The 55928-nt window shown below is 62.7% G+C and carries 58 protein-coding genes, 1 other RNA gene and 1 CRISPR repeat array (1 of these 60 running past the window's edge); of the genes, 40 read left to right on the top strand and 19 right to left on the bottom strand.

Going from position 1 to position 55928, the window contains the following annotated elements:
• Positions 1–891: a CRISPR direct-repeat array (repeat unit 37 nt; unit sequence GCTTCAATGGGGCCGCCGACGATCTCGGCGGATCAAG); it reaches 466 nt to the left of the window's first position.
• Between the two features lie 638 nt (positions 892–1529).
• The 3 genes from cas4 to cas2 are packed head-to-tail and all read left to right on the top strand — an operon-like array spanning position 1530 to position 3493.
• Positions 1530–2165 (top strand): CRISPR-associated protein Cas4, encoded by a 636-nt coding sequence (gene cas4 / locus AMA01_RS01630; protein ID WP_067846327.1) that lies wholly within the window; start codon positions 1530–1532, stop codon positions 2163–2165.
• Positions 2153–3193, top strand: a complete 1041-nt coding sequence (cas1c, locus tag AMA01_RS01625) for a type I-C CRISPR-associated endonuclease Cas1c (RefSeq protein ID WP_067846323.1) — start codon at positions 2153–2155, stop codon at positions 3191–3193. Before cas4 ends, cas1c begins: the two co-directional genes overlap by 13 nt.
• Positions 3194–3202: 9 nt before the next feature.
• Positions 3203–3493 (top strand): CRISPR-associated endonuclease Cas2, encoded by a 291-nt coding sequence (gene cas2 / locus AMA01_RS01620; RefSeq protein ID WP_067846870.1) that lies wholly within the window; start codon positions 3203–3205, stop codon positions 3491–3493.
• Positions 3494–3586: 93 nt separating this feature from the next.
• Here cas2 and AMA01_RS01615 read toward each other — a convergent pair whose 3' ends face one another.
• Entirely contained in the window at positions 3587–4372 is a 786-nt protein-coding gene (locus AMA01_RS01615; protein ID WP_082743860.1) for a sulfite exporter TauE/SafE family protein, read from the bottom strand.
• A gap of 184 nt (positions 4373–4556) precedes the next feature.
• On the opposite strand from AMA01_RS01615, the gene AMA01_RS01610 reads away from it, so the two are divergent.
• The 6 genes from AMA01_RS01610 (at position 4557) to AMA01_RS01585 (ending at position 8466) form a co-directional block, all read left to right on the top strand.
• Positions 4557–4865, top strand: a complete 309-nt coding sequence (locus tag AMA01_RS01610; RefSeq protein WP_067846320.1) for a rhodanese-like domain-containing protein — start codon at positions 4557–4559, stop codon at positions 4863–4865.
• Between the two features lie 78 nt (positions 4866–4943).
• A complete protein-coding gene (locus AMA01_RS01605) occupies positions 4944–5339 on the top strand; it encodes a DsrE/DsrF/DrsH-like family protein (RefSeq protein WP_067846318.1) in 396 nt (131 codons plus the stop codon).
• A 167-nt stretch (positions 5340–5506) separates the two neighbouring features.
• A complete protein-coding gene (locus tag AMA01_RS01600; protein ID WP_067846315.1) occupies positions 5507–6112 on the top strand; it encodes a sulfurtransferase TusA family protein in 606 nt (201 codons plus the stop codon).
• 5 nt (positions 6113–6117) lie between these two features.
• A complete protein-coding gene (locus AMA01_RS01595; protein WP_376738328.1) occupies positions 6118–7248 on the top strand; it encodes an MBL fold metallo-hydrolase in 1131 nt (376 codons plus the stop codon).
• Between the two features lie 100 nt (positions 7249–7348).
• Entirely contained in the window at positions 7349–8149 is an 801-nt protein-coding gene (locus AMA01_RS01590; protein WP_067846312.1) for a sulfite exporter TauE/SafE family protein, read from the top strand.
• Between the two features lie 56 nt (positions 8150–8205).
• Positions 8206–8466, top strand: coding sequence for a metal-sensitive transcriptional regulator (locus AMA01_RS01585; RefSeq protein WP_008339346.1), 261 nt, complete (start codon positions 8206–8208; stop codon positions 8464–8466).
• Here the strand turns inward: AMA01_RS01585 and AMA01_RS01580 are convergent.
• Complete coding sequence (locus AMA01_RS01580) at positions 8450–9268, bottom strand: acyl-CoA thioesterase (RefSeq protein WP_067846309.1); 819 nt, start codon at positions 9266–9268, stop codon at positions 8450–8452. The genes AMA01_RS01585 and AMA01_RS01580 overlap by 17 nt on opposite strands.
• A 393-nt stretch (positions 9269–9661) precedes the next feature.
• Here AMA01_RS01580 and csb2 point away from each other — a divergent pair, with 393 nt between their 5' ends.
• The 6 genes from csb2 to AMA01_RS01550 all read left to right on the top strand — a co-directional run bounded on the left by csb2 (position 9662) and on the right by AMA01_RS01550 (position 15189).
• The gene (gene csb2, locus AMA01_RS01575; protein ID WP_067846306.1) at positions 9662–11191 is read left to right on the top strand and encodes a type I-G CRISPR-associated protein Csb2; all 1530 of its coding nucleotides are present in this window, start codon (positions 9662–9664) and stop codon (positions 11189–11191) included.
• A gap of 110 nt (positions 11192–11301) precedes the next feature.
• Positions 11302–12693: a hypothetical protein gene (locus AMA01_RS01570; protein WP_067846304.1), complete on the top strand. Its 1392-nt coding sequence runs from the start codon at positions 11302–11304 to the stop codon at positions 12691–12693.
• A 126-nt stretch (positions 12694–12819) separates the two neighbouring features.
• Positions 12820–13017 (top strand): hypothetical protein, encoded by a 198-nt coding sequence (locus AMA01_RS01565; RefSeq protein WP_008339338.1) that lies wholly within the window; start codon positions 12820–12822, stop codon positions 13015–13017.
• 278 nt (positions 13018–13295) lie between these two features.
• The gene (locus AMA01_RS01560; protein ID WP_067846301.1) at positions 13296–13829 is read left to right on the top strand and encodes an RNA polymerase sigma factor; all 534 of its coding nucleotides are present in this window, start codon (positions 13296–13298) and stop codon (positions 13827–13829) included.
• A complete protein-coding gene (locus tag AMA01_RS01555; protein ID WP_067846297.1) occupies positions 13829–14338 on the top strand; it encodes an anti-sigma factor family protein in 510 nt (169 codons plus the stop codon). Before AMA01_RS01560 ends, AMA01_RS01555 begins: the two co-directional genes overlap by 1 nt.
• On the top strand, positions 14335–15189 hold the full coding sequence (locus AMA01_RS01550) for a hypothetical protein (RefSeq protein WP_067846294.1): 855 nt from the start codon (positions 14335–14337) through the stop codon (positions 15187–15189). Before AMA01_RS01555 ends, AMA01_RS01550 begins: the two co-directional genes overlap by 4 nt.
• A gap of 110 nt (positions 15190–15299) precedes the next feature.
• Here the strand turns inward: AMA01_RS01550 and AMA01_RS01545 are convergent, their stop codons facing one another.
• Positions 15300–15944, bottom strand: coding sequence for a phosphatase PAP2 family protein (locus tag AMA01_RS01545; protein WP_067846291.1), 645 nt, complete (start codon positions 15942–15944; stop codon positions 15300–15302).
• Positions 15945–16197: 253 nt separating this feature from the next.
• Here AMA01_RS01545 and AMA01_RS01540 point away from each other — a divergent pair, with 253 nt between their 5' ends.
• The 6 genes from AMA01_RS01540 to AMA01_RS01515 all read left to right on the top strand — a co-directional run bounded on the left by AMA01_RS01540 (position 16198) and on the right by AMA01_RS01515 (position 24351).
• On the top strand, positions 16198–17217 hold the full coding sequence (locus AMA01_RS01540; RefSeq protein ID WP_067846288.1) for a LacI family DNA-binding transcriptional regulator: 1020 nt from the start codon (positions 16198–16200) through the stop codon (positions 17215–17217).
• 291 nt (positions 17218–17508) lie between these two features.
• Entirely contained in the window at positions 17509–18849 is a 1341-nt protein-coding gene (locus tag AMA01_RS01535; protein WP_067846285.1) for an ABC transporter substrate-binding protein, read from the top strand.
• Positions 18850–18877: 28 nt separating this feature from the next.
• Positions 18878–19825 carry a carbohydrate ABC transporter permease gene (locus tag AMA01_RS01530; RefSeq protein ID WP_231862774.1) on the top strand — a complete coding sequence of 316 codons (948 nt, stop codon included), beginning with the start codon at positions 18878–18880 and terminating at the stop codon, positions 19823–19825.
• A gap of 3 nt (positions 19826–19828) precedes the next feature.
• The gene (locus AMA01_RS01525; RefSeq protein ID WP_067846282.1) at positions 19829–20662 is read left to right on the top strand and encodes a carbohydrate ABC transporter permease; all 834 of its coding nucleotides are present in this window, start codon (positions 19829–19831) and stop codon (positions 20660–20662) included.
• A 14-nt stretch (positions 20663–20676) separates the two neighbouring features.
• On the top strand, positions 20677–23025 hold the full coding sequence (locus tag AMA01_RS01520; protein WP_067846279.1) for a glycoside hydrolase family 3 N-terminal domain-containing protein: 2349 nt from the start codon (positions 20677–20679) through the stop codon (positions 23023–23025).
• A gap of 129 nt (positions 23026–23154) precedes the next feature.
• Entirely contained in the window at positions 23155–24351 is a 1197-nt protein-coding gene (locus tag AMA01_RS01515) for an ROK family transcriptional regulator (RefSeq protein ID WP_231862773.1), read from the top strand.
• A 31-nt stretch (positions 24352–24382) separates the two neighbouring features.
• Here AMA01_RS01515 and AMA01_RS01510 read toward each other — a convergent pair whose 3' ends face one another.
• On the bottom strand, positions 24383–24604 hold the full coding sequence (locus tag AMA01_RS01510; protein ID WP_067846273.1) for a hypothetical protein: 222 nt from the start codon (positions 24602–24604) through the stop codon (positions 24383–24385).
• 277 nt (positions 24605–24881) lie between these two features.
• On the opposite strand from AMA01_RS01510, the gene AMA01_RS01505 reads away from it, so the two are divergent.
• The 4 genes from AMA01_RS01505 to AMA01_RS01490 all read left to right on the top strand — a co-directional run bounded on the left by AMA01_RS01505 (position 24882) and on the right by AMA01_RS01490 (position 28467).
• A complete protein-coding gene (locus tag AMA01_RS01505; protein WP_067846270.1) occupies positions 24882–25493 on the top strand; it encodes a DUF47 domain-containing protein in 612 nt (203 codons plus the stop codon).
• Positions 25494–25504: 11 nt separating this feature from the next.
• The gene (locus AMA01_RS01500; RefSeq protein ID WP_067846267.1) at positions 25505–26488 is read left to right on the top strand and encodes an inorganic phosphate transporter; all 984 of its coding nucleotides are present in this window, start codon (positions 25505–25507) and stop codon (positions 26486–26488) included.
• 132 nt (positions 26489–26620) lie between these two features.
• On the top strand, positions 26621–26866 hold the full coding sequence (locus AMA01_RS01495) for a hypothetical protein (protein ID WP_067846264.1): 246 nt from the start codon (positions 26621–26623) through the stop codon (positions 26864–26866).
• A gap of 335 nt (positions 26867–27201) precedes the next feature.
• A complete protein-coding gene (locus AMA01_RS01490) occupies positions 27202–28467 on the top strand; it encodes an MFS transporter (protein WP_067846261.1) in 1266 nt (421 codons plus the stop codon).
• A 250-nt stretch (positions 28468–28717) separates the two neighbouring features.
• Here AMA01_RS01490 and AMA01_RS01485 read toward each other — a convergent pair whose 3' ends face one another.
• Together AMA01_RS01485 and AMA01_RS01480 are read right to left on the bottom strand one after the other, a co-directional pair.
• The gene (locus tag AMA01_RS01485; protein WP_067846258.1) at positions 28718–31117 is read right to left on the bottom strand and encodes a bifunctional diguanylate cyclase/phosphodiesterase; all 2400 of its coding nucleotides are present in this window, start codon (positions 31115–31117) and stop codon (positions 28718–28720) included.
• Between the two features lie 75 nt (positions 31118–31192).
• Positions 31193–32425 (bottom strand): WD40 repeat domain-containing protein, encoded by a 1233-nt coding sequence (locus tag AMA01_RS01480; RefSeq protein WP_231862772.1) that lies wholly within the window; start codon positions 32423–32425, stop codon positions 31193–31195.
• Between the two features lie 243 nt (positions 32426–32668).
• On the opposite strand from AMA01_RS01480, the gene AMA01_RS01475 reads away from it, so the two are divergent.
• Positions 32669–33661: a Gfo/Idh/MocA family protein gene (locus AMA01_RS01475; RefSeq protein ID WP_067846252.1), complete on the top strand. Its 993-nt coding sequence runs from the start codon at positions 32669–32671 to the stop codon at positions 33659–33661.
• 59 nt (positions 33662–33720) lie between these two features.
• Here the strand turns inward: AMA01_RS01475 and AMA01_RS01470 are convergent, their stop codons facing one another.
• The 5 genes from AMA01_RS01470 to AMA01_RS01450 all read right to left on the bottom strand — a co-directional run bounded on the left by AMA01_RS01470 (position 33721) and on the right by AMA01_RS01450 (position 37843).
• The gene (locus AMA01_RS01470) at positions 33721–34257 is read right to left on the bottom strand and encodes an acyl-CoA thioesterase (protein WP_067846249.1); all 537 of its coding nucleotides are present in this window, start codon (positions 34255–34257) and stop codon (positions 33721–33723) included.
• Between the two features lie 133 nt (positions 34258–34390).
• A complete protein-coding gene (locus tag AMA01_RS01465; protein WP_067846246.1) occupies positions 34391–35218 on the bottom strand; it encodes a metal ABC transporter permease in 828 nt (275 codons plus the stop codon).
• Complete coding sequence (locus AMA01_RS01460; RefSeq protein WP_067846243.1) at positions 35215–36090, bottom strand: metal ABC transporter permease; 876 nt, start codon at positions 36088–36090, stop codon at positions 35215–35217. The genes AMA01_RS01465 and AMA01_RS01460 overlap by 4 nt, the downstream gene beginning before the upstream one ends.
• Positions 36087–36908 carry a metal ABC transporter ATP-binding protein gene (locus tag AMA01_RS01455; protein WP_067846240.1) on the bottom strand — a complete coding sequence of 274 codons (822 nt, stop codon included), beginning with the start codon at positions 36906–36908 and terminating at the stop codon, positions 36087–36089. The genes AMA01_RS01460 and AMA01_RS01455 overlap by 4 nt, the downstream gene beginning before the upstream one ends.
• Positions 36905–37843: a metal ABC transporter solute-binding protein, Zn/Mn family gene (locus AMA01_RS01450; RefSeq protein WP_067846237.1), complete on the bottom strand. Its 939-nt coding sequence runs from the start codon at positions 37841–37843 to the stop codon at positions 36905–36907. The genes AMA01_RS01455 and AMA01_RS01450 overlap by 4 nt, the downstream gene beginning before the upstream one ends.
• 133 nt (positions 37844–37976) lie before the next feature.
• On the opposite strand from AMA01_RS01450, the gene AMA01_RS01445 reads away from it, so the two are divergent.
• Positions 37977–38411: a Fur family transcriptional regulator gene (locus AMA01_RS01445; protein ID WP_067846234.1), complete on the top strand. Its 435-nt coding sequence runs from the start codon at positions 37977–37979 to the stop codon at positions 38409–38411.
• Between the two features lie 66 nt (positions 38412–38477).
• On the opposite strand, the gene ssrS is transcribed toward AMA01_RS01445, so the two are convergent.
• The 4 genes from ssrS to AMA01_RS01425 form a co-directional block, all read right to left on the bottom strand.
• A non-coding RNA gene (gene ssrS / locus AMA01_RS01440) (6S RNA) lies at positions 38478–38655 on the bottom strand.
• 65 nt (positions 38656–38720) lie between these two features.
• Complete coding sequence (locus tag AMA01_RS01435) at positions 38721–40034, bottom strand: glycosyltransferase family 39 protein (RefSeq protein WP_067846231.1); 1314 nt, start codon at positions 40032–40034, stop codon at positions 38721–38723.
• Positions 40035–40182: 148 nt separating this feature from the next.
• Positions 40183–41403, bottom strand: coding sequence for an MFS transporter (locus AMA01_RS01430; protein WP_067846228.1), 1221 nt, complete (start codon positions 41401–41403; stop codon positions 40183–40185).
• Positions 41404–41416: 13 nt separating this feature from the next.
• Positions 41417–41833 (bottom strand): hypothetical protein, encoded by a 417-nt coding sequence (locus tag AMA01_RS01425; protein WP_067846225.1) that lies wholly within the window; start codon positions 41831–41833, stop codon positions 41417–41419.
• A 124-nt stretch (positions 41834–41957) separates the two neighbouring features.
• On the opposite strand from AMA01_RS01425, the gene AMA01_RS01420 reads away from it, so the two are divergent.
• From AMA01_RS01420 to AMA01_RS01375, 10 genes are all read left to right on the top strand, one after another.
• Positions 41958–42857: a Rossmann-like and DUF2520 domain-containing protein gene (locus AMA01_RS01420; RefSeq protein ID WP_067846222.1), complete on the top strand. Its 900-nt coding sequence runs from the start codon at positions 41958–41960 to the stop codon at positions 42855–42857.
• A complete protein-coding gene (panB, locus tag AMA01_RS01415) occupies positions 42858–43727 on the top strand; it encodes a 3-methyl-2-oxobutanoate hydroxymethyltransferase (RefSeq protein WP_067846219.1) in 870 nt (289 codons plus the stop codon).
• Positions 43720–44586 (top strand): pantoate--beta-alanine ligase, encoded by an 867-nt coding sequence (gene panC / locus AMA01_RS01410; RefSeq protein WP_067846216.1) that lies wholly within the window; start codon positions 43720–43722, stop codon positions 44584–44586. Before panB ends, panC begins: the two co-directional genes overlap by 8 nt.
• Before the next feature lie 95 nt (positions 44587–44681).
• The gene (locus AMA01_RS01405; protein ID WP_067846213.1) at positions 44682–46202 is read left to right on the top strand and encodes an MDR family MFS transporter; all 1521 of its coding nucleotides are present in this window, start codon (positions 44682–44684) and stop codon (positions 46200–46202) included.
• Between the two features lie 57 nt (positions 46203–46259).
• Positions 46260–46454, top strand: coding sequence for a hypothetical protein (locus AMA01_RS01400; RefSeq protein ID WP_067846211.1), 195 nt, complete (start codon positions 46260–46262; stop codon positions 46452–46454).
• Positions 46455–46649: 195 nt separating this feature from the next.
• Positions 46650–46862 carry a hypothetical protein gene (locus tag AMA01_RS01395; protein WP_067846208.1) on the top strand — a complete coding sequence of 71 codons (213 nt, stop codon included), beginning with the start codon at positions 46650–46652 and terminating at the stop codon, positions 46860–46862.
• Between the two features lie 94 nt (positions 46863–46956).
• Positions 46957–47427: an FMN-binding protein gene (locus AMA01_RS01390; RefSeq protein ID WP_231862771.1), complete on the top strand. Its 471-nt coding sequence runs from the start codon at positions 46957–46959 to the stop codon at positions 47425–47427.
• Positions 47424–48329, top strand: a complete 906-nt coding sequence (locus AMA01_RS01385; protein WP_067846202.1) for an FAD:protein FMN transferase — start codon at positions 47424–47426, stop codon at positions 48327–48329. The genes AMA01_RS01390 and AMA01_RS01385 overlap by 4 nt, the downstream gene beginning before the upstream one ends.
• Entirely contained in the window at positions 48316–49158 is an 843-nt protein-coding gene (locus tag AMA01_RS01380; RefSeq protein WP_067846199.1) for an RnfABCDGE type electron transport complex subunit D, read from the top strand. Before AMA01_RS01385 ends, AMA01_RS01380 begins: the two co-directional genes overlap by 14 nt.
• Positions 49155–49796, top strand: a complete 642-nt coding sequence (locus AMA01_RS01375) for an SGNH/GDSL hydrolase family protein (protein WP_231862770.1) — start codon at positions 49155–49157, stop codon at positions 49794–49796. The genes AMA01_RS01380 and AMA01_RS01375 overlap by 4 nt, the downstream gene beginning before the upstream one ends.
• A 28-nt stretch (positions 49797–49824) precedes the next feature.
• Here the strand turns inward: AMA01_RS01375 and AMA01_RS01370 are convergent, their stop codons facing one another.
• On the bottom strand, positions 49825–50325 hold the full coding sequence (locus tag AMA01_RS01370) for a hypothetical protein (protein ID WP_067846854.1): 501 nt from the start codon (positions 50323–50325) through the stop codon (positions 49825–49827).
• Between the two features lie 183 nt (positions 50326–50508).
• On the opposite strand from AMA01_RS01370, the gene AMA01_RS01365 reads away from it, so the two are divergent.
• Together AMA01_RS01365 and AMA01_RS01360 are read left to right on the top strand one after the other, a co-directional pair.
• Positions 50509–51135 carry a TlpA family protein disulfide reductase gene (locus AMA01_RS01365; protein ID WP_231862769.1) on the top strand — a complete coding sequence of 209 codons (627 nt, stop codon included), beginning with the start codon at positions 50509–50511 and terminating at the stop codon, positions 51133–51135.
• 36 nt (positions 51136–51171) lie between these two features.
• Entirely contained in the window at positions 51172–51882 is a 711-nt protein-coding gene (locus AMA01_RS01360; protein WP_067846196.1) for a cytochrome c biogenesis CcdA family protein, read from the top strand.
• 52 nt (positions 51883–51934) lie between these two features.
• Here the strand turns inward: AMA01_RS01360 and AMA01_RS01355 are convergent, their stop codons facing one another.
• A complete protein-coding gene (locus tag AMA01_RS01355; protein WP_067846193.1) occupies positions 51935–52912 on the bottom strand; it encodes an aldo/keto reductase in 978 nt (325 codons plus the stop codon).
• A 338-nt stretch (positions 52913–53250) separates the two neighbouring features.
• Between AMA01_RS01355 and AMA01_RS01350 the strand changes: the two genes are divergently transcribed.
• Positions 53251–54270 (top strand): LacI family DNA-binding transcriptional regulator, encoded by a 1020-nt coding sequence (locus AMA01_RS01350; RefSeq protein ID WP_067846190.1) that lies wholly within the window; start codon positions 53251–53253, stop codon positions 54268–54270.
• A gap of 4 nt (positions 54271–54274) precedes the next feature.
• Here AMA01_RS01350 and AMA01_RS01345 read toward each other — a convergent pair whose 3' ends face one another.
• A complete protein-coding gene (locus AMA01_RS01345; RefSeq protein WP_067846187.1) occupies positions 54275–54943 on the bottom strand; it encodes a ferric reductase-like transmembrane domain-containing protein in 669 nt (222 codons plus the stop codon).
• The gene (locus AMA01_RS01340; RefSeq protein WP_067846184.1) at positions 54934–55842 is read right to left on the bottom strand and encodes an FAD:protein FMN transferase; all 909 of its coding nucleotides are present in this window, start codon (positions 55840–55842) and stop codon (positions 54934–54936) included. Before AMA01_RS01340 ends, AMA01_RS01345 begins: the two co-directional genes overlap by 10 nt.
• Positions 55843–55928 lie beyond the last annotated feature (86 nt).

Here is a 55928-nt window from a genome sequence, read left to right as displayed (position 1 = left end):
CGGATCAAGGGGGTCTTTTCTTTCCGTCTTTCGCGACATTGTTCGAGCTTCAATGGGGCCGCCGACGATCTCGGCGGATCAAGTTGAATAGAATTGATCACAGTTTCGTATACAATTCCGCTTCAATGGGGCCGCCGACGATCTCGGCGGATCAAGTATGAGGATCGTCTATGTGACTATATTGGTAATAACGCTTCAATGGGGCCGCCGACGATCTCGGCGGATCAAGGCCCACTCTAAACCCATTCGTATCTTAGATCCCATATAAGCTTCAATGGGGCCGCCGACGATCTCGGCGGATCAAGAACAGCGTACAGTGAGCATAGACCGAGGATACATAGTATGCTTCAATGGGGCCGCCGACGATCTCGGCGGATCAAGGTCATTCACGAGGAGGAGCGTCGGGATGGCGGATAGGCTTCAATGGGGCCGCCGACGATCTCGGCGGATCAAGTTGGCCACCCACTGTCCTTTTTGTCCGTCCCATATCGAGCTTCAATGGGGCCGCCGACGATCTCGGCGGATCAAGAGGCCTGCCTTCGATCTGTGTCTCTTCCGATCTATATAGCTTCAATGGGGCCGCCGACGATCTCGGCGGATCAAGGCCGCTGCAAAAGAAAGTGGCAAGTGTATTCTTGGCTTCAATGGGGCCGCCGACGATCTCGGCGGATCAAGGCCACGGGGCCGTCTGGCGACTTGCTCATGGTTGGGCTTCAATGGGGCCGCCGACGATCTCGGCGGATCAAGCTTGCCGGAGCGCCCATCCCACATACGTGGAGCAGCTTCAATGGGGCCGCCGACGATCTCGGCGGATCAAGCAACCTGGCGCAGCGTGACGGGCGCTGTGGCAGGCAGCTTCAATGGGGCCGCCGACGATCTCGGCGGATCAAGGGCACTCCTTTGAGCCCGGTCCTGACGCGGGCTCCCGGGTCAAAAACGCGAACCTCCACACGAGGTCGCCCTTGAACCACAATCCTGTGCACCTATCATACCTCCTCACATCGAAAAAGTCCAGATTTGGCGCGCTTTTCGAGTAAAACGCGAAACCCCGGGCTTTTTGCCACCGATTCAGGTTCGCGAATTTGCTCCGTGAAGATAGGCTGCCCGCGTTCTCTGTGCAGCATGCGGCGACGCGAGACGACGGGTGGTTCTACTAGATGGGGCAGGATTCGCACCCTGCTCCCCGATGCCATATGGCGAGCCATATAGCATCTGCTTAAGTCGCGTGACGCTTACCAGTCAGTCCATCGCGACAGTTCTCAGTTCTCAGCCTTCACGACATTCTGGGTAACAGCCGAGGAATGCGCGCTAGGTTGATGCTGCCGACACGAACGCATTCCACCTGGCTTACCATGAGCGAGTTGGTCAATGGATGTAGTTACCAACATGAGCCTTCGGCCATCCGACCGTGTCCGATCCCGCTTGCCCCCGTATAGACCTTCTCTTCTCGGTCCATTCTGAAACTATCATTTCCACCCGTAACGCAGGAAGCTATCACGTCATCCCCGGCGCCAAAGGAGGTATGCGACATGGACGGCGAGTGGCTCATTCCTATCTCTTCTATTGAGCACTACGCTTACTGTCCGAGGCAGTGCGCGCTCATTTACGTTGAGCAGACTTTTTTGCACAACGACCTGACCGTCAATGGCCGTTTGCTCCACCAGCGCGTCGATGAGGATCATGTATTCTCCGCTCGCGGTCGTAAGGTCATCACGGGTATGCGTGTATGGTCGGAGCACTTGGGGCTCGTGGGCCGCTGTGATGCCGTGGAGTTCGATGGCGAAATCCCGCGGCCCATTGAGTTCAAGCGCGGCAAGACGCGGCGAAGCCGCGCCCATGAAATTCAGCTTTGTGCACAAGCCCTATGCCTCGAGGAGATGTTCGAAGTCCGCATTGAAGAAGCTTCCATCTTCCACATTCACAGCCACCGGCGATCGCGCGTAATCCTCGATGACGCGCTTCGAAGCACCACATTGGACGTGATCGCGCGGATTCGCGAGATGGTCGACAGTCATGAACTCCCACCTCCCGTCGCGGATCGCCGCTGTGAGCGCTGTTCACTTGAACCGGCCTGTCTACCACGTTGGTCGATGCGGCGCTCCGATCGGTCGTTCTGGAAAATGATTGATCAAGATCTCGGGGGTGAGGCATCATGCCGCCTGTGATGCTGAAGACACTCTTCGTGCAACGAGACGGGGCTGTGGTGCGCATTCAACAGGATACGGTGCTCGTGACGGTTGAGGGCGAGAAGGTGTTGCGTGTTCCCTTTCACATGATTGAGTCGATTGTCGGGATTGGCCGCGTGTCGTTCACAAGTCCGCTGCTCGAGCGCTGCGCCGCCGAGGGTCGATCCGTCGTCCGCATGACACGCGGCGGACGTTTCCTGTATCGCATCGAAGGCCGTCTTTCCGGCAACGTCCTTCTTCGCGCCGCCCAGCACGAGGCCAGTCGATCGCCGGACAAATCGCTGGCCATCATGCGCGCCATCGTCGCGGCCAAGGTTCACAATCAGCGCCAACTTCTCCTCAAAGCGTCGCGCGATGTCGCGGAACCGGCGGATCGCGACGCCGTCCGTTCCGCCGTCGACGATCTCGCCCGTGAACTGCGGAAGCTTCGATCGGCAACAGATCCGGACGAGGTGCGCGGGATTGAGGGAGTCAGCGCACGTCGTTATTTCGCCGCACTTCGCCATCTGCTCGCGCCCAGTGTGCGCCAGGATCTCGCGTTCGATGGACGCAATCGCCGTCCTCCGCGCGATCCGGTCAACGCCGTCCTCTCCTTCCTCTACGCCATGTTGATGCGCGACGCGGAGAGCGCCCTGCTCGGCGTGGGACTCGATCCGCAGGTCGGGTTCCTTCACACTCTCCGGCCGGGCCGTCCCTCGCTAGCGCTCGACCTCATGGAGGAAATGCGCCCGGTACTCGCCGATCGCGTCATGCTTTCAATGTTCAACCGCCGACAGCTTCAGCAGGCGGACTTCGAGACGCTGCCTGGGGGAGCTATCGAGCTTGGCGAAGCGGGGCGAAAGACCGTATTCGCGGAGTGGGATCGAAGAAGAGAGAGGGAAATCGAGCACCCTCTGTTGCGCCAACCCGTCCCGTACGGTCGCCTCTTGGACATCCAGGCCAGGATGCTCGCGCGGGCCATCCGCTCCCAGGATCTTGGCTATACACCCTTTCTCTACAGAGGGTAGGTGATCGCCTTGTATTACGTCGTGACGTACGATGTCGCCACCGATACCCGCGAAGGACAAAGGCGTCTCCGCCGTGTGGCCCAAGCGTGCGAAGGCTATGGCCAGCGCGTGCAGAAGTCCGTCTTTGAATGCGTGTTGGACGAGGTGCGATACGTGGAACTCGTGCATCGGCTGGGCGATCTCATCCGTCGTGACGAGGACAGCGTGCGCATCTACCGGACGCAGGACTTTACGAAAAACAGTCTGATTGTGCTGGGAAAGAACCTTGGTCTGGAGCTCGGCGGCACGTGGGTGGTGTGAGATAATCGTCGGGGTGCGAGAAGGGGCGCATGCGCGGTCCACGCATGGCCATATTGATTTGACCGGCTCTATCACCCACCTGCGCGTGCTCCTTCACCACCCTAACACCGTCATCCAAATTCGCACACACGTCGCCGCGATGAGCGCTGCAAGCAGCCAGCGCAACCAGCGCGCGTCCATGTGCCTGCTCAACTTTGCCCCGAGTGGCGCCCCCACGGCGCTCGCCCAAGCCAGCACGAGTGCCGGCCCCCACATCACCTCGTGCGCCGCCCACTTGCCCACAAACCCACCGAGCGATGCGACAAACGTGATGGCAATGGACGACGCAATGGCCACGCGCGTCGGGATTCGCAGGATGCCGAGCAGGATGGGCATCAGCAGAAAGGCGCCCGCGGAGCCCACCACGCCGGAGAACAGGCCCACCAGTGCTCCGAGCCCCACCGCCAGTGGCCGAGGATATGCGATCTCGTCGACCTCGCCGCGCAGTTCGTCGGAGGCGGACGGGCGCAGCATGATGAGCGTCGCCGCGGTGGCGAGCAGGGCGTAGACAAGATTCACGACGCTCTCCGAATAAAAGTGCGCCATGTAAGCCCCCACGAAACTTCCGGCGAGCATGGCGAGTCCCATGTCGCCAATCAGGCGGCGGTGCAGATAGCCCGACTTCCGGTACGCCCAAGCTGCGGCGAGCGATGCGCACATCACCTGGACCGAGCTGATCCCGGCCACCTGATGTGCGCTGAATGCGCCCACGCCGAGCAGCGGGGGCAGATACAAAAGCAGCGGATACTTGACGATGGCGCCTCCGACGCCCACCATCCCGGCCAACACCGAACCCGCGAAGCCAATCGCGAGAAGCGTGGCGAACATCTCCCAACTCACGCGCGTCACCTCATCTCGTCCGTCGGATGATACAAGCTATGCGCGCGATCGTTGAAATATACCTAACGGGGTATGTTGACGCGAGCGTCGGCGTCGTATATACTATACCCCGTACCGTACATTTGGAGACGCCGCTGGATGCGGCGGTAAAGGAAGCGTACGATAGGACAAGGGGGTGATGAGCATGAGCCAAGTGCGCGGCATGCTTTCTCAAGATCTGGAGGAGCGATTGAAGCGCGGAGAAAAGCTGCAGATTATCGATGTGCGCGAGCCCGCCGAAGTGGCTTCGGGGATGATCCCGGGCGCGAAGAACATCCCGCTCAGCCAGCTCCAGGAGCGGTTTCGGGAAATCGACCCACACCAAGAGACCGTCATGGTCTGTCGGAGTGGGGCGCGCAGCGAACGCGCATGCCAGTTTTTGATGGCCCAAGGTTACTCGAATCTCTGGAACCTGATGGGCGGTATGCTCGGCTGGCATGGATCGGTGCAATGAGGACCATCCCGCACCTGCCATGAGCTGGGTGCGTGACTCGGATAAGTGAAGCTCAGAGACACTGTGGGGAGGAACATCATGTCCAAGAAAGTCGCCATCATCGCCTCAAACGGGGGACTCGAAACGGCCTACAAAGTGCTGAACATCGCCATGGCGGGTGTCGCCACGGACGCCGAGGTCTCCATCTTCTTCACCTTCGAAGGTCTGAACATTATCCACAAACATTCGGCGCAAATACTGAAATTCAAGCCGGAAAACGAGCCGTTTGCGGAGAACTTCAAGAAGCACAACGTGCCGTCCATCCAGGAGATGCTTCAGATGGCGAAAGAGAGCGGCGTCCGGCTCATCGCTTGCCAGATGACCGTCGACGTGATGGAACTCAAGCCCGAGGATTTCATCGACGGCGTCGAATTTGCAGGAGCCGTGAACTTCCTTGATTTCGCGTACGACGCAGACGTGACCGTCACCTTTTAATACGTGTCTTGGAGCAGTGCACCGCCGCAGCCCGCGCCGTGTGCGCGGGCGGTCGCGCGGCTTTCGACTCACCGCTCCCTCTCGAGGTCCGCACACGACGCCGCGCCACCTCAGGCGGCGATGTCATAGAGACTCTACACAAACACTGCTAGGAGGATGAACAACGCATGAGTTCTACAGGGCAGACGCAGGCATATACCGTCGACAAGCTCATCGATTGCAAAGGTCTCTCGTGCCCCATGCCGATGGTGCGCACCAAGAAGGCCATCGACGAGATGGAGGCCGGTCAGGTGCTTGAGGTGCTGGCCACCGATCCCGGCTCGGTCGCGGACATCCGCAGCTGGGCGACACGAACGGGCCACCAGTACCTCGGCACGGTGGAGAAGGATGGCGTGTATCGCCACTACATCCGCAAGGCCGCGCCGGAAGAGGCGAAACCGGAGAAGAAATATCCGCACGTGGCGTCCAATGAGGAACTCGCCGAGCGCGTGTCGAAGGGGGACGCCGTCGTGATCGACGTGCGCGAGCCGATGGAGTATGCCTTCGGACACATCCCCGGGGCTGTGCTTGCGCCACTCGGATCGCTCGAAGCCCGAATCGACGAACTGAAGGCGCACGAGGGCAAGGACATCTACGTGGTGTGCCGCACAGGCAATCGCAGCGACCTGGCCTGCCAGATTCTCGCCGATCACGGCTTCACACGCGTAAAAAACGTCGTGCCTGGCATGTCGGCGTGGAACGGGCCTGTGGAGCAGTCGGAGGTGGAAGAATAATGGAACTGACGTTGACGGCCTGGACGCCGTCCGAGGTTTATCAGCGCATCCTTCGCCGCGAGCCGTTCTTCTTGCTCGATGTGCGGAACGAGGATGCATTTGCGGACTGGCGCATCGAAGGGGAAGTCATTGAATCGCTGAACGTGCCATACTTCGATCTGTTGGATGGCGTCGATGCGCTGTTGCCCAAACTTCCGCGAGACAAGGACATCCTCGTCGTGTGCGCGAAGGAGGGATCGTCCAAGTTTGTCGCGGAGGAGCTCGTGAAGGCGGGGCTTCAGCGCGTCGCCTATCTCCAGGGCGGTATGCGGGCCTGGAGCGAGTACCTGCATCCGGTAAAGGTGGGGGACGTGGCAGGAGGCGCGCTGTATCAGTTCCTGCGCGTCGGCAAGGGGTGTTTGTCGTACGCCGTCGTTTCAAACGGCGAGATGGCCGTGGTCGATCCGGCGCGGTTCGTCGACGTATACCTGCAGTTTGCGAAGGAGCAGGGCGCGAAACTTGTCGCCGCGATCGACACGCATTTGCACGCGGACCACATCTCGGGTGGGCGCGCGCTGGCGGAGGCAGCTTCGGCCGCGTATTATCTGCCGCCGGGCGATGCCAGCGAGGTGACGTACGCGTACCGACCGCTGAACGACGGCGATGAAATTCGCATTGGCGACAGCCGCATCGCCATCCGGGCACTTCACTCGCCGGGTCACACGCCGGGCAGCACGTCGCTTGTGGTGGATGGCCAGTACCTGCTCTCCGGCGACATCCTGTTTGTGGGCTCCATCGGTCGGCCGGATCTCGCAGGGCGCGCGAAGGAGTTCGCGCCGGATTTGCGGCGGACGCTGTACGAGACCTATCGCGAGCTTCCGGGCCATCTCGTGGTGCTCCCGGCGCACTACGCGTGGGCGTCCGAGGTGAACGATCACGGCTGCGTGTGCGCCACTCTGTCGGAGCTCTACGAGAAGAATCCGGGTCTTCAGATTCAGGACGAAGGTAAATTCGTCTCGACCGTGACAGAGAACCTGCCGCCGCAACCGAACGCCTATCAGCAGATTCGGATGACGAATATGGGCAAGCTGACGCCGAACACAGACGAGGCGAGCGAGATGGAGATTGGCCCGAATCGGTGCGCGGTGCACGGCTGAAGATGGCGTTCGATTTGCGGATTTTTCGCGCCCGGATCGATACCTGAACATGTACAGGTATTGATCCGGGTGGAGAACTTTGATTTGAGGGGGAAGCTCGATGGTCGCGCTGAGTGGCCTACAGATTGTGCTTGCCATCGCATGTGGCGGGGTCGTCGGGTTTACGCTGGGCCTCATCGGCGGCGGCGGTTCCATTCTCGCAGTGCCTTTGCTCCTGTACGTGGTGGGGATACACAACGCCCACATCGTCATCGGGACGACCGCGCTCGCGGTGGCGGTCAACGCGTGGATCAACCTGATTCCGCACTGGCGGCACGGCCATGTGCGATGGAAGCCCGCCATTCTCTTTGCCATCCCAGGCGCCATCGGGGCGGTGGTGGGTTCCATCTTCGGCAAGATGCTCGACGGGAAGGCGCTTCTCTTCTTGTTCGCGCTGCTCATTCTCGTCATCGCGGTTCGCACGCTGATTCAGGCGAGGCGCGGGAATGGGAAGCCTGCGGCATCGGATGCCGCGACAGCCTTCCGGTGGGGGAGAGTGCTCGCCACAGGCGGCGGTACAGGGCTCTTGTCCGGCTTCTTTGGCATCGGCGGCGGATTTTTGATTGTGCCAGGCCTCATGTTTGCCGCCGGGATGGAGATGATCGACGCCATCGGGAGTTCCCTTGTGTCGGTGGGGCTTTTCGGCGTCACCACCGCCGCATCGTACGCGGCGTCGGGACTCGTGGCGTGGAACGTGTTCCTGCTGTACGTGCTCGGCGGGATCGCCGGCGGGTTTTTTGGCACTTTGGTTTCGTCGAAGTTGGGCGGCCGCAAATCGCTGCTGCAGACTATCTTCGGCTCAATCCTTGTGCTTGTTGCACTTTACATGTTGTACGATAACATCAGTATCTTGATCCACTGAGGGCGGCTTACGCGAGGCCGCCCATCCGACATTCCGGCGACAAAGGTGGGATTCCTGTGGAATACAACGATCAGATGAAAAATCGCCTGAAGCGCATCGAAGGCCAGGTGCGCGGCGTCATCGGCATGATGGAACAGGGCAAGAGTTGCAAAGAGGTTGTCAATCAGCTCACGGCCATCCGCACGGCGGTCGATCGCGTCATCATGTACGTCGTTGGCGAAAACATGGAACAGTGCATCCGCGAAGAGCTGGCTGGCAAAGGCTCCGCGGAGCACGTCATTCAGGAGGCCATCGAGCTGCTCATGAAGAGCCGCTGACGGGTGCCTTCATGTACACGAGCTGCGTGGTGGTCGCCAGGAGATGACCGTCCTGCGACCACACTTCGCCGATTTGGTCGAAGTAGCCGTGGGAAAAGCTGGTGGCGCGGGCGACGCCGAGCAGCTCGTTGGTGCCTTGGCGGGAAATGGTCTCCGGATCGGCGAGAAAGTACACGGTGAATGTCACGGTGCCGATGGGGACAGGCCGCTTCAGCTTCACGTACACACGCGGCACGAACGTGTCGCATAGCGCGGCGAGCGCGGCGTGATCGAGCGGGCGCGGCGGATCGTCGCGCATCCACTGGTAGGTGGTGGCTTCCTGAACGTCGTCGAACGCGGAGCCTCGGATGAGGCGAACGTGGTACCACTGCATCCACGGGAGTGGCGCGGGCGCGACGAATCTCGGCACCTCCCGAGGCGGGAGTACGTCGGGCATCATTGCTTCGGTATGGAAGAAGGATTCGCGTCGAATACCGAACACGGCCGTTGCGGTGGTGACCACTTCTCCTTCCTGCACCATGGTCAGCGAGAAGTGCTGCGTCGATCGGTTTGTGCGGACAGGCACCGCTTCGATGACAAACGGCGCCACCTTGGCGGGCGCGGTAAAATTCACGGTCAGTGCGAGCGGATGCCCGAGGCGCTCGGGATGGGACATGGCGGCTTTGAGCATGGTGGCCGCGGTGACGCCGCCGAACGGCCCCACCATGTTGTAATATTCGGCTCTGACGTCTCCGTGAAACCGTTGGCCGTCATAGCAAAGCTCGGTGGCTTTATCGAATGGATGTGTCACAGGTTGCGACATGAGGGCCTCCCAGACGCTGGCGGATAGTCGATTCGCAGATTCGCATATGAAATAGAATAACAAATGAAAAACGAACAGGAAAGCGCAACCGCCGCAGGTGCTGGGATACGAATGCGACAAGATTGAACCAGGCATATCCGATCAAGACCTTGACGCCCAATCCCAGGAAGACTACGATGGGTGCGTCAGCGTGTCCATTTGGAGCGTCGAGCGAAGGCCCCTTGTCTCCCATCCAAGCGATGGTGCCCCACTGATGGCCGTCCGCGTGCTCGTGCACGGGCCAATCAAGGTTTCTGAGAATTGGGAAAGGGATGGAAGTCCTCTGCCTTATGCGCTCGATGTCTCCTCGCGCCATCCCCATGCGCGAATCTATGCAGAGAGGGAAGTGGCACCGTGATCGGCATTGCGTTCCGTCTTGCCGCAGGCGCGCACCCCGTGCCTCTCGAGAAGCGGTGTGGATCCCAGATGGAATGGCCTCCTTCGCCGTGGATAATCATGCGCGCCCTCGTCGTCGCCGCCACCCGCATGCGGTTCCATCCGTCATCTCAGCCACCTGCGCTTGGCTCCCTCGTGGAAGCGCTCTCGCTTGAGCCGCCCTTGTACACCCTTCCTTCCGGTATCGAGCTGTTGCACCGAGAGGCGAGGGATCACGCGGCGCGCGCCGTCCTGCGGGTCGCTCGTCCCGCCATCTTCTGCGTGTCCTGGCCTCATATATCCCTTGGGTCGGACGAACTCGAGTTGTTTGAGCAGATCCTGGCAGAACTGCCGGGTGTTTGCTCAGCGGAGGATTGGCTTCGTTGCGAAGTGTTGCGAGAGTTGCCGCATCGGGTGGATGCACGCCCAGTTCTTGCGTCCAGAGCAGGCGAGAGTCTCGATAGACATGGGATGCGCGTGGAATGGCTTTGTCCGCTGCCGTCCCACGTGTGGTCCCAGGCTTCGGCGCACCGCTCCTCCGTGCCGGAACCGTTCAACCTGCTCGAAGCCTTGGCCCGCGGTGACGGCATCGTGGCGTCGTTCGCCGCTCACCGCGTGACGTATGCAATCGAAGGTCGCTCGGCGCACGTCTCCAGGAGGCCAAGGCGCTCGTATCGTCTCTTGGCGGATCGGGCAACTGTCAATGCCGCCCGGTATGCAATCGCTGATGGGGCCCGTCCTCGAATCACCGATGCATTGGACATCTCGGAGGTCTTTCATCAGTCCATCCTGAGCCGGTACGATGACCGAGAAGCTCCGGCCCCACTCATCATCACCGGGCATGAGCCGAATGAGCCGGGGGCCGTCAGCCGGCGGGGCCACCAGCACGTCTTTGTGCTGCCCGAGGACCTGGATGACGACGGATTCTTGGACCATGTGCTCATTTACGCGCAGGAGCCGTTTCCTGAAGGCGTCATTGCGGCGCTCGAGCGCATTCGCACCCTCGTCACGCCGGATTGGTGGCCGGGCCCGAAGCGCAGGTGGCGAGTCTCGCTGGAAGAGCTGTGGCGCGTCCCGGGAGCCGGGGAGGGGGCGACGCTTTTGCCCGAGGATCATCTGGTGGGACCTGCGCGCATCTTCGTTTCCATCACGCCGTATCTTCATCCATGGCACGCAAAGCATGGTGGAGCCAAGTTCGGCCCCGTCGAGCAGATCCGCAAGGAGTTGAAACTGCGCGGGCTGCCGGAACCTGTGGCCATCACGCCTCGTGCGGCGGCGCATGTCGCGGGACAGATGGTACCTGCGCACAAGTTCCGCAGGCTGCGCTACGGCAAGCGACAGAATATCCCCGGGCGGTGGGGTTCGTTTTGGCGGCTGGAGTTCGCCGAACCTGTGTACGGCCCTATCGCGCTCGGCGCCAACTGCCATTTCGGCATGGGACTGTTCGCGGCCGATGCGGACGAGGTGAGCGGCGCCTGCAGTTCGACCGAGGACGCGGAGATGACGTAACAAGACGAGCGGGGTACTGGGTTGTATTTCCTATTTCTCCTGCAACCTGCGTCTGCCGTGTCACATAGCCGCCTCTTTCCCCGGGAACACGAGGGAGAGGAGGTGGTTGCATGCTCAACAGGTGGGTTCGCCTGCTTGCAATCACGGGCATGGCCGTCGGCGCGGCGGCCGCGGCGCTGCCTGGCGCGATCTTCGCGGGCGAGGCTCCGCGCGCAGTTCCAGGCGCGCATCCGGCCGCGGCCGAGTGGCAGGCTGCGTCCGCTTCGCCCACGGTCTATGGCGTGCGCCGGTTTCCGTATCCGTATCGTGCCATGTTGGCCATCTCGTCGGACGCGGACAGTCAGACGTTGCGCAAGTTCAACCTGGTGCATCGTTTTATCAATACGACGCAAATCACGCCACTTGGCCGGGGACTCGGACTCGACTACGCCGACTCGTTTTTTGTGTATACCGCGAACGATCAGCCTCATATCGTGGACGAAATTGGGCGCGTGCCGCTCCAGCGGGAGCTCTCCTACTTCCGCGGCACGGGCCGGGTTCCCTACGGCGCCAAGGCCATCCACGCGTATATCCGCGACGGCTGGATCGACACCATGCACACCTACGGCGACTTCAGCCAGGTCAACCAACAGACGACGCGTTTCCGGCGCCATCTCGCCGCGCAAGCTGTCACCGCGCTGAAAGCAAATCGCGACTTTGTCGATGTGTGGACGGATCACGGCAATCGGTCGAACGTCGACAACTTCGGGGCGCGCGGCCGCGGGCGGTTCTATGCGTACCAACAGGGCGATCTGCCGGGATCGCCGTATTACCACACGGATCTGACCATTCCCTATGGCATCCGGTTTGTGTGGCCGGACATCTCGAGCAACGCGTTCTCGCGCCCGTCGGTGGTCTTTCCGCTGCGCCTCACGGATGGGCGGCGCGTGTGGGGATTTTGGCGCTACACGAACGAGCGCTACACGCCCCAGGGCGCGGTCGTATGGAACTGGACCCCGTACGGGCTCGATGAGCAGCTCTCCGAGGCGCACCTCGCACGTCTTGAAGCGGACGGAGGACTTGCGGTGGTGGCGCAGCACCTTTGTGGCACGCCGTACCCAGGCGTCCTGCCCAAGGACGCCGTGGCGGCGCTCGAGCGCCTCGCCCAGCACGAGCGAAGTGGCAGACTGCTCGTGACGCGCACCAGCCGCCTGCTCCACTACAACGTCACTCGGGATCACCTGCGCTACGACGTGACCCACGCCTTTGGCCGCACGTATATCCACATCCGCGCCGTGGACGATCCCGTCTTGGGCAGCCACGCTCCCACGCTCGACGAGGTGCGGGGGGTCACGTTTTATACACAGAACCCGCGCCGCACCGTGCTGGAACTCGGCGGCCGCCCCGTCGATCCCGCCATGGTCGTGCACAATCCCTCCGATGGGATCCACCCGTCCATCGGCATCCGTTGGTTTCCGAAGGACACGGCCGATCACGCCATCAACGTCGCAGGCGTGTCCTAGGCGATCGTCAGACGGAAGTTGTGGCTGGCAGGCTTCATCCGGGACACGCGCCGCGCCAGGAAGGTCGGCGGCCCAGTATCCTGTAGTATCCCGCGAATACTCAGGGTAAAAGGGAGGATGCAGGTCATGATGAAGCCGTGCCCGCCGATTGTATGCCCGCCGATTTACGAGTACAACGACTGCTACGTTTGCCGGGAGGTGCCCATTATCCAACCCGTGGTGCGGGTCAATCGCCAGTTCATCGTCAACGTCCCGCGCTATGTCATGCAGCCCGAGACGAAGAACGTGACGGTCGATCCCGGCTGCCCTGGGGGCAACTGCTGAGTTCCAAAACCGGTGCTCGCGCACAAGCTCAGTGAATCGGCTGTTCCGCCACGCGCGGACCGGCCGATTTTTGCTTTCCAGCTTCTTGTACGGATTGACTCCGGGTACAATGGAGGCAAGCAGGGGCGCCAGCGCGGCACATCTCCTGAAGCAAAACCCGTCTGTCGAATGAACCGCGGCGCGACGAGATACGTCTCTTGACAGGATCAATGCGGCCGCGCCGATGGTGCGTCCGGCTTGGGAGCGGACCGACGCTCGCCGATGGAGGTGATGCCCGTTTGGAACAAGCGGACCTCGAACTCATACGCCGAGCCCGGCACGGTGATCCGCAGGCCATCGAAACCATCGTGCGCAATTATCAGTCCTTTGTATATCGAACTGCCTACGGCATTCTGCAGAATGTCGCGGACGCCGAAGACGCAACGCAGGAGGCGTTCATCCGCGCGTTTCGCTCGCTCGGGCGGCTTCGCGAGGACCGCACGTTTCCGACGTGGCTCGCGCGCATCGCGGTCCGCATCTCGCTCGACATGGTGCAGGCTAAAGCGCGGCGTGCGCAGGATCCCACCGAGGAGATCCACGGTTCCGTCGACGGAGGTGAGGACGCCGCCTCGCTCCGGATTGACCTTGAGCGCGCACTGGCCAAGCTCAGTCCCGAGCACCGCACCGTGATTGTCCTGCGGGCGGTGCAAGGCCTTGAGTACGACGAGATCGCGCAGGTGCTCGATATTCCCATTGGCACGGTGCGATCCCGCCTACACCATGCGCGCATGCAGCTGCGCACGTATCTCAGCGGCGAGAGGGGTGATAGCTGATGCAATCGTGTGAGTTCATGGAGCCCATGTTGTCCGCGTACCTGGACGGCGAGCTCGCGAAAGACGACAAGGCTCGCGTGGAGGCGCACCTCGCGGCATGCGCGCATTGCCGAGAGCTTGTCGACGCCATGCAAAACGACGATCGCGCGCTCTTGTCGTGGGCGCGAACGCTCGCGGCGCCGGCCGACATGCCGATGCGCGTCCTGAACGCCCTCGGGCTGTCGCGCCAAGAGGTGCAGTCGCGCCGACTCGCCTACGTGTACTTCGCGAGCCTGGCGCTTGGGGTGGCGCTCGTCCTCGCCGCTGTCAGCCTGCCTGCCGCGTCTGCCGCGGCGATTCTGTTTCATTTTGCCCTGGCCGTGGTTCGCGCGCTGTTTGCGCTGCCCTGGTCCGTGCACGCGGAGTGGCTCGTGGTGCTGGGCGCCCTGAGCCTCATCATCCTCGTGCTCTCGCTTACCTGTCTGCGGCGGGCGCTCCATTGGACGAGAAGCGAGGTCGTCTGGCGATGAGGTGGGCGAAGCGAAGTCTGGCCGCGGCCATCGGCGGTCTCATGCTGTTCGCCACCGCGCCCGCCGTCGCGCAGGCGTCCGTCGTCTCGAATCAGGGGCTCATCCGAACGAGCGCGACCGACGTGTTGCCGGGTCAGTCGGTCGGGGACATCGTCGTCGTCGGCCACGACCTGACCATCGGCGGGACGGCCGATCACGTCCTGGTCGTGAATGGCAACGTGGATCTTCTCCCCACCGCCCGCGTGGACACCGTCATCGATCTCGGCGGTGAGGTCCGCACGTTGCCCGGTGCGACGGTGCACAAGCTGCTCCACGCGACGCTCGGAAACCCGTTCTGGAGCGGCGCCATTGTCGCGGGCCTCGGCGCGCTGGTGGCGTGGATGGGCCTCCTCGCGGTCGGGATCGTCCTTACCGCCCTGCTCACCGTCATCGCGGCAGCCTTGCGCGAGAGCATCGAGGTGCCTCTCGCCGAACTCGAGAAGTCCGCGCGCCGGGCTGGCCTGAGCGGCGTGTTTGTCACCCTGGCTGTGCTTGCGCTCGCGGGACTTCTCGCGGCGACACTCGTCGGCATTCCGGTGGCGGCGCTCTGCCTGGCGCTATACGCCATAGGCGCCGTCGTCGGCCTCGCCGTCGTATCGGTCTGGATTGGCCGGATGATTGTCGGGCGGGATCGCGCGCGAGAAGTGTGGAAGGCGGCGCTCGCCGGCGTGAGTTTCATCGTCGCGTTTTCGAGCATTCCCATCATTGGTCAGATTCTGTTTCTGGTCCTGTGGCTCGCTGGCGTCGGCGTGACCGCCGAGTGGCTGTGGCGTTGGCGCCATCGCCGCAGAGCCAATCGGGCCCCCACGTAAATCTCCACACGCGAAAGAGCCCTTCCGGCACAGTCCGGAAGGGCCTTTTAAGTCACTGTGTGAACGGGAGGGGGCCTTGAAGGTCTCGAATGGGCGGGGTGTTCTGTTTGTCAGCCTTTCAAGCGCGAGGTTCCTCCGGCGCGCTGTGCTTCTTTCGTAGCCTTTCCGTAGCCGAACGGCCTTGCCACGAGCCGCGTTAGGGGCATGATCCGCGATGCCAGCGGGCGCACCACCGCGCTCGCCACGAGGCCCACGGCCATTCCGCCCATTACGTCGGTCGGATAATGCACGCCCACGAACACCCGCGCGATCATCACCAGCACCGCGATGGCCGTGAAGGGCAGCCAAATCCACCTCGGGGTGCGTCCCCACGAGCCTCCAGCAAATCCCCACGATCCGGCACTGTGATCGCTCGGAAACGACGCGTCGGCGGGATGCGGGATGAGCTGGGTGTACGTGCCCTTCGGAAACACCACGAACGGGCGCGGCCGAAACCAGATAAAGTGCGAGATGACGACGTTCAACACGAGGGCGAGCACGCCGGAAAAACCCGCCACCGCGAGTTGGTTGCGGCTCCGGAGGTCGTCTTTCGGCAGGGCAAACCAATACGCGATGAACAGCGCCGCATACAGCTCGAGCGCGTCCTTCGCGAAGAAGATCATGACGTCGTCCAGTAGCTTGTTCTTGCCCGCCAGGCCATTGATGAGGTGGTACAGGTGTACGTCGAACGGGTTTAACAGCGCCGCGTGAATCACGCGATCACTCCTTTCCATCACCGTGGGCATGGACCGGTGAGAGGCGGGAAGAGTTCACGGGTGGGGGAGATGAGCCGAAAAATCCTCTTGCGGCATCTTGCGGTACCAAAATCGTTTTAGTAATTTGGTGATCAAAGTGTATGGCTTGAACGACGTACGAGGCTTCGACGAAGAGGGCAAATGTGGTGTTGGAATATAGTTTTATGCAAGTTGCATTTGTGTAGGGGCTTATTGAAACTGGGAGGTCGAACGATTGGCAACTGTAAAAGACATTGCGAAGTTAGCCGGTGTATCTCCGGCTACCGTATCCTGGGCTCTCAATGGGACGCGGCCCGTAAGTGAGAAGACCCGCAAGCGAATTTTCGAGGCCGTCAAGCAATTAAATTATCACCCCAAAATGAGTGCTCGAAGTTTGCGCGCGGGTAAAGTCTTCTCCATCGGTATCTATTTGATCAATGTCGATTTGCATCTCCGATTTGTGGACTATGCTTTTCACGTGACTGCTGGCGCATGTCAAGTTTTGGAGCCGGAAGGTTACTCGGTTCAGTTTGACATCGTGACGCCAGACAAGCTCGACGTGCTCTCCAGAAAGGCGCTTGAACAGTCCGTTGATGGGTTGCTGGTATTGCCTCAATTCGAGGGCGTGACGCAATACCTTCATGACAACATCCCAAAGGACTTTCCTGTCGTTTACTTGCAGAAAGATCCATTGTGTCGAGTTGAGAACTGCGTATATGTGGATCACGTGTCAGGGGTGAGGCAACTTGTGCAGCACGTGTGGGCTCAAGGACATCGTAAACTTGGGTTGATTCAAGGCCCTTCTCGTCATTTGGACAGTATGCAACGTCTACATGCGGTGCGAGCGTGCTGTGAGGAACTCGATATAGAGATTTGCGACGAGTGGATTGCAGACGGCCTGTTTGATGTCGATGGAGGCCAAAATGCAATGCGGAGAATACTGAGGGCCAATCGTCTTCCCTCGGTTGTCTTTTGCTTCAACGACTACATGGCAATTGGCGCTCTAAGGGAAGCTGTAGTGCGAGGTATACGTGTCCCAGAGGACGTGTCCATTGTCGGATACGATGATATTGCAGTTGCGTATGCTATCTGTCCTGCACTTACGACGGTAAGGCAACCATGGTTTGAACTGGGAAGAAGGGCCGCCAGACTGATTCTCAGCATGATTGCACGCGAGCCGGCGGCGCATGGTGGCGACAAACATCTAATTCCTGAGCTGATGCAGCGAGACTCAGTAAGAAACATGCACGTATGACGGTTTCGTATTCATCTATCCGATCACAGAGATCCAGAAAGGGTTTGAAGTTTTGAAGCATCCCTCACGAATGGAGACTGCAGCTGTCGAGCGCACACGATGAAAGCGTCTGCACGAGCAAGTACAGGCCGAGGTTCCGCCGGCCCCTTAATTGGGCGATTCTTCATTAACACGCTGATTATCCATGGACAAAACGCGTAGAAAGCGATTGCAAAATCGATTTTGGAGGGCTATAATGCATGGTGTATTTGTTTGATGAACAAATTAAGGTGCAAAGAGGGGGTACTTTCCATGGCTAAGGATGCTCGTAAGATCGCAGCGGTCGGTTTGGCGGCTGTGGCAACCATCGCTGTGACGGCCTGTGGCACAGAATCGCAGTCCAACTCGAATCAAGTGTCCTCCACGGGCTCGGCGAGCGCGAAGCAAGTGCAGTTGACGCTTTGGAACGTCGATTCCGGTTTGGCTGAGCAGGTAGACAACAAGGCGATAGCTCGCTTCAATGCAACGCATCCTGGATACCACATGACCGGAGAGTACTTTGAGTCAACGCCGTACCTTCAGAAGCTGCAAATTGCGATGGGTGCGCATCAAGCAGCGGACGTGTTCAGTAACTGGGGCGGCGGTCGACTCTATACGTTCGTTAAGGCCGGAGATGTGCTTGATCTGACGCCGTACTTGAAAGCCGATCCGTCTTGGGCAAATCGATATCTTCCTTCTGTGATGAAATCCATTACGTTCAATGGGCATGTGTACGGCGTTCCTTACGGCAATCTGCAACCGGTGAACTTTTTCTACAATAAGCAGCTGTTCGCTCAGTACCATCTCACCCCGCCTAAAACATGGGATCAACTGCTGAGCGATATTCAGTTCTTCAAAAGCAAGGGGATCATTCCGATTTCCCTGGGTGGTCAAGACAACTGGCCAGATCTGATGTACTTTGAATATCTGGTTGACCGGCTTGGCGGGCAACAGCCGTTTGATAACGTCATGGCGGGCAAACCGAACGCATGGTCCAACCCGGTGATCACGAAGGCTCTGAACATGATGAAACAGCTGGCGAACATGGGGGCTTTTGAACCAGGCTTTAGCTCCATCGGTTCCAATAACGGTTCGGACGCGGCTCTTTTGTACAGCGGCAAGGCTGCAATGTGGCTGATGGGAAGCTGGGGCTACGGAACCATAGCATCTGACGACAGCGCCTTCCTGAAGAATTTGGGCTGGTTCCCGTTCCCTTCGGTTCCTGGAGGAAAGGGCAATCCGAATGATGTGTGTGGCAACCCGAGTGGCTTCTACTCGATTCCAAGTTACGACTCACCAGCAAAGATTAAGGGAGCCATTCAGTTCTTAAAGGACAACAATCTCGATTCGAAAAACGTCGCAGACCTGCTGCAAATTGGCTACGTTCCGGCAGTGAAGGGAATTAAAAACCAATTAAAGAAGCAGAAAGACGCGGCGTACGAGACGTTCTATTACAACCTGGCGAAGAACGCTCCGTACTTCCAACAATCATGGGATACCGCGCTGCCGACCGCCGAGGGCAACGAGCTCGATACCGATCTCGGAAAGTTTATGGTTGGCCAGATGTCGGTGGCACAGTTTGAGGCAGATATGAACACTTATTTGACCAAATAAGCCGGCTGCCCTGAGGAGTGTATCACAATTGGACGAGCTTGGGCTGCTTGACCGAGCTCGTCCTGATTTGGGGGATGGGTGCTTGGTTACCGATCGTATGAATTTGTCGCGCCTGCTCATGATGTTGCCGGCAGTGATCTTTTTTGCTGCTTTCGCGCTCATACCAATGTGCGTGGCCGTATATTATTCCGGCCTCAATTGGTCCGGTGTTGGCTCTGCGACGTGGGTCGGACTTCAAAATTGGAAATCCATGCTTGCGAGTGGGGAGTTGTGGCACTCCTTCTGGCTCACAATTGCGCTGATGTTTTGGTGCTGGGTGCTCCAGAACCCATTGGGGCTTGTGATAGGTGTCTTCACGGCTGGTGCTCAGCGGCACCGCGCCGTATTCGGCGCATTGTATTTCATTCCCTTGTTGTTTTCGTCCGTCGCTATCGGTGTAACTTGGTCGTACATTTTGAGCCCCACGTTCGGTCTCATGGACAACCTGCTCAAAGCGTTGGGGATTGGGAACGGGTTTGAGAACTGGTTGGGCAACCCGCACATTGCGCTATTCGTGATCGCGTGTATTATTTCGTGGCAGTATATACCTTTCAATGCGCTGCTGTATCAGAGTGGTGTTCGACAAATTCCTCGGTCGCTGTACGAGGCTGCGATGATCGACGGAGCGGGGCCACTTCGGACATTCTTTTCGATCACGCTCCCCCAATTGAAGTACACCATCACCACGACAACGGTGTTGATACTGACGGGCACCTTGACCTATTTCGATCTGATTTATGTCGTGACAAACGGAGGGCCCGGTGACGCAACGCAGGTTTTAGCCATCGACATGTACAAGCAAGCGTTTACCAATCTCAACATCGGCGCGGGCAGTGTCATTGCGGTGGTTCTGGCCGTGTTTGGGCTGCTGTTGTCCATTATCACACTGAAATTTACGGGATTTAATAAAATGGAAAGTCAGATGGAGGGGGCGTGACTCGTGAAAGCTTTTCGGCGCGTCTCCGTAGGAAATCTGCTGTTCACGTTGTTTGGGGTTGTTTGGCTGATAATTGGGTGCTATCCAGTATTTTATATCTTAACGACCAGCTTGCGTTCGCAAAATGGGTATTTGCTGGGGAATCCTTGGGTTCCTCCGATTCACCCAACCTTTCAGAACTACGCGCAGGTCATACAATCAGGCTTTCTGAGATCATTCATCAACAGTGCGATTGTATCGGTGTGTACAGTGTTGTTGATCGTCGTTTTCTCGTTGCTGCTGTCCTATGTGGTCGTTCGAACTCGCAATCGAGCGGTTCAAACCGTGTTCAATTGGTTCGTTGTGGGTTTGGCGATACCTGTTCAAGCGGCGATTATTCCTGTTTACATCTTGATTACGAAGTTGGGGTTGTACGACACCCTACTCGGGATGATACTCCCCATGGTGGCGTTTGCCTTACCCTTAAGCACACTGATCCTGGTGAACTTTGTTCGTGACATCCCGAATGAATTGTACGAAGCCATGGGGATTGAAGGTGCCAATGACTTTCAAATCGTGTTTCGACTCGTGGCGCCACTGGCTAGGCCAGCCTTGATCTCCGTAGCGGTATACCAGTTCGTCCAGTCATGGAACAACTTTCTTTTTCCGCTGGTGCTCACTCAGAGCGCGGGCGTTCGGGTGCTCCCTCTCGCAATTGTCCAGTTCCAAGGTGAGCACACGATGGACGTGCCAGTTACGATGGCCGCAGTCGTCTTCTCAGCCATACCGCTATTCTTGGCCTACATCTTTGGAGGCCGTTACTTGCGACAAGGCATGCTGGCTGGATTCGGAAAGTAGTGAGGAGGCTTCCCGTGACACCCGTGTATCTCGATCCCGCACAGTCGGTTGATGCGCGCGTCGACGCGCTCCTAGCCGATATGACGCTCGAAGAAAAGGTCGCTCAGCTCACGTCCATCTGGGCGTTCGAAGTCCTGGATGATCTCGAATTCTCCGCCGAGAAAGCCACAGCCCTGCTCGGGCAGGGCATCGGACAGGTCACTCGCATCGGTGGCGCCACCAATCTCGACCCGCCGGATGTGGCCCGCCTCGCCAACCAGATTCAGCGCTACCTGCGCGATCACACGCGCCTCGGCATCCCCGCGCTGATCCACGAGGAGTCGTGCAGCGGCTACATGGCCAAGGGGGCCACCTGCTTTCCGCAGACCATCGGCATCGCAAGCACTTGGGATGTCGATCTCGCCCGCCGCATTGGCGCCATCATCCGCGATCAGATGCGGGCCGTAGGGGCGCGCCAGGCGCTCGCGCCGCTCCTGGATGTGGCTCGGGATCCGCGCTGGGGCCGAGTGGAGGAGACGTTCGGCGAAGATCCGTACCTCGTGGCGCAGATGGGCATCGCGTACGTCCGCGGGCTGCAGGGAGAGGACCTGAACCAGGGCGTGATGGCGACGGGCAAACATTTCGTGGGCTATGGCGCGTCCGAGGGCGGCATGAACTGGGCGCCGGCGCACATCCCGGAGCGCGAGCTGCGCGAGGTGTATCTGTTCCCGTTCGAGGCGGCAGTACGCGAGGCCGGGCTCGGCGCCATCATGCCGGGGTACCACGAGCTCGATGGCGTGCCCTGCCACGACAATCCGGGGCTTTTGCGCGAGACGCTCCGCGGGCGCTGGGGCTTCCAGGGACTCGTGGTGTCGGACTATTTCGCCGTGAATCAGCTGTTCGAATATCACCAGGTGGCCCGGGACAAGGCGGAGGCCGCGGCGCTCGCCGTGCGCGCCGGGGTGGACGTGGAGCTGCCGACGCGCGACGTGTACGGCAAGCCGCTCATCGAGGCCGTGGCACGAGGGCTCGTCAGCCCGGCCGAGATCGACGAACTCGTCCGCCGGGTGCTCACGTGGAAGTTCCGGCTCGGCCTGTTCGATCACCCGTTTGTGGACGAGGGCGCGGCCATCGCCGTCTTCGACAACGCGGAGCAGCGCCGGGTGGCCCGGGAGGCGGCGGAGAAGTCGATGGTCCTCCTCAAAAACGATGGGCTTCTGCCCCTCGCGCCCTGCGGCACCATCGCCGTGATCGGCCCGAACGCGCACACGACGCGGAACCTGGTGGGCGATTACGCCTACCCGTGCCACATCGAGTCGCTCCTCGAGCAGTCCGAGGACAACGTGTTTCAGACCCCGCTTCCGAGCGGCGTGAAGCACGTGGATGAGTTCATCCCCATGCGGACCATCCTCGAGGCCATTGGCCATCGCGTTGGAGCGGAGGCGCAGGTCGTTTACGCGAAGGGGTGCGACGTCCTCGAAGGTGAGGACGCAGACCTTGACGAGGCGGTGGCACTCGCGGCGCAGTCGGACGTGGCGGTTGTGGTGGTGGGCGATCGCGCCGGGCTCACGGACGCGTGCACGACTGGGGAATCGCGAGACAGGGCCACGCTTTCGCTCATCGGGCGGCAGGAGGAACTTGTGCGGCGCGTACTCGCGACGGGCACGAAGACCGTCGTAGTGCTCGTGAGCGGCCGGCCGCTCGCCATTCCGGACATTGCGGAGCGAGCGAACGCCGTTCTCGAGGCGTGGCTGCCGGGCGAGGAGGGCGCGGAGGCGGTGGCCGCGGTCCTCTTTGGCGACGTGAACCCGTCAGGAAAACTGCCCATCACGATTCCGCGCAGCGTGGGGCAAGTGCCGATTTACTACGGGCACAAGCCGTCGGGCGGCCGGTCGCACTGGAAGGGCGCGTATGTGGACGAGAGCAATCTGCCGCTCTATCCGTTTGGGCACGGGCTGTCGTACACGGCGTTCGAGTACCGGGATCTGACGCTGTCTGCGAGCGAATTGGGTGTGCACGGCGAGATCGAGGTGGCGTGCGTCATCGAGAACGTCGGGGCGCGTGCGGGGGAAGAGGTGGTGCAACTGTACGCGCGCGACGTGGCGGCGGACGTGACGCGACCGGTGAAGGTGCTCTGCGGGTTCGCGCGGGTGCCGCTCGCGCCAGGTGAGAAGGCGCGGGTTCGGTTCCGGGTTTCAGCGCACCAGTTCGGCTTTTACAACCGGGAGATGCGCTATGTCGTGGAGCCGGGTGAGATGGAGTTCATGGTGGGGGCGTCGTCGGAGGACATCCGCCTGCGCGGGATGGTGAGGATTCACGGCGCAATGACCGAAATTGAGCACGAGAAGGTGTATCAGAGCGCGGTGAACGTCGAGCGCATGTGACGAATGCCACGAAGGGCGTTCCGCATTTGTCTGCGGGGCGCCCTAATTTGCGCTTTGCGGTTATCAAATGCGGTACAATGAAACCGAGTCACATGGATGTCATCCATCATCACGCAGGGGAGACGCGTCTTGGAGAAAACGGCAGATCAGGCGCTGATGAAGGAGATCAACAAGTCGATTGTTTTAAACCGCATCCGATTTCACAGCCCCATCTCTCGCAGCCAGATTTCAAACGAGACGGGCCTGAACAAAGCGACCGTGTCCGCGTTGACCGACGAGTTGATTCGCGATGGCCTGGTGCTGGAGGTTGGGCAGGGGAGATCGCGCGTGGGGCGGCGGCCCATCATGCTTTTGTTCAACGCCAGCGCTGGCAGCGTGCTTGGGGTGGAATTGGGCGTGGAGTACGTGCGCGTCGCCATCACGGATTTTTCCGCTCGAGCGCTCAGTGTGCGCGAGGAACCGTTGCCGAAAAACCTGGGCGCCGAAGAAGTGCTCGAACGCCTGCGGTCCTCCATTGCGCGCGCGCTGGAGGAGGCGCCGGAGAGCCGGTATGGAGTCATCGGTATCGGCGTGGGCGTGCCTGGGCTTGTGGATTTCGCGCGCGGCGTGGTCCTGCACGCGCCACACCTCAAGTGGGACAACATCCCCCTTAAGGCCATGATGGAGAGCTGGTTCGGCAAACCCGTCCTCGTCGACAACGAGGCCAACGCAGGCGCGCTCGGCGAGAAATTGTACGGGGCGGCGACGCACGTGTCGAGCCTGATGTACATCAGCGCCGGCACGGGCATTGGGACCGGAATCGTCATGGGGGACGAACTCATCCGCGGTGCGGACGGCGTGGCTGGGGAGTTCGGCCATATGAGTATCGACGTTCACGGTGACTCCTGTCCCTGCGGCAATGTGGGGTGTTGGGAGCTGTACGCTTCGGAGCGGGCGCTCGTCGCCGCGTACGCCAAGCTCTCCGGGGAGGAACTTGATTTCGACGGCGTGCTCGCGCGGTTTCAAGCGTCCGATCCGGCTGCCCTGCAGGCGTTTCAGACCGTCGGGCGATACCTCGGCGCTGGCGCAGTCAATCTGGTAAATGGCCTTAATCCGGCCATGATTGTCCTCGGGAACCGGCTGGCCGAAGGCGGACGGATGGTGACGGATGCCATGCAGCAGGCCATTCTGTCCAGGTGCCTTGTGAGCCCGTATGCCAAGGTGGTGGTGCAGACCTCGGCGCTTGGGCGTGATGCATGCGCCATCGGCTCCGCGGCGCTCGTCCTGCACGACTTCTTCGCAGGACCGCGAGCCCGAGTCAGCTCCCATGTCACCATCAGCAGGTGAGGCCGCGCCCGCCGCGCGGCCCGATGGGATGTCAAGGCCCGTAGGGGCTGTTGCCGTGGATGGATGGGCGGCGCGCCATTCCCGGGTTCTTCGACGGATCGAACAACCGCTCGACTGCGTGGAACATGGCGTTGCGGCTTTGCGGGATGCACAAGAGCGTAGCCCCGAGGCCCACACCAATACCTCCGACGACAGGCCATCCCCAGCGACCATCCGCTTGGCGGGTCATGTGCGCTCGATGATGTCGAGACATCGTCAACCACCTCGCGATTAACGTGCCTCAATGTCCCCAAATCATGCGGATAGATCTGCCCACACATTGGTTCCCTGCTGATGAAATGCGGCAAGCGCACGTGCGGTTCGTCCTCAAACAGGGCACACTTCTGAGAGAGCCGCTCGGCACCATTGTGTCCAAGTCCCGAACATTGTCGAACTTGGTCATGCGTTTACGGAAACTTAACAAAACCAACACGACATCTTTACGCGAATCATGTAGTTTCTTAACGATTCGATTCAATGGGGGATGAACCGTGTCGAAGCGCAGTGATCAGTTGTTTGCGTTTCTGGTCGAAATCGCGGAGAACATCGCGCAGGCGACCGAGACGTTCCAGCGAGAGCTGGAACAGGGGGGCGACTTCGGAGCCCTCGCAAGCCGAATGAAAACCTACGAGGACAAGGGCGACGAACTGATTTCCAAACTCATCTCGCTCCTCAACAACACGTACATCACGCCGCTTGAGCGTGAAGACTACGTCACGCTCGCCACGACGCTCGACGACATCATTGACGGCATTCACGCCTGTAGCGTGCGGTTCACGCTGTATGACGTGACGGGATCGACGCCGACGATGATCGAGTTTGCGAAAGACATCCATCGCAGTGCGAAGGAAATTCAGGAAGCCATCCGCAAGCTGAACGAGCGCAAGCTGCTCCAAATTCGCGATCACGTCAAGGAATTGAACGTGCTGGAAAAGCACGGAGATCAGCTGCTGCACGCCGCGCTTCGGTCGCTGTTCGCCGAGAGCAAGGACGCCATTGAACTCATTAAGCTCAAGGAGATCTACGAGATTCTTGAGAGCGTGACGGATCGCTGTGAAGATGTGGCGGACGTGCTCGAGTCCGTGATCCTGAAAAACGCCTGAGGTGCGTCCGCATGTTGGTTGTTATCGTGCTCATCGTGTTATTGGGATTGGTGTTCGACTTCACAAATGGATTTCACGACACCGCGAACGCCATTGCGACAAGCGTCTCGACGCGAGCGCTGTCGCCCAGGGCCGCCGTGCTGTTGGCTGGTGTGATGAATCTGATTGGTGCCATGACCTTCACGGGCGTGGCCAAGACCATCGGCGGCAAAATCGCCGATCCGCTGAAGATCCCGCATGGGACCATTGTGGTCCTGTGTGCACTCGTGGCCGCGATCTTCTGGAACTTGTTCACATGGTATTTTGGAATTCCGAGCTCTTCCTCGCACGCGCTCATCGGCGGGCTGACAGGGGCCGTGATCGGCGCAGCGGGATTTCATGCGGTCGATCTCGCCGGGTTCACTTCGATCATCGAGGCCCTCATCACGTCACCCATCTGCGCTTTTGTGCTGGGGTTTGCCATCATGTGGCTGTTCCGGGGGGCGTTTGGCTGGCGCTCGCCGCACAGGGTGAACCGCGTGTTTCGTGTCCTGCAGTGCTTTTCGGCGGCAGCGCAGGCGTTCATGCACGGCACAAATGATTCTCAGAAAACGATGGGTGTCATCACCTTCGCGCTCATCGCAGGAGGGTATCAGCACACGATGCATATCCCCTTCTGGGTGAAGACGCTCTGTGCCGTTGCCATGGGCCTCGGGACGGCCTCCGGCGGCTGGCGGATCATCAAGACGGTGGGGTCGAAGATCATTAAAATTGAGCCCATCAATGGGTTTGCGTCCGATCTGACCAGTTCCATCATCATCTTCGGTTTCACTTTGTTCAAATTGCCCGTGAGTTCGACACACGTCATCTCGTCGGCCATCATGGGATCGGGTGCGGCCAAGCGCCCGCAGGGGGTGCACTGGAACGTGGCAGGGCGGATCCTCGTCGCGTGGCTCGTGACCATCCCTATGGCCGGACTCATCGCGGCAGGTCTCACCAAGCTGGTGCTCCTCTGACGGGGCCGAGGACAAGCCGTTTGTAGGCTTGTCCTTTTCAATGGCGAGTGCGGCGCAGCTCCAGCGTCCGATGTCAGCCGAGTGAAACAATTCGGCCCGCGCGATCGTCTCCTTCACAGGAGGTGGAGGTCGATGCGCGGCAAGTGGTTCACTGCGGGATGCGTTGCACTCTTTCTCGTTTCGGTCATCTTGGTTTGGGCCTTTGCCGAACAGTACGTGCTGGCGGCATACGCGAACGCGGGCATCCTAGGCGGACAGGTGGTGAACCCGTGGGGCGTGTGGTTGGCAGCCGCGGTGGCAGTCGGCACGCTTTCGGCCGTCGGAGCGACGGCTATGTTCGTCCGCATGGCCTGGAAAGACTGGCGGACGTGGCGGTAGCTCGAACGCCGCAAGGGCCGGCTGCTCTGTGGGAGCCCGCAACGCGGGTTCTCTTTTTGTGTTTAGGAGCATACAAGATTGACTTCTTAATTGTCATGCTCTATTGTTTGATCACATTGTCAGACGATTTATTAGGTTGCGTTCCGCATGCAGGAATACGGGCGTTGATCCGTCTGCGGGGCTCGGGTAGTTTCGATGGCAGCGAGGTGGACGCTCCTCGGAAGGGAGGTCGTGGAGCCGGACTGGACTTTATGAAATCGGTTGCAAACACTCTGGCTGACGCATGTGTGCCATACAAACGTGTCGACAATTCAAGGGAAGGGTGACATCCGAGCATGGATCAAGGACCGCAGAAGCCGTTTTGGCGGTACGAGAACGGCGTCGTCCTGATGATGTTTTTCACGTTCGGTTTTGTCTTCATGGAGCGGCTCAGCGTCGTTTACTTGTTCCCGTATTTGGCGCCGGATCTGAAGCTGAATAACGCGCAGCTCGGCTTAATTGTGTCGGTTCTCGCGATTTGTTGGGCTTTGTCGGGTTTCTTCTTTGGGACAATTTCGGACTTTCTGGGATCGCGCAAGAACGTGCTGGTTCCCATCACCTTGGCCTTTTCGCTGCTCTCCTTCCTCACGGGGCTCGCGAAGAATTTCGGGCAAATGCTTGGGATTCGAGCCCTGATGGGTGTGTCGGAGGGCCCGGTATTGCCTATCGCGCAGGCCGCCGTGATGGCCGACTCGACGGAGGCGAGGCGCGGCTTTAACATGGGCTTCGTCCAGAGCGCGCTGGGACTCATCGGCTCGACGTTCGGACCACTGATTCTCACCTGGGCGGCCACGAACTACTCTTGGCATGCAGGTTTTTACGTCGCGGGAATCCCGGGTCTCATCATGTTCTTCGTGCTGCTCTTCTTCATGCGAGAGCCCAACAAGCGCATGTCCAAGGAGGAGCTTGCGAAGAGCGAACACCGCCTGCGCAAAGAGGACTTCCCGGTGGTGTTCCGGACGTGGAACATCTGGTTCACGCTGTTTATCGCCATCCTGATGATGACCTGGCTCTTTGCGTTCACCTCGTTCGCGCCGACGTTCCTCGTCGAGTATGACCACTATACGGGCGAGCAGATGGGGCTCATCTCAGCCGCCATGGGGCTGGGGACGTTCTTTTGGGGTTTCATGGGGCCGTACATTTCCGACAAGTGGGGCCGTCGGCCGACGCTGGTGTTGTTCTCCTTCATCGCCGTGCTGTCCCCGCTCGTGCTCATCTTCGTGCACGGCTCAGTCGCGCTGATGTGCGTGCTTGGCTTTCTCACCTGCGCTGGGCAGGCGTGTTTCCCGCTGTTCATGGTGGTCATCCCGGGCGAGTCGCTGTCGCCGAAATACGTCGGCACCGCGGTGGGCCTGGTCCAGATGGTGGGAGAGCTAGTCGGCGGCGCCGTGATGCCCACCGTCGCAGGCGTGGCCGCCGATCACTTCGGGCTGCCGGCACCCATGTGGATTGCGGCAGCGGGCGCTTTTGTAAGCGGCATCATAGCGTTCTTCATCCGTGAAACCGCTCCCATCCGTCTCCGCCGAGGCGGCCAAGTGGCGAGCGAACCGATTCAACTTTGAGTCAGCAGAGGCGCCGCGCAGCCGGGCTGCCGTCGGCGACACGGACGGCGGCTCGGATGGCCGCGCTTTCGACGTTGCTCGATTCTGCATCACGATCTGGCGCCTGCCGGATCGCGCCACGGCGTCGAGAATGGCGTCGGCATCCGCGCGGGTGGGGGCGAACGGCTTCTCCGCCATCACGTCGCAACTGTGCTTAAGCGCCGCCACGCAGATGGCGCGACTCGAAATCCCCTCTCCATCGTCTCACCTCTTACCCTGCCGTGATCGAGAGCGCTTCGAGATCGGATGGGGGGACGGGGCGGGCGAAGTAGAATCCCTGCGCCTCGTCGCATCCGAGCGCCTCGATGACGGACAACTGTTCCTTCGTCTCGATCCCCTCCGCGACACATCGCATGCCGAGGTTGTGCGCGATGTCCACGATGCTCGCCACGAGTGCTCGCGCCCGACCGCCATCCACCGCGCGCTGTGTGAAGGCGCGATCGATCTTCACCACGTTGAGTGGCAGGTGCGTCAGGCGGCTGAGCGAGCTGTAGCCGGTGCCGAAGTCGTCGAGCGACACCTCGATGCCGAGCGCCTGGCATCCGGCGAGAAACCGTTCGGCCCGCTCGGCGTCCATCATCGCGCTCTCCGTGACTTCAATTTCGAGGTACTGCGCTGGAAGCGCGGTCTCCTCAAGGACTTCACGCACCACGTCGAGGAAGCCATCGGTGAGCACCTGATATGGCGAGAGGTTGACGGCAACTCTCAGCGGGCGGCCCGCGTTGAGCCACGCTTTCGCCTGACGGCACGCGTTGCGCAGGCACCACTCGCCGATGGGGGCGATGAGCCCCGTTTCCTCGGCGATGGGGATGAATTCGCTCGGCGGCACGTATTCGCCGTTCGGCCCGCGCCAGCGAAGCAACGCCTCCACGCCCACGACGGATCTCGCGCGCATATCGATCTTCGGCTGGTAATGGATCTCGAAGTCTCCGCGCTGGGCCGCCGTGCGCAGCTTCTGTTCGAGTTCCAGCCGACTTTTCGCGCTCGCAGCAGCTCGCTCCTCAAACAGGCGATAGGTGCTTCGTCCCTCGGCTTTAGCCGTGTACATGGCGAGATCCGCGTGCCGCAGCAACATGTCGCGCGTCGCTCCGTGTCGGGGAAAGCTCGCGATGCCTAGGCTCGCCGTCATGTAGAGCGGGCGGTCCTCCACCCGCACGGGCTTGCGCAGGCGGTTCAGAATGGCGTCTGCGACGGCGATGGCGCGTTCCATCGGCTGGCGGAACAGCGTGATGGTGAATTCGTCGCCACCCATGCGCGCCACGAGCGCGTCCTCGCCGGCCACCTCCGTCAGGATGCGGGCGACTTCCTGAAGCAGCTTGTCTCCAAACTCGTGTCCAAGCGTGTCGTTCACCGATTTGAAACGGTCGAGATCGACAAACAGGATCTGCATCTCGTCGTCAGGGCGGGCGCCGCGGATGAACGCATCCACGCGCGTCTCGAAGTGGCGCCTGTTGGCGAGCTGCGTCAGGGTGTCGTGAAAGGCGAGGTAGTTCATGCGCTCAGCCACTGCTTTTTCGGCCGTCACGTCTCGTGCGACCAGAAACACACCTTCGATCTCGTCGTCGAGCACGATGGGGATGTGCGTGGCGCTCATGTGCAGCGCCTTTTCTCCCGTCCGGAGCACAAACTCTCCGTTGGTGGTGTTGCCCCCGAGCGCTCGCCGGTAGTCGGCAAACACCCGCGGCCGATCCCGCCTGTCGATCATCCGCGCGAATGCGCGGGCCGATGTCTGGAGTTCTCGCTCAGGCACAAGTTTCTGTGCGCGGGGGTTCTGGTCGACAATCTCCCCCCGCGCGTCGAGGGTGAAGATGGCGTCCGAATGGTGCGTGTAGAGCGAGCGGAACCGCTCGTCCGCCAGCCGAAATCTCCGCCTGTCCGCTTGCAGGCGCCGGTCGAGCATCACCGTCGCCATGGCGGCGAGCAGGATGAACGCGCTGAAGACGGTCACCACGAGCGCCAGCGGGCCGTTGTATGCCATGGGCGCCTCCGACCGATGCGTGGGCAGTACGAACACGGTCGCCCACATCCCGGTGTAATGCATGCCCGCGATGGCGACGCCCATCACGAGAGCACACGCGACTTTTGCCATCTGCGCGAGCCATCCCCGCGCCGTGGCCAGCCGGAACGACAGCCAAAGCGCCACGTACGATGCGACGATGGCGATCACGACCGAAAGAACAAAGGGGGCTGGACGGTAATAGAAGCTGCCGCCCTGCACCGACATGGCGGCCATCCCCGTGTAGTGCATGAAGACGATGCCCGCGCCCATCAGCAGGGCCCCGTACGCCAGTTTCGCAGTCGAGGCGGATCTCGCCACCACGTAAAGCGCGGCCCCTGGGCCCGCCATGGCGAAGAGGAGCGACAGGGCGACGACTGCCCAGTTGTATGTCATCTGCGCAGGGAGCATCAGCGCCAGCATGGCCACAAAGTGCATGGACCAAATGCCGATACCCATCGCGACGCCCCCGAGCACGACCCAGACGAGCTGGCGATTCGCCCTGGTCTCCAGCACGCGGCGGCCGAGGTCGAGCGAGGCGTACGCGGCGAGGGACGCGACGACGTAGGAGAGGATTACGAGCGTCGGAATGTACGTCTGCGGAACCGGCTGCAAAGTGCGTCATCATCCTTTGTGCTCAATTGAAGCGTTGCCACATCAATTCGCCATCCGGCCCGCGAAATCCTCTGCTCACGCGTGAACAAACCGCGTCGGCGCGAAGGTGAAGCTCACGCCCACCTCGCCAGCGAACGGGGAGGACTTGCCGCCAATTTCCGTCCAGTTGCCTCGTGGGGTGAGCTCCCAGAGCCCGCCGAGATCGCCGCCGCTCGTCACAAGCGTGCCTGTGGGTGACCACGCGAATTTCGGCGGCGTCGCGTTTCGATCCGTCGCGTGCGTCTTGGTCCACACGGGCGTCCAGTGCCCGTCGACGAGTTCAAAGATTTGGCACCGGGAGGCGTCGCTCACGGTCAGCACGCCTTGGGGCGACCAGCCGAACTGGTAGATTTTATCCGCTCCGATGTTCGGGCCCGCGCCCTGCACCTGCTGCCACCGTCCGCCGGAAAACTGCCACAGGCCGTTTTGCGATCCCGCCTTACCGCTCACGGTCAGCACGCCCTTTGGCGACCAGGCGAACTGTCCCACGTCGGTGACGGGGCAGGCCACGCCGCCCGGTTGGACAAACCGACCTCCTTCGTCAATCCACACGCCGTGCGCGCTCGTGCCGACGGCGAGATCGCCGTTTGGAGCGAAGCCGACGGTCAGCGAGTCTGCGGCGAATGGGGCGTGATCGCTCGTCACAGCGACAAAGTGGTCGCCTTCAAACTGCCAAACGGTGGTCGCTCCGTTCTGTGGCACCGACACGACCGTGAGCACGCCCTTCGGCGACCACGCCAGAGAGGCGATGTAGCCCAGTTGCGCGCTGCCGGGCAGCTGCTGCCAGCCGCTCGCCGTCTGTTTCCAAATGCCAGCCAGCGTGCCGTCGTCCGGCACGACGTACAGCGAGCCGTCCGGCCCAAACGTGTGCAGCTGAACGTCCGTGTCGTTGCGGACGGACACCAGGTGCCAGCCTTTGCGATACGTCCAGAGCATGTTGGCGGAGGACATCCCGGGCGTCGACGCGTCGGGCGATCCACTCGTCACCGCGGCCACCTCGCCTGTCGGGGACACGTCCACGGATTCGAACAGGGTGGACGGCGCGCTTAGAATGGATGAAGCCGGGAAGTACACCCAATTCCCAGCGGTGTATTCGGCCACCTCCGTCGATCCACACGCCACGAGGGCGCCGGGGGACGCGCCTTCGGGAAGATGGTCGTCTTGCGTTGTCGAATGGGGCGGCGTGGGCGTGGCAGGTGCCGTCCCACACCCCGCGAGCGCTGACGAAATGGCGAGCGCGGCGAGGGCCGTTCGAAGGCCAGGATGCACGTCAATCACCTCGCACCCATTATGCTCGTGCACGAAGGCGCGCCGCAAACGAAGGCGCTGCCATGCGCCCAGGCGTTGCGCGATATTCGAAAAAAGATCCGATCTCGCCGCCCATGTTCGACAAAAGAGATCCGATCACGCCTGCGCGGTTCGACACCGGAGATCGGATCACGGCGACATGGATCGCGCCGTGTGGCAGAATGGGGAGAGCCAGATGTCATCCAGGAACAAAGGGGTGTTCAGATGAGGAAAGTTCGCTTCGGCATTCTCGGGTGCGCGGATATCGCCATTCGCAAGCTCATCCCCGGGATTCTGTCGTCCGAAACGGGGGAGCTTTACGCTGTCGCGAGCCGCGACGGCGCCAAAGCCAAGGAGGTGGCGCGTCGCTTCGGGGCGGCGCGCGCGTATGCGAGCTACGAGGAACTCCTCCGCGATCCCGACGTGGACGCGGTCTACATCCCGCTGCCCAATCACCTGCACAAGCCATGGACCATCCACGCGGCCGAGGCGGGGAAGCACGTGCTGTGCGAGAAGCCCATCGCGCTCGACGCCCGCGAGGCGGAGGCCATGGTGGACGCCTGCCGGTCGCACGGGGTATACCTTGCGGAGGCGTTCATGTACCGCCACCATCCGCGCTACAACAGGGTGCTCGAACTCATCCAGGCCGGCACCATCGGGCCGGTGCGCGGCATGCGCGGCTCGTTCACGTTCAACAATGCGGCCGATCTCGGCAACATCCGCTACCGCCGCGACTGGGGCGGCGGATCGCTCTACGACGTCGGCTGCTATCCCATCTCCGCGGCCAGGCTCATTCTGGGCGAAGAACCCATCGCGGCCACGGCGCATGCCTTTTTCTCGCCCGATCACGACGGCGTCGACATGTACCTCGCCGGCCTCGTCGAGTTCGCGGGCGGCGTCTCGCTCACCTTCGACTGCGGCATGTGGGCGGCGGATCGGAATGAGGTGGAAATCGTCGGCGCAAACGGCCGCCTCATCCTGGAACACGCGTTCCTCGGCGAGCCCGTGACCTTGCGCCTCATCTCGGCCGAGGGCGAGCGCGTGGAGACGTTCGATCCGCTCGACCCCTACGCCCTCGAAGTCGACGATCTCGGCCGCGCCATCCTGGAAGGCAAGCCGCTTCGGTTCCCGCCCGAGGATGCGGTGGCAAACATGCGCGTGCTGGACGCGTGCCTTCTTTCGGCGCGCGCGGGGCGGCGCGTCATCATCGAGCGCTGAAGCCGCGGGCACCTCAAGAGCTCCACACAAAAAAAGCCGCCCCACGCGGGCGGCTTCCCTCAAATCATTTCCCACAGGCGATCCGGCTTCAGATGCGCGGCCAACAGCCGACTCTGCTCCCGGTGTTGCCGTCGAGCCTCGGCGCGCGCCGGTGCGCTCTCGTGCAGCGCCTTCTCTTCCTGCGTCTCCGGGATGACGGGCGGCACCGGAATCGGCTTTCCGTCCGAGTCCAGCGCGACGAACGTCAGAAACGCCGTCGCCGCGATTTTGCGCTCACCCGTCCGCAGGTGCTCAATCACGACCTTGACGAACACTTCCATCGACGTGCGGCCCGTCGACGTCACGTACGAGGTGAGGCAGACCGAGTGTCCTTCGGTGATGGGCAACAGGAAATCGACGCTGTCGGTCGAGGCTGTGACGGTCTCCGCGCGGGCGTGCCGCTCCGCGGAGATGGAGGCCACGTCGTCGATGTAGGCCATGAGTTTGCCGCCGAACATCGTGTGGTGATCGTTGAGATCCCCCGGGAAGACGCGCAGGATTTTCGTGGCGCGCGACTCCTTGCACGTCTTCGGGCGAAGCCGCTCTTGTTCGTCCATCCTCTTCACCCCTCGTCGAGAACGAACCATGATGACGAAACCCATCCTAGCAGACGGATCGCTCGGGTGGCAAATCGTGTAAGCGCTCTCGGGCCGAAGGGGACGCGAATGTCGAAAAACGGCCATCACCACGTCATGCGGCGGGGGCAGCCGTTTTGCGGGCGAAGGCGCGCGAGCTCCCGCGGGACGCCGCATACGCGAGCGCGGACAGGCAGGAGACGAAGAACCCGACGGGCCAACCGAGCGAAAACGACAGGAACAGCGATAGCCATGTGATGAGAAGCGAGAGCGCGACGCTCAGGGCAATGGCCTGCCAGGGCCGTCTGGCGAGATGGCGCGCCGCGAGCGCCGGGCCGACGAGCAGGCTGAACGAGAGAAGCGCGCCCACCACGGGCATCATGGCGCTCGTCGCGAGGCCGAGGCTCACGAGCAGAGCCCAGTCCGCCATGCGGTTGGACGCGCCGCGGACCGCGGCGGCTTCCCGTGCCAGGGTGGTGAAGAGAAGCCTGCGGTGAAACGCCGCCACAAGCGCGATGCCAACGGCCGACACGCAGGCCGTCTCGATGACGCCGGACGAACTCACGCCCAGCACCTGGCCGAACAACAGCGACATCGCATCCTCGGCATACAGGTTGCCCAGGCTGAGAAACAGGGCGCCTGTGCCGAGGCCCAAGGCGAGGACGAGGGCCGTCGCCACATCGCGCCGGTCCCGTTCCGCCAGCGCCCCGATGCCGAGCGCGGCGACGGCCGAGTAGAGGCTGACGCCCACGAGCGAGTTCACGCCCAGGAGCAGGGCGCCGCTTGCGCCGGCAAATCCGATTTTCGGGAGCGCGTGCGCCGCGAACGCCGTGCCTCGAACGACCACGTAGAAGCCGATCCAACCCGCTGCCACGGCGACGAAGCTCGCCGCGAGCAGCGCGTGCCGGGCGAACGGAAAGGCAAGGACCAAAAACGGGTTCATCGCAGCTCGACCTCCGCTCTGCGCCGAAATGTGGCTCGGTCTGCGCCTGCCGCCGCGGCGTATGCCAAGAACGCCAGCGCCGCAACAAAGAAGCTCACCGGCCAACTGGTGTGCTGCGGCAGCCAAGTGTAGCTGTCGTACGACAAAAGCACACTAGCAGCCACAATCAACGCGCCGAGCAAGCCGCCCGTGAGACCCGCGCGAAGCGGGTTGGCCGTGAAACGAGCGGCTGTCGCGGCTGGCCCGACGATGAGCGCCGTGGCGAGGAGCGATCCGGCCACGAGGGCGTCCGTCTCGACGGCCACCGCCAGCACCACCATGAACGCGACGGATATCGCCCGAACCGGAACGCCGCGCACGCGCGCGAGGTCCGGGTTGACGGACGCGAGGGCGAGCGGGCGCCAGATGAGGAGCATCGCCACCAGGCAGGCAGCGGCCGCCAACGAGATCCACGGCACGAGGGCGGGATCGAGCGTGAACAACGAGCCGAACAGCACCGCCATCGACGCGTTGGCGTGCGCGAGCTGTGCGTCGAGGTACAGGAACAGGGCGCCGAAGCCGAGCGCGAGGGAGAGCACGACGCCGGTGGCGAGATCGCGCTCGCCGCGCGTTCGGCCGCCGGTAAGTTCCATGCCGACGGACGCCACGACGCCAAACGACAGAAAGCCAAGCCAGCCGTTCATGCCGACGAGGTAGGCGCCGGCGCCGCCGGTAGTGCCAACGTCGGTCAACACGTGGCCCGCGAACGACTGCCCGCGCAAGATGACGAACGCACCCACCAGGCCGGAGAGAAATGCGATTTCGGTGCCAGCGACGAGCGCGTGCTCGACAGGCGCACTCGCGAGCGCCTCGCCCAGCCAACCGAGCGTCATGGCAGCATCACGCTCGCCTCTGGGCTCGCCGCCGACACGGCGTGCCCGTGTCCGTCGATGGCCCCGGCAGCCACGATGATCCGGCCTCCTGCGCGCAGCACCTCCACCGGGTAGCCGTAGAGCCCCGACAGCACCTCCGGGCGCAGCACGTCGTCCAAGGCGCCTTTTGCCATCCGGCCATTGGCCAGATAGAGAATTTCGTCGGCGCGGCCAATGAGCGGATTCACGTCGTGCGCCACGAGCAACACCGCCATCTGGCCCTCGTGCGCGAGCCGCTTTACGAGATCCACCACCTGGTGCGTGGAGGCGAGATCGAGGTTGTTGAGCGGCTCGTCGAGCAGCAGGACGCGCGGCTTCGAGACGATGGCCTGCGCAATCAGCAGCCGCTGGCGCTCGCCGCCCGACAGCCGTCCGATGCGCCTGTCCGCCAGGTGGAGCGCGTTCACCTCCGCGAGCGCCGCTTCAATTGCGTCGCGCCGCCGCCTGGAGGGGAGCGGAAAGCCGAGGCGATGCCCATCCAGACCCAGGCCGACGAGATCGCGCCCGGTGAGCGGCACGTCCTCGTCCAAATGCACCGCCTGCGGCACGTAGCCAATGGCCTCGTTGCGCCGCCGGACGGGCTTGCCGTCGATCTCGACAACACCTCCGGCGGGGCGGATGAGCCCGGCCAGCGTTTTGAGCAGCGTCGACTTGCCGGCGCCGTTTGGTCCCAGCACGCCGACGAACTGTCTGGCCCGAATCTCGCCCGTCAGATGCGCAAACACGGTGCGGGAGCCGTACGATACGGTGAGGTCGCAAAACGAGATGGCAGGTGTCACGAGATCGCCTCCAGGGACGTGCCGTGCGCGAGCGCGTTGTAGATGGCGTTGGTCTCCTCAAGCATCCACTGCTGATACGTCAGTCCCGTGGGCTCCGTCTCGTACACGGCGACCGTCGGAATGTGTTCTCGCTGGGCGAGCGTGAGGAACATCTTGGTGACGTTTGTCACCACCTGCTTGTTGTAGCAGAACACGCTCACCTCGTGGTGCGTGAACAGCTGCGTCTGCAGCGCCACGTCCTGCGGCGACGGATCCGTGCCGTTCATGATGGCTTCCTGAAATGCCCAGGGCGTCTTGATCTGGAGACCTGCCTCCTGAAGCAGATAGTCCGACACAGGTTCCGTGACCGCCGCACCGCGGCCGCGATAGGCCGCCTTCAGGCGGGCCACCGCCTCATCCCACGGTTTGAGCGACTGGACGAACGCATGCGCGCGCGCCTGAAAGTAGGCCGCCTGACTGGGATCCAGTTTGCCCAGATCCGATGCGACCATCTTCGCCAACCGGGGCATGGTATTCAATTGATACCAGATATGAGGATTGGCGGTGTTCGGCTGATAGCCAAGTGCCTGCCCCGCGTCGATCACGTACCGCTTGGGGTTCGGCGAAGCCTGCTCGAGCTTGTTCATGAACTCGTCGTAACCGAGCCCGTTCTGCACAACCAGGTTTGCCTCAGCCACCGCGATGGCGTCTTTCGGATTGGCCTCGTATTCGTGCGGGTCCACCGCGGGGTTGGACATGATGGCTGTGACGGACACATACGGTCCACCAATCTGGCGGATGAGGTCCGCGTATTCGCTCTCTGCTCCGACTGCGCGGATTTTCGGCTGGGATGCCGACGCTCCGCCGTTCGATGCGGGTTTCGCGATGCCGCAACCCGTCGCGATGAGCGCGGCGGCCAATGCGGTGATGGTCGTACTTCTCCATGGGCGCTTCATGTTCTCTCTCCACCCTCTCAAATCAGAACGATTCCGATTTGGGTTGCCGAGAGGAGTATATCAGGTTGTGGGCGGTTTGTAAATCGGATTGATTTCGATTTATGATAGAGGCGGAAGAAGGGAGTTGTATTCGGTGCACGAGACCACAGCCTCCATCCTCCAGGCGCTGAAAGAGGCGGGCTACAAATTCACCGGCAAGCGGCGTGCGGTGGTGGATCTGTTCGTCGAGAACCGGGATCGGTATTTTTCGGCGAAAGAGGTGTACGATCACGTCAGTCAAATCTACCCGTCCGTGAGCTTTGACACTATCTACCGGACGCTCGGGATCCTCGTGGAACAGAACGTGATCGAGCCGATGGAGTTCGCGGACGACAGGGCTCGTTACCGCCTGCAGTGCGCGCGCGGGCATCACCATCACCTCGTGTGCCTGCGCTGCGGAGCGTCCATCCCCATCGAAGAGTGCCCCATCGACCGAATTCGGCAACAGGTGCCGAACTTTCATATCGAAGACCACAGGCTCGAGATTTACGGCTACTGCGATCGCTGCGCGGGCGGGGCGGACAACTGAAGCTGCCGCCAAGCGCATGAAAAAGCCGCCCGCCGAGCGATATGCGCGTCGACAAGCGGCTTGGTATGTAACCCCGTTCTGCCGTGGGACAATCGGTTTTGCATCCCCATCTCCAAGGTGGGTATCCTACCGCCGGTTTCAACCGTCCACAACGCCGAGGCATGGCATCCGCAGACGGACACGGATTCCCGTAGGTACTGCGTGGATGAAAACCAAAACTGCCCCACGAACATCACAGGAGCTTGTTGCTGTAGTATAGCACGCTCTGCGGCGAATGCCAAGCATTTGCGGTGTGCCAACATCATCCTTCTATCCCCGGCCGAAGCGGCGCGCCCATGGCGCTTGCCGGATGAACCTCATGACCTGAACAGCGCCGTACCCAGCAAAAAGCGCCAACAACGGCTCGATGGGCGCACGCATGCGGTCCCATGCGGGAAAGACGAAAAAGAGCGCCACATAATACGCGAGAAGAAGAAGCGGCCAGAAAGCCCGCGCGTCGCGCGTGCGGCGTGCCTTCCACACTGCGGTGGCCGTTCCGGCGCAGGCCAGCGTGAGCATGAAGAGATATGTGCCGAGATCGACCGCGTACGCGCTGCGCGCGAACCAGTTGGGAACGGGTGGCGAGCTCTGGCCGATGGACCAGTGCAGCGCATTCGAGACGCCGGCAAACAGGTGCCACCACTTCACAAAGCCCATCTCCACCGTGCGGAGTGGGTGGGTGAAGATGTAGATGCGCGCGGCTTGCGCGGCGGCGTGATCTTCCACCACCTCATTCGAAACATAGGACAAAAACGGGTTTTGATGTGGATTGAGCGGCCAAAAATAGGCGCCGTTTGCGTGTGGATTGTTGCCTTGCCACAGGTTCACGCCGCCGTTTGTGGACACGAGCACGAAGGCGTGGAGATCGAGCGCGTTCCGCACTGTGATGGGCGCGACCGCGAGCGCGATGCCGGCCAGCATCACCGCCGCAAACCTTGCCGCCCGTCGCCATCCCGCGCGCGCAATCAAGAGGTACGCGAACCACGGGGCGGGCGCGAGCATGAGAACGGGGCGAACGGTGCAGGCGAGCCCGACGATGCATCCAAGGGCAAAGACACGGCCGAGCCGCAATTCATGGGCTCGCCGCACAGCGCCCACGAGCCCAGCCAGCGTCAGGAGAAACGTGAACAGCATTTCGCTGCACAGCACGCTGGACCAGGCCATTTGGGATATGTATGCCGCGAAAAGGAGGCCCGCGATGAGTCCAGCTGAGCGCTTCCACAGACGGGCTCCGAGGATGGTCACGAGTCCCGCGGTCAGGCTGTTCAGCATGGCGTTGGCGATGGTGCCGCTCCAAAAGCCGCTTCCAAACAGTTGATAGATTCCGGCGAGGAAGAGGGGGTATCCAATCGGGAAGTAGGCGGTGGGTCTGCCGTCATAGGTGTAGCCTTGGCCAGCGGCCAGGGCGAGTGCGTGATCGCGATACCAGGCGAAATCCGACGTGGGAACGGGGTGCACCATGGTGAGCCACAGGAGGCGAAGCAGAAACGCGACGGCCGTGACCGAGGCGGCATCCACGGCGAGAATGGCTGCCGAGGGCGAGCTGATGGCCGCGGCGCGCGCGTGCGAATGCTCCAACGTCATGAGCCGGCTCCTTTCAAGAGGTCCGTCGGGGACCTTATCCATCCTTCCCGATTGTACACCCGGACGCCATGGGCGAAGATGGAATGCGGCCGCCTGTGGCAGCGCCGCAGGTGCGCGGCAGAGGACGGACATCTGCGCGCAGGAGCGTCTAGGTATGGGCTGGTTGGCGCTCTGAGCTCGCCGGCTCGTGGTTTCGGGCGCTTCGCCAGAGAAGCGCGCCGGAGGTGAGGGCTGCCGCAAGGGCAAAGGCGCCGAGTGTCATGTAAGGCGCTCCTGGGCCGAATCTCTGTAGCCAGGATGCGAGCGGTGGGCCCAGCGTGGGCCCCAGGAAGCGAGCGCTCGTGTAGAGCGACGACAGGCTGCCACGCACGTCGCGCGAGAGCGCGGTGGCGAGGCGCGCGTCGATGGCCGTGACGGCCGTGCCGATGCCGAACGCGCCGAGGCTCACCGCCGTGATTTGGTAGGTCATGTGCTGGAACGTGCCCGCGGCGCCGAACGACGCGGCGGTCCAACCAAGGCCGAGCCAGATGGCGGCGCGAACCGGCGCCTTCCATCGATCCGCAAACAAGCCCATGACGAGGCTTGCCAGGCAAAGCATGGCCTGTGGAATGGAAAGCAGCAGGCCGTTCTGCCATTCCGGCACGTGGGCGCTATCCGCGAGCGCTTCCGAGAGGTTGACCAGTCCGCCGAACAGGCACAACATGCAGACCGCGCCGCTCAGGTAGGTGGCGCCGAGAAGAGATGCGTGCTCGCGAAACGCGCGGCGCCACCCCGTGGGGCGCTTTGCGCGTGGGGCCGGATGGCGCTCGCCCGGGATCATCCACGCGATGGCGGCCGCGAGCGTTCCACAGAGCGCGAACACTGCCCAGAACGGCGCGAAGAACGCCCAGGTTGCGAGCAGCGCGCCGAGAAGCGGACTCACGAGCTTGCCGACGGTGTTGCCGACTTCCGTGAACCCGGCCGCACGCCCGCGGCCGCGCGGATCGGCGAGATCGCCCGCAAGGGGAAGCGCCAGCGGCATCGAGAAGGCCGCGCCGACGCCCTGTACCACGCGGCCCGCGAGCACCCACGCGTAGCTGTGGGCGGCCGAGGCGCCGACGGCCGCGATGCCACCGCCGACGGCGGCCAGCGCGAGCGCCGCCATGGCCAGTCGCCTGCGGCTCACCCGGTCTGAGACGAATCCTGCCACCGGCATGAGAACGACCGCAATGACGGAATACGCCGTGATGAGCAGGCTCGCCGCGGTCCGCGAGACGCCGAAAGCCGACTGCATCACGGGGACCACGGGCACCATCATCGAATTGCCGAGCGTCAGGACAAACGGGATGAGGCTGGCGGCCAAGATCCCAAGCCATGCGCGGTGCCGCATGTGCTCGCCTCCTTCAGTTGGGGGTGGGGTCCGAGTCCTGCGTGGGCGCCGCAGCCTTGTCACCAGATCTCCTCACGAGCGCCTGTCGTACCAGTGCCACGGACATGGCGATCACGCCGACGAGATCGAAGTACGCGCCCGCGCTGTCGGCGAGCGAGCCCGGGGCAGCCAGGTGGGTGAGGCTCCGCCAGAACGCGGGGCTCAGGATGAGGTCCATGGCGAGCAGGACAAACACGCCGTACCCAAGGGCGGACAAGCCTGCCCACAGGCAGACGGTCCCGCAGACCACGGCGATGGGCTCAAGCCGGAGCACGCCCGTCCGCGGCATGACTGCGCACGCGAGGCCGAGCGCAAACGCGGCTGCCCCGAGCAGCTTGGCGTGGCGAGGGAAATGGTCTTCACGGCGGATCCAGTGCCAGAACGCCTGCATGGCCTTTTGCCTCCCTGCGCATGGTAGCTCTCTCCACAAGGTTGGCTCAATTCCACATTTTCATGCCGGACTGGTACAATCACTTCGAAACGCGATGTTCCAACAGGGAAGGGAAGGCGGTGCGATGTCCGGCGCCGAACACGAGGCTCGCCCTGATCGGATGGTGTTTGTCGGGCCCGGCCGGACGGCGGTCGCCCTTGCGCTGTCGTCGATGCGCGCGGGTTATGAGGTCATGGGTGCCGTCGCCCGCCGTCCAGACAGCGACAAGGCGCGGGCCTTTGCTCAGATGACGGGGACGCGGGTCTACGCGATGCATCGCGCGCAGGAGGTCATGGCGCGAGCAGACATCGCCTGGATGACCGTGCCTGACGGGGCCATCGCCTCGGTGTGCCGTCAGTTCGCAGAGGCGGGGGCCTGGCGGCGCGGGCAGGTGGTGTTTCACACCTCGGGCGCACTCGCGAGCGACGTCCTGGAGCAGGCGGCCGTTCGTGGCGTGAAGACGGCGAGCGTGCACCCGCTGCAGACGTTTGCGGGCGATGAGGACGACGCCGAGCGGCTGAGGGGCGTGGCCGTGGCCGTGGAAGGGCAGCCCGAGGCCGTGCGCCTGGCCTTTTCCCTCGCAGAGGCGTGGGGAGCCCGCCCGTTTGCCATCGCGGCGGCGGACAAGCCAGCGTATCACGCCGCGGCGGTGCTTGCGTCCAACGCCGTGATCGCCCTCATGGCCACCGCGTCGCGTCTCGCGCCCCTGCCCGAGGGGGCGAAGAGCCTGTTGCCGCTCGCGCGGAGGACGCTTGAAAATCTGGCGTCGCTCGGGATCCCGGCCGCGCTCACCGGGCCCATCGAGCGCGGCGACGTGGCCACCGTGGCCGAGCACCTTCGCGCCCTCGAGCGCGATCCGGCCGCGCGCCGCGTGTATCTCGCCCTCGCGGCGGCCACCGTGCCCATCGCGGTGGCGAAGGGGACGCTCGATCCGGAGGCGGCGGGCCGCCTGTCACAATGGTTTGCGGATACAGGGGGAATGTAGATGGCACGCACAGTGACCGTGCGCACGCTCGCCAACATGAAGCGGGCGGGCGAGAAGATCGCCATGCTGACAGCGTATGATTATCCGACCGCCAAACTCTTGTCTGAGGCGGGCGTTCACGTGCTCTTGGTCGGCGACTCGCTCGGGATGGTGGTGCAGGGGCAGCCGACCACCGTGCCGGTGACGCTGGATCACATGGTCTACCACGCAAGCCTCGTCTCGCGCGGTGCGGAAGGCGCCATGGTCGTGGCGGATCTGCCCTTTCTGACGTATCAGGTGTCGGCCGAGGAGGCCCTGCGCTCGGCTGGGCGGCTGATGCAGGAGGGCGGCGTGCACGGCGTCAAGCTCGAAGGCGGGCGCGAGGTGGCCAAGACAGTGCGCCGCCTCGTCGAAGCCGGCATTCCTGTCATGGGCCACATCGGCCTCACGCCGCAGTCCGTGCATGCCTTTGGTGGGTTTGCCGTGCAGGGCAAAACGGCCGATCGCGCCCTCGAGATGATGGAAGACGCCCTGGCGATCGAAGAGGCTGGCGCGTTCAGCATCGTGCTCGAAGCGGTTCCTGCGGAAGTGGCGGCCGAGATCACGCACCGGCTGTCCATTCCCACCATCGGCATCGGCGCGGGGCCGGACTGCGACGGGCAGGTGCTCGTCTTCCACGACTTCATCGGTTACACCTCGGGCTATATTCCGAAGCACAACAAGCGCTACGCGGACCTCGCGTCCGTCATCCGAGACGCCGCGCGCCAATACATCGAGGAGGTCGCGCAAGGCGTGTTCCCGGGCGAGGAACAGACCGTTCACCTGCAGGATGGGGAGCTGCGGCTCTTTCAATCCATGGTCGCGCGGCACGGGGGTGGCCCGCGTGAGTAATCGTCCTCGGCTTCTGCGCACCATCGCCGAGGTGCGTCAGTCGGTGCAAGCGGTGCGCCGCGAAGGCCGGCAGGTGGCGCTCGTGCCCACGATGGGCTACCTGCACGAAGGCCATCTCGCGCTCGTCGAGCGGGCGCGGCAGGAGGCGGACTTCGTCGTCGTCAGCATCTTCGTCAATCCGCTTCAATTCGGTCCGCGCGAGGACCTCGCGAGCTACCCGCGCGATCTCGACCGGGATCTCGGCCTGCTCCGCCAGCAGGGCGCCGCGGACGCCGTCTTCGCGCCGAGCGTCGACGAGATGTACCCGCAGCCCATTCGCACGGAGGTGTCGCTCCCGGCCCTGTCGGATCGCCTGTGCGGCCAATCGCGCCCGGGCCACTTCGCCGGCGTGGCCACGGTCGTCTCGAAGCTGTTTCACATCGTGCAGCCCGACATCGCCTGCTTCGGACAAAAGGACGGGCAGCAGCTCGCCATCATTCAGCGCATGGTCGCGGATCTCAACTTCCCCGTCCGCATCGTCGGGGTGCCCACGGTGCGCGAGCCGGACGGCCTCGCCAAGAGCTCTCGAAACGTCTACCTGACGCCCGAGGAGCGAGAACACGCCGTCGTCCTCTACCGCACGTTGAGCTGGGCGAAAGACGCCATTCTGGCTGGCGAGCGGCGTGCGGCCGTCATTCGCCAGGGCATGCGCGAGCGGATTGAGGCGGATCCAGTCGCCCGGCTCGACTACGCCGATCTCGTCTCTATACCGGATCTCGAGCCCATCGAGCGCATCGAGGGCGACATCATGCTCGCTGTCGCCGCATACTTCGGCAAGGCGCGGCTCATCGACAACTTCCAGTTCCACGTGGATCCGTAGGTCTTCTGCGCGCGCCTCGTCCTCCCTTGCTCGGCGGATCCTCTTCGACTACAATGGGCGGCGGCTTTGATCGATTTGGGGAGGGGGGCGTGAGGATGCATCACACCAACAGGCGGATGGTCTCCGTGGCGATGATGCTCGCCGTGTTTTTGGTCGCCATCGACGTCACCGTCGTGAGCACGGCGATGCCGCACATCGTCCGCCAGTTGCACGGTTTGAACTTATACAGTTGGGTCTTCGCCATCTACACGCTGACTACGTGCGTGACGACGCCCATCTACGGCAAGCTGGCCGATCTGTTCGGCCGCAAGACCATCTTCTGCATCGGCGTCGTTTTGTTTGTCATCGGTTCCGCGCTCTCCGGCCTGTCGCAGAACATGACGGAGCTCGTCTGGTTCCGCGCCTTTCAGGGTCTCGGGGCCGGCGCCGCCATGCCCGTGACGTTCACCATCATCGGCGACATCTTTCAGGGCGAGGAGCGCGCCCGCATGCAGGGCTTGTTCAGCTCCGTCTGGGGCGTCGCGGGACTTCTCGGCCCCTTGGTCGGCGGCCTGTTTGTCGATCACGTCAGCTGGCGCTGGATCTTCTACATCAACGTGCCCGTCGGCGCGCTCTCGCTCGTCCTGGTGCTTCTCTTCCTGCACGAGCGGTTTGAGCGCCACCAGCACCGCGTGGATGTGTGGGGCGCCTTGGTCTTCACCGTCGGCGTCTCGTCGCTGCTCTATGCGCTCCTGAACGGCGGCAGCAAGTACGCGTGGACGAGCGCCGTCATCCTCGGGCTATTTGTGGCGAGCGCCGTCTTTCTCGCGGCCTTCGTGTGGATTGAGGCAAAGGTCGACGAACCCATGCTGCCGCTCAAGTTGCTCTCCAATCCCGTGATCGCCGTGTCGGACGTGTTGGCGTTTTTGGCCGCGTTCGTGCTCATCGGCGGCAACGTGTACCTGCCCATGTGGATTCAGACCATCCTCGGGCACAGCGCGACGAACTCGGGCCTCACGCTCATGCCGATGTCGCTCGCGTGGCCGCTCGCGTCGACCCTGTCCGGGCGGTACATGTACCGCATCGGCGCCAAGCGGACGACAGTCATCGGGACGCTCCTCGTGGCTGTGGCCGCCGCGTGGCTCCTCGCCATTAAGCTCGGCACGCCGTACTGGTTCTTCGTCGGCGTCATGATTGTCATGGGCCTCGGCATGGGATACCTGAACACGCCCACCACCGTCATGATTCAGTCCGTGGTGAGCTGGCAGATGCGCGGCGCCGCCACGGGATCGAACCAGTTCGCACGAGCGCTCGGCCAGACGCTCGGCGTGACGGTGTTTGGCAGCCTGTTCAACAGCATCACGGTGAGCTACGTGCGCACGAACGCGCCAGCGGGCGTGAATCGCGGAGATCTGACGCAGATCCTCAACAACCTGTCCGGCGGCGGACAGGCGGCCGGCATCCCGGCTGAGGTCAAGCGATTCGTCGACGGCATGCTCGCGCACACGCTGCACGACATCTTCCTCGCCATGTTCTGCGTGAGCCTCGCCATCGTCGTGATCGCGTGGTTTTTGCCTTCGCATGCCAAACTCATGGAGCAACAGGCGAAGGTTCAGGCGAATCGCGCGCATGCCTGATGCCAGTCGAGGCAAACTACGCTTGGCGATCACGTTCGATGGACGGGGGGATGGCGGATGGCAGAGCGCCACGAAAGACGCGCGCCAGAACGAGAAGCCCTGAGGCTCGACGAAGCGAGCGACGGGCTCAGCCTCACCAAAGCGCAGGTGCAGGACGCGTATCAGGCCGGGACGGCCGATGCCATCCTGTACACGCCGGATGGACACCTGAGGGATTTACGAGCGACCATCGTCCCGGATGAGATCGCGTGAATCGCTGAACGGGGCCGATCGCAAATCGCGATCGGCCCTTCGCGTGAGCACAGGCGGGCCCTTGCCGCGGCGCGTTCGCGGCCGGGGCCCCTTTTTGCGCCTGGCGGACCTTTTGTCCATACCGCGCAAGCCTCGCGTCGCACACGATACGGTGTCCGCGCGGACGCACCGCTCTGTGGAAGCGAGGTGAGATGCATGGAGAATGTCGTGGTTCTCACCATCGACAAGCGCACCAACCGCGTCGTGCGGGTGGTGAAGAGCGCGGGTGCGCCGGACATCCACCGGGGAGAGCTCGCCCGCGACGCTGTGTACACGCTCCTGACCCACGGTTATCAGGAGGTGTCCGCAGTGGACGGGCGGACGTACCTGGTGCTTGGCTACAACCGCGGCGCGTGCGCGGAGGAGTGAACAAAGGATGAATGTTGGAGCCAGCCCGGGCTGGCTCCATTCGTCTTTCAGAGAGAACGGCTATACTGCGGACAGAGGCTTCTCGAAGGAGGAGATGTCCGTGGGAAAGTTGGGCCGCGCGCCGCTCGTCGCCATCTGCACCGCGGCTCTCGCGGCGGTGTACGGCGCTGGCTACGTGGCCACGGAGCCCTACGCGCACCGCGCGTCGCCGGGTTCTCCACCAGCATCTCCCCAGCGACACGTGGGTGAAGGAAAACGGGGAACTGCGAGCGCGCGGTATCGAGATGGCGTCTACCGAGGGTCCGGCTCGGATCAAATCGGCACCATCGGCGTGGAGGTCACGATTGCCAGCGGGCGGATCGCCAAAGTCGTCATCACACGCTGCGATACGCATTATCCACAGAGCGACATCGATCCCGCCCTGCCCGACGAGGTGATCAAGGCGCAATCCGCCAACATCCGCTTTGTCTCAGGCGCCACGTTGTCGTCGTTCGCGTTCGCGCTCGCCGTGCAGCAGGCCCTTGACGAGGCCAAAAATCCGGACTCTGCGGGGGGAGGCGCATGACGTACGTCCGCCGCGCGTATGTGGCCATGGACACGCGGATCGACATGGCGGGGTGGCGAGAGGGCGCGAGCGAGCAGGAGCTGGTGCGGGCGCTCGACGACGCAGTGGGCGCCTTCTACGAGGTGGAGGCGGTGACGACGCGCTTTCGCCTGGACAGCGACGTCGCCCGCATCGCAGCAACACCCGGGATGTGGCTGCGCGTCTCGCCGCACGTCTGGTACCCGCTGCAGGTTGCCCTCTGGCTCGCCGAGTGGACGGACGGCCGCTTCGATCCGGCCTGCGGCCATCACCTGGCCGCGCTCGGCTTTGATCGGGATTATCAGACGGGCGAACGACTTTCTTCGCCCGAGTGCTCGCCGGATGCGACGTTTCGCGACGTGGAGCTCGACCTGGCGCGCACGGCCGTGCGAACGCGCCGCCCCCTGCTCCTCGATCTCGGCGCCGTGGCGAAGGGCTACGCGGTGGATCTCGCCCTGGCGCGCCTTCGCGGTGCTCAGCTGGACGGCGCCCTGGTCAACGCGGGCGGCGATCTCGCCGCGTTTGGCTCCGCGCCAGACGGCGGTCCGTGGGAGGTTGAGGTCCGCCACGAGATCCCGGGCTTTCTGCCGATGATGCTTCGTGTGGCCTCGGGCAGCGTGTGTTCGTCCGGGCTGTACGCGCGGCGGAGCCCCCGTGGGGCCTGTCACCTGTGGCATCCGCGCCCCGGACGAGCCCAGGCCCTGGCGGCGACCGTCGTCGCCCCGTACGCCATGATGGCGGACGGCCTCGCCACCGCCTGCATGTTGGTGGAACCAGACGAACTTGAGCCGTTGTGCGAGGCGGCGGGCGCGCAGGCAAAGGTGTGGTACGAGGGCGGGGATTCCGTCGAAACGAAGGGATGGGGGGACGTTGATCTTGCTTGACGCGGCAGGGAAGTGGTCTTGGCGGCGCCTGCGCGCGCTTTTGCGCAGGCCAAAGGTGATCTGCACCGCGGCACTGTGGGCGCTCGGTCTCATCGGCGCTGTGGGTGGCGGAGCGCCGCGCGGGCTGCTCCAAATGGCGATGGCCATGGCCGCCGCGGTCCTGTGTGATCTCCTGCTGCGCCGCCTTCGTCGCCAACGCCTCGCGGCTCCGGATGGGGCGATCATCACAGGCGCCATCGTGGGGATGGTGCTCGCTGCAGACAGCCCGCTGTGGCTCGCCCCGGCCATAGCTGCCGTCTCCATCTGCTCCAAACACGTGATTCGCCTTCGCCATCGTCACGTCTTCAACCCGGCCGCCGTCGGTCTCCTCCTCGCCGCGGCCGCAGGCGCGAGCGAGAGCTGGTGGGGCGATCTCGCCGGGCTCCATCCGGTCTACGTCGTACTGCTCGTCGCGCTCATCTACGTGGTGCTCTGGCGCGCCCGCAAGTTCGCGTCGTTCTTCGCGTATATGGCGGCATTTCTCGCCATCTGCTTCGCCGCCGGCGCGATGCAGAGTGCTCTTGGCGCCGACGCATTTCACAACCCTATTCTCAACTCGACGCTCTTCGCGGCGGGCCTCATGGCGAGCGATCCGCCGACATCTCCTTCCCGCCTGTTTGAGCAGGTGGCGTTCGGCGCTGCGGCGGCGAGCGTCTCGGCTGCGGTCTATCTCGCCGCGAGCGGGCTTTTGTACCCTTTCATAGGCTTGCTCGCTGCGAACGCGGCCTACGCCGCCGTCCGCGCGCGCCGCCGTGTGCTACAATCGGCGGGGAGGGAGGCGAGGACGTGATCGAACCAGGGAGCAAGCTCGTCATGGTGGGGGATTCCATCACCGACTGCGGCCGGGCGCATCCGGTGGGCGAGGCGCCGCGCGGCGGGCTCGGAAACGGCTACGTCGCCCTTGTGGACGCGCATCTGCAAGCGCTTCACCCCGACTGGCGCATCCGCGTGGTGAATGTGGGCACGAGCGGCAACACGGTGGCGGACGTGGCGCAGCGCTGGGAGGGCGAGGTGATGGCGCTTCAGCCGGACTACGTGAGCCTCATGATCGGCGTGAACGACGTGTGGCGCCAGTTTGACATGCCGCTCGTGGTTGAGCGTCACGTCGGGATCGACGAATACCGGGACACGCTGCGACGCCTCGTTGCGACGACGAAGCCGCGCGTGCGCGAGATGTTTCTCCTGAGCCCGTTTTACCTCGAGCCGAATCGCAGCGATCCGATGCGCAAGGCGGTCGATTTGTATATCGAGGCTATGCGCGACGTGGCTGCGAGCGAACGCGTCCCGTTTGTCGATGTGCAGGCAGAGTTCGATGACCTGCTCACGCATGTAAACACCTGGGCGTTGGCGCCGGATCGGGTACATCCCTACCTGAACGGCCACCTCGTCATCGCGCGCGCGTTTCTCACCGCCATCGGGGCGCTGTGAGGCCGTGTGCGGAACCGAGTGAACGGGGTCAATTCGTGGGCAGGCTTTTCGGCAGTTGGTTGCTCATGGGCACCAAGTGCACGTCGCCTGCGGCCAGCACGTTCGAGCCGGACGTGAGTTCCATCTGCCACCCGGATGCCGGAATATCTGTCACATGCTGAACAATGGTCATGTACGTCGCTTCGCCGCGCGCGTCGGCCTGGAAGGTCCCGAGCCATCGCGACGGGCCTTCCGCGCCTGGCGCCGCGACGAGCACCGCGTCGTATTTACGGTGCGGCGTCAGGTGCACGGCGTCCACCGACACCGTGAGCGTCTGATTCTCCCGGTTGACGACGAGCGTCGCCGACGCGTTGATGGCGCTCTTGGACCGAGGCTTGAGCGCCGCTTCCGCGATGATCACCGGCGAACTGGGGCGCGCCGTCGAGGGCGGGGGTGTGGCCGTCTTCGTGCCATGCTGCGTGCCGCAACCCGAGGTCCATGCGGCGATGAGGACCATCGCGGCCAACGCGCGAATGCGCTTCGGCTTCATGACATCCTCCTTCGGATATGCGCGGATGCGCTTCAACGGACGGTCTGATGTGATCATACCGAGCGGCCGGGCGTCGACCAAGCTGTCGCTTCGGCGCGCGATGGACGCTCCATTGGTATCGCTATGATACCATAGGTCGTAACGTAGCGTCGGATCACAGGTGTGGAAGGCAGGGAAACCAACGTGAGAAGTGGGCCATGGCGTTTTCTGGCGATCGTCGTAACCGTGTCGCTTGGACTCAGCGGGTGTGGGCTTCCATCCTCGAAATCCGCTTCGACACATGCCGGATCGCCAAATGCGGCGGTGACGGGGCGAGGCCAGGAGGGTGCCGTCCATCCCGGAAATGCGACCGCACCGACGAGTGCAGGGCAGATCCTCGTGCCAGGCGCTATGGCGCCTGATGTGCTCTTGACGGCGGAGCCGAGCGGCAAACGCGTGCCGATATCGGCCTATCTGGGGAAGAAACCGGTTGTCCTCAATGCTTGGGCGTCATGGTGTCCGCCGTGTCGGGAAGAGACGCCGCAACTCGTCTCGATGTACCGGGCGTACGGGACGAAAGTCCAGTTCCTCGGGGTCAATCTGACTTCGCTCGACAGCGTCCCGGCCGCGGAGACCTTTATCCGCCGCTACCACATCCCATACCCCGTGCTTTTCGACACACAGGGAGACTTCGACCGGGCCTACAGCGTGATTGCAGAACCCATGACGTACATCATCAATCAACAAGGACGCGTGGTGTCGATCCACGTGGGTGCACTCTCCGGGTCGGCGCTGCGGGCCGTGATGGAACAAGCCCTTGCGAGCCGCTGATCGCGGCGCAGAGCACCGAACAAACGAGGAGGCAACATGACACCGACCGTTTGGATCTCGTTCGCAGCCGGTCTGGTTTCCTTTTTCTCGCCCTGTGTGCTGCCGCTCTACCCGTCGTACTTGTCCTACTTGTCCGGGGTTTCGCTCCACTCGGTCGACGAGCGGCTCCTCACGTGGGACGCCCGCATGCGAGTGGTTGCTCACGCCTTGTTCTTCATGCTCGGTTTCTCTGCGATTTTCTTCGCGCTCGGCCTCTCCGCGAGCTCGTTGGGCCGGGTCTTCATTCAGTATCGGGGTGTCATTCGCGTGGCGGGAGGACTTCTGGTCACGGGCATGGGGCTTGTGCTCGCGGGGATTCTGAAGCCAGCATGGTTGATGCGGGAATGGAAGTTATTCGGACGGGCCAGGAAATTTGGCTACATCAGTTCCTTTTTTGTCGGATTGACGTTCGCGGCGGGTTGGACGCCTTGCATTGGTCCCATTCTGTCGTCAGTGCTCGTTCTCGCAGCCACGCACGCCGCGCTCGGCATTCCCCTCATGGTCGCGTATGTCGCCGGATTTTCGATCCCGTTTCTCGCCATTGCGGGTGGATTTGCCTCGCTCGGGCGGTTGCGCAGCCTGGCTCGGTACAGCGCATGGATCTCGCGGGTGAGTGGCTATTTGCTCGTTTTCCTAGGCGTTCTTCTCGTGGCACACGGCCTTGCGCCCACGGGGTGGGCGGCGCGAGTCATGGGGCAGTGGGGCTGAAATAGAGGGCAGGCAAGGGCGCGCGAGCCACGCCCCTGCGCCGCCTCGTTTGTCACCACGCGTACGCCTCCGGCGCCGGACCGCCCGGCCCCGGGAAAATCTCGTCCAGGCGATTCAGCACTTCGTCGTCGAGCTTGACCTCAAGCGCGCGCAAATTGGCTACCAGCTGATCCAGCGTGCGCGGCCCGATAATGGCCGCGGTCACGGCGGGATTGTGCAACAGCCACGCGAGGGCCACCACATCCTGTGGCTCTCCCATTTCGTCGCACAGCTTCTTGAACGCCTCCAGTTTCGGACGCAGCCGCTCGATCTCCTCTTTCGCGCGTGCCGACCGCTGCCCGGCCCCCGTCAGCGCGTTGCGCCCGAGCAGACCTCCGGCGAGCGGGCTCCACGGAATGACGCCGATCCCGTGCGCCTGGGCGCAAGGCAGCACTTCGAGTTCCGGCTCGCGGCAGAGCAGGTGGTATTTGTGTTGCTCGGAGACAAGGCCGAAGAAGTTGCGCGCCTTGGCCGCCGCCTGGGCCACCGCGAGGTGCCATCCCGCAAAGTTGGACGCGCCCACGTAGTCGATTTTCCCTTGGTGGCGAGCCACCTCAAAAGCCTCCCACAGTTCGTCCCAGGAGACCGAGAGATCCACGTGATGCATCTGGTACAGCTCGATGTGATCCGTCTGGAGACGCTTGAGCGATCCCTCCAGGTGCCGGCGGATCTTGTACGCGGACAGGCCGCGGCCGCTGTTTGGTCCGTCGAGAGGGTCTTCCATCGGGTTGTACACCTTGGTCGCCAGGACGACGCGCTCGCGGCGGCCGCCACCCTGCGCAAACCAGCGGCCGATGATCTCCTCCGTCCAGCCGCGGTGGCCGGGTCCGCCGTACACGTTGGCGGTGTCGAAGAAGTTGATGCCCGCGTCGAGCGCGGCGTCCATGATCCGGAACGCCTCTTTCTCCTCCGTCTCGGGTCCGAAGTTCATCGTGCCAAGACAGAGCCTGCTCACCTTGAGGCCGGATCGGCCGAGCGCCGTGTACTGCACTTGAGACCACACTCCTTTACGGTTGTCCTCACTCTATGATTCATATCACTTTGTGGCAACGCTTTCAAATCGTTTGGGATGTTCAAATTCTGCGCGAAATTGCGAGCGTCTCAGGCTGAAGCTAGGCAACGTGACGCATGGGCCAGTCGCATGGCGCGGCGTTCGAAAACGCTCATTTCGATCCGCCTTTCGTTCGGTTCGCCTCTCGCCCCTTGCGGCGCGCGGCGAGGCCACGTACAATAGGGGTGTGAGAAGAATTTGACGGATTTGTGGCCGTCGTCCCGAAAACGCTTTCGATCACGCCGCGGTCGCTTCGCCGCGGGAAAAGGTGTTGTCCTATGACCACCATCTACGATATCGCGCGCCGGGCTGGCGTGTCGGCCACCACCGTGTCCAAAGTCCTGAACGGCTATCCCGACGTGAGCCAAAAGACGCGCGAAAAAGTGCAGCGCATCACCCGCGAACTGGGGTATCAGCCCAACGCGGCTGCTCGCGGCCTCGTCACGCGGCGATCCATGTCCATCGGCGTGTTCTTCCAGGATGACGCCCGAATGGGATTTCGGCATCCGTTTCTCCATGACATCGTCGCCAGCTTTCAGGACGTCGTCGGCGAGAGCGGGTATGACCTTCTTTTCTTCTCGCGGACCACGCCTCCCAGTGCGCCCCAGGGATTTGAGGCGCGCGCCCGTCATCGCGGCGTGGACGGCCTGTTTTTGCTCGGCATCCCGCGCACGTCGGCGGGACTTCCTTCGCTCGTCCGCAGCCGCATTCCCATCGTCTCGGTCGATCTCGACCTGTTCGGCCCACGCGCGAGCTGGCTGTCTTCCGACAACGTCGGCGGGGCGAAGCTCGCCGTCGAGTACCTCGCCGCCATGGGGCATACCAAGATCGGCTTTGTCGGCGATCGCTACGGCACCAAACCGGGGCAGGATCGCGCGCTCGGCTATCACATGGCCATGCAGGAGTTGGGACTGACATTTCGCAGCGAGTGGGTCGCGGAAGGGGATTTCATGGAGGAGTCGGGTGAAGAGGCGATGCACCGGATCCTCGAGGCGCGAGAGTGGCCGACCGCCGTCTTTTTCGCCTCGGACATGATGGCCATTGGCGCGATGAAGGCGCTTCGACAAAAGGGCCTTGAGCCTGGGCGAGACATCTCCCTCGTCGGCTTTGACGACGTGGTGATTGCCAGGCTCGTGACCCCCGCCCTGACGACGATTCGGCAGAACACGCGCGCCATGGGCGAGGAGGCGGCGCGGGAGCTGTTGGACCTGATGCACAACCCGAATCGTCCTCCGCGCGTCATCACCATTCCCGTCGAGCTTGTCTCGCGAGACAGTGTGGCCCGCATCGGCGGCTGAGCTGTTAGGCCGCCGCCGGCTGCCGCGCTGCTTTCGATCTCGCCTTTCGCCAACGCGCGATAGACGCGGCGAGGATGATGGCGCTCGGCACGGCATATACGAGCTTCGCCCAGACGGTGTGGCTGTCGGATCCCGCCAACAGGCCGTGCAGCGTCACGGCCGCGAACATCGGAAAGGCCAGCATGTGGATGCGGCGCCACGCCGTGGCCTTGAGCCGCTCGCGAAACAGGGACGTGAGGACGAGCAGCACCCATGTGTAGAGGCTCAGAATGCCCAGCGCGACGGCCGCAGGACGGTAGCGATCGGCAAACGGGACGAAGAGAGACGAAACGGAAAACGGAACGGTTTTATCCTCGTACAGGCCCCACAGGTGGAAAAACACAAACGGGAGCACGAGCATTGCTGAAAATTGGTGCAGTTGCGTCACGAGCTTCCTGAGCTTCAGCTTGTCCCACATGCCGCTCGCGGTGGTGACGCCAAGGAACGCCGTGAGCGACAGGAGCAGGTAGGCCGTCATGCCGGCGGATCGCGCCATATACCAGTGGGTCAGGTTGGCGCTCGCTGGGGCCGGATTCGTCAGGGCCGTGAGCGCGTACGACGCGAACACGATCCCGAGGATCACGATCCACGTGTATAGGAACGGCCATCGCTGCGGCTTCGCCATCAATTGCATAGGATCACATCTCCCTTCGTGGTCGCGATGAGAAAGGAAGAACAGAGGCCCGCCTCGCGCGCCGCGTCAAGGTAACGGGTTCCTCCATCCGCCCCGAGGAGCAGCGCGACCTTGGCCAGCACTTCGGCTGTGGTGAGTTCGTCGGCGCATACCGACACGGACAGCGCATCGGTGTCGGCAGGCAGCCCGGTAAAGGGATCGAGTAAGTGGTGCAAGACGCGCCCGGACGGAGTCTGCCACCGGCGCTTGTACGTGCCGCTCGTCGCGACGCCGCCCCGCTGTACCACCAGCGTGCCAATCGGTTCCGAGGCGCCAAACGGATTCGCCACGCGGACGGGCCAGGGCTCAGTGTCGCTCACAACCTGGACGTCGCCGCCCGCTGACAGCGCGAAATTGCGGAGGCCCTGGGCGCGAAGTTCTTCCGTGCAGCGCGCGACGATGAAGCCCTTGGCAATTCCGCCGAGATCGACCTCGTAGCCGGGCTGCAGCCGCACGGCGGAACCGGGGCCTAACTCGATGGGCGGTCTCAACGGCGGCACGCGCGTGGAGGCGAGGATGGGCTCGACGGTTACATCAAGCTGATCAAAGCTCACGCTGTAGCCGATGCGGCGCATGTCCTCGCCGACGAACGGGTCAAAATAGCCGCGTGTCTGTTCAAACCAGTGCGCCGCGAGTTGCAGGACTTCGTAAAGTTCGGCAGGGACCTCGAGCCAACATCCCGCCTGCCGATTGAGGCGCGAGAGATGGCTTGCGGGATCAAAGCGAGAGAAGATGCGCTCGTAGCGCCGAATAGAAGCCTCAAGTTGGCAGGCGAGGCTGGCGAGATCGGGCCCGGTCAGCCAGTCTTCGACGAAGAACTCAACGTCGGTGCCCATGGCGCGAAACGCGGTGGATTGCATCGCATTCACCTCAGGACGCGGATGTCACGGGGCCGGGGAAACTGGGCATGGCGCTGCCGCCTCCGCTGGACGAACCGCTGCTGGAC

Origin of the sequence: Alicyclobacillus mali NBRC 102425 (assembly GCF_001570745.1) — a bacterium.
GTDB classification, from domain to species: domain Bacteria; phylum Bacillota; class Bacilli; order Alicyclobacillales; family Alicyclobacillaceae; genus Alicyclobacillus; species Alicyclobacillus mali.
This window is presented reverse-complemented; position numbering and strand designations above follow the sequence as displayed.

What these genes read in the sequence shown, in the direction of transcription:
- cas4 (WP_067846327.1), top strand. Translation starts at nt 1,530, where the DNA reads ATGGACGGCGAGTGGCTCATTCCTATCTCTTCTATTGAGCACTACGCT.
- cas1c (WP_067846323.1), top strand. Translation starts at nt 2,153, where the DNA reads ATGCCGCCTGTGATGCTGAAGACACTCTTCGTGCAACGAGACGGGGCT.
- AMA01_RS01610 (WP_067846320.1), top strand. Translation starts at nt 4,557, where the DNA reads ATGAGCCAAGTGCGCGGCATGCTTTCTCAAGATCTGGAGGAGCGATTG.
- AMA01_RS01605 (WP_067846318.1), top strand. Translation starts at nt 4,944, where the DNA reads ATGTCCAAGAAAGTCGCCATCATCGCCTCAAACGGGGGACTCGAAACG.
- AMA01_RS01600 (WP_067846315.1), top strand. Translation starts at nt 5,507, where the DNA reads ATGAGTTCTACAGGGCAGACGCAGGCATATACCGTCGACAAGCTCATC.
- AMA01_RS01590 (WP_067846312.1), top strand. Translation starts at nt 7,349, where the DNA reads ATGGTCGCGCTGAGTGGCCTACAGATTGTGCTTGCCATCGCATGTGGC.
- AMA01_RS01580 (WP_067846309.1), bottom strand. Translation starts at nt 9,268, where the DNA reads ATGTCGCAACCTGTGACACATCCATTCGATAAAGCCACCGAGCTTTGC.
- AMA01_RS01570 (WP_067846304.1), top strand. Translation starts at nt 11,302, where the DNA reads ATGCTCAACAGGTGGGTTCGCCTGCTTGCAATCACGGGCATGGCCGTC.
- AMA01_RS01565 (WP_008339338.1), top strand. Translation starts at nt 12,820, where the DNA reads ATGATGAAGCCGTGCCCGCCGATTGTATGCCCGCCGATTTACGAGTAC.
- AMA01_RS01555 (WP_067846297.1), top strand. Translation starts at nt 13,829, where the DNA reads ATGCAATCGTGTGAGTTCATGGAGCCCATGTTGTCCGCGTACCTGGAC.
- AMA01_RS01550 (WP_067846294.1), top strand. Translation starts at nt 14,335, where the DNA reads ATGAGGTGGGCGAAGCGAAGTCTGGCCGCGGCCATCGGCGGTCTCATG.
- AMA01_RS01535 (WP_067846285.1), top strand. Translation starts at nt 17,509, where the DNA reads ATGGCTAAGGATGCTCGTAAGATCGCAGCGGTCGGTTTGGCGGCTGTG.
- AMA01_RS01510 (WP_067846273.1), bottom strand. Translation starts at nt 24,604, where the DNA reads ATGTCTCGACATCATCGAGCGCACATGACCCGCCAAGCGGATGGTCGC.
- AMA01_RS01500 (WP_067846267.1), top strand. Translation starts at nt 25,505, where the DNA reads ATGTTGGTTGTTATCGTGCTCATCGTGTTATTGGGATTGGTGTTCGAC.
- AMA01_RS01495 (WP_067846264.1), top strand. Translation starts at nt 26,621, where the DNA reads ATGCGCGGCAAGTGGTTCACTGCGGGATGCGTTGCACTCTTTCTCGTT.
- AMA01_RS01490 (WP_067846261.1), top strand. Translation starts at nt 27,202, where the DNA reads ATGGATCAAGGACCGCAGAAGCCGTTTTGGCGGTACGAGAACGGCGTC.
- AMA01_RS01475 (WP_067846252.1), top strand. Translation starts at nt 32,669, where the DNA reads ATGAGGAAAGTTCGCTTCGGCATTCTCGGGTGCGCGGATATCGCCATT.
- AMA01_RS01470 (WP_067846249.1), bottom strand. Translation starts at nt 34,257, where the DNA reads ATGGACGAACAAGAGCGGCTTCGCCCGAAGACGTGCAAGGAGTCGCGC.
- AMA01_RS01465 (WP_067846246.1), bottom strand. Translation starts at nt 35,218, where the DNA reads ATGAACCCGTTTTTGGTCCTTGCCTTTCCGTTCGCCCGGCACGCGCTG.
- AMA01_RS01460 (WP_067846243.1), bottom strand. Translation starts at nt 36,090, where the DNA reads ATGACGCTCGGTTGGCTGGGCGAGGCGCTCGCGAGTGCGCCTGTCGAG.
- AMA01_RS01450 (WP_067846237.1), bottom strand. Translation starts at nt 37,843, where the DNA reads ATGAAGCGCCCATGGAGAAGTACGACCATCACCGCATTGGCCGCCGCG.
- AMA01_RS01435 (WP_067846231.1), bottom strand. Translation starts at nt 40,034, where the DNA reads ATGACGTTGGAGCATTCGCACGCGCGCGCCGCGGCCATCAGCTCGCCC.
- AMA01_RS01430 (WP_067846228.1), bottom strand. Translation starts at nt 41,403, where the DNA reads ATGCGGCACCGCGCATGGCTTGGGATCTTGGCCGCCAGCCTCATCCCG.
- AMA01_RS01425 (WP_067846225.1), bottom strand. Translation starts at nt 41,833, where the DNA reads ATGCAGGCGTTCTGGCACTGGATCCGCCGTGAAGACCATTTCCCTCGC.
- AMA01_RS01420 (WP_067846222.1), top strand. Translation starts at nt 41,958, where the DNA reads ATGTCCGGCGCCGAACACGAGGCTCGCCCTGATCGGATGGTGTTTGTC.
- panB (WP_067846219.1), top strand. Translation starts at nt 42,858, where the DNA reads ATGGCACGCACAGTGACCGTGCGCACGCTCGCCAACATGAAGCGGGCG.
- AMA01_RS01405 (WP_067846213.1), top strand. Translation starts at nt 44,682, where the DNA reads ATGCATCACACCAACAGGCGGATGGTCTCCGTGGCGATGATGCTCGCC.
- AMA01_RS01400 (WP_067846211.1), top strand. Translation starts at nt 46,260, where the DNA reads ATGGCAGAGCGCCACGAAAGACGCGCGCCAGAACGAGAAGCCCTGAGG.
- AMA01_RS01395 (WP_067846208.1), top strand. Translation starts at nt 46,650, where the DNA reads ATGGAGAATGTCGTGGTTCTCACCATCGACAAGCGCACCAACCGCGTC.
- AMA01_RS01390 (WP_231862771.1), top strand. Translation starts at nt 46,957, where the DNA reads ATGTCCGTGGGAAAGTTGGGCCGCGCGCCGCTCGTCGCCATCTGCACC.
- AMA01_RS01385 (WP_067846202.1), top strand. Translation starts at nt 47,424, where the DNA reads ATGACGTACGTCCGCCGCGCGTATGTGGCCATGGACACGCGGATCGAC.
- AMA01_RS01370 (WP_067846854.1), bottom strand. Translation starts at nt 50,325, where the DNA reads ATGAAGCCGAAGCGCATTCGCGCGTTGGCCGCGATGGTCCTCATCGCC.
- AMA01_RS01360 (WP_067846196.1), top strand. Translation starts at nt 51,172, where the DNA reads ATGACACCGACCGTTTGGATCTCGTTCGCAGCCGGTCTGGTTTCCTTT.
- AMA01_RS01350 (WP_067846190.1), top strand. Translation starts at nt 53,251, where the DNA reads ATGACCACCATCTACGATATCGCGCGCCGGGCTGGCGTGTCGGCCACC.
- AMA01_RS01345 (WP_067846187.1), bottom strand. Translation starts at nt 54,943, where the DNA reads ATGCAATTGATGGCGAAGCCGCAGCGATGGCCGTTCCTATACACGTGG.
- AMA01_RS01340 (WP_067846184.1), bottom strand. Translation starts at nt 55,842, where the DNA reads ATGCAATCCACCGCGTTTCGCGCCATGGGCACCGACGTTGAGTTCTTC.